General features: G+C 70.2%; 49 protein-coding genes and 2 pseudogenes. 12 read left to right on the top strand and 39 right to left on the bottom strand.

All coding sequences use genetic code 11. The features are described 5' to 3' along the window. Nucleotides 1–331, bottom strand: a pseudogene (locus ACFQVC_RS41235) (SUKH-4 family immunity protein); the annotation flags it as partial. A 199-nt stretch (nucleotides 332–530) separates the two neighbouring features. Between ACFQVC_RS41235 and ACFQVC_RS41230 the strand changes: the two are divergent. Then, nucleotides 531–1,733 (top strand): amino acid deaminase/aldolase, encoded by a 1,203-nt coding sequence (locus tag ACFQVC_RS41230; protein ID WP_381841503.1) that lies wholly within the window; start codon nucleotides 531–533, stop codon nucleotides 1,731–1,733. 44 nt (nucleotides 1,734–1,777) lie between these two features. On the opposite strand, the gene ACFQVC_RS41225 is transcribed toward ACFQVC_RS41230, so the two are convergent. The 6 genes from ACFQVC_RS41225 to ACFQVC_RS41200 all read right to left on the bottom strand — a co-directional run bounded on the left by ACFQVC_RS41225 (nucleotide 1,778) and on the right by ACFQVC_RS41200 (nucleotide 9,132). Beyond that, nucleotides 1,778–2,707: a DUF2510 domain-containing protein gene (locus tag ACFQVC_RS41225; protein WP_381841494.1), complete on the bottom strand. Its 930-nt coding sequence runs from the start codon at nucleotides 2,705–2,707 to the stop codon at nucleotides 1,778–1,780. A 28-nt stretch (nucleotides 2,708–2,735) separates the two neighbouring features. Continuing rightward, nucleotides 2,736–4,019 carry an HAD family hydrolase gene (locus ACFQVC_RS41220; protein WP_381841491.1) on the bottom strand — a complete coding sequence of 428 codons (1,284 nt, stop codon included), beginning with the start codon at nucleotides 4,017–4,019 and terminating at the stop codon, nucleotides 2,736–2,738. 178 nt (nucleotides 4,020–4,197) lie between these two features. Beyond that, nucleotides 4,198–5,493, bottom strand: a complete 1,296-nt coding sequence (locus tag ACFQVC_RS41215; protein WP_381841488.1) for an HAD family hydrolase — start codon at nucleotides 5,491–5,493, stop codon at nucleotides 4,198–4,200. A 110-nt stretch (nucleotides 5,494–5,603) separates the two neighbouring features. Then, complete coding sequence (locus tag ACFQVC_RS41210; RefSeq protein WP_381841485.1) at nucleotides 5,604–6,386, bottom strand: 3-oxoacyl-ACP reductase; 783 nt, start codon at nucleotides 6,384–6,386, stop codon at nucleotides 5,604–5,606. Next, nucleotides 6,383–7,750, bottom strand: coding sequence for an aldehyde dehydrogenase family protein (locus tag ACFQVC_RS41205; protein ID WP_381841482.1), 1,368 nt, complete (start codon nucleotides 7,748–7,750; stop codon nucleotides 6,383–6,385). The genes ACFQVC_RS41210 and ACFQVC_RS41205 overlap by 4 nt, the downstream gene beginning before the upstream one ends. Nucleotides 7,751–7,761: 11 nt before the next feature. Beyond that, on the bottom strand, nucleotides 7,762–9,132 hold the full coding sequence (locus ACFQVC_RS41200; protein WP_381841479.1) for a glutamine synthetase family protein: 1,371 nt from the start codon (nucleotides 9,130–9,132) through the stop codon (nucleotides 7,762–7,764). Nucleotides 9,133–9,208: 76 nt separating this feature from the next. Here ACFQVC_RS41200 and ACFQVC_RS41195 point away from each other — a divergent pair, with 76 nt between their 5' ends. The 4 genes from ACFQVC_RS41195 to ACFQVC_RS41180 all read left to right on the top strand — a co-directional run bounded on the left by ACFQVC_RS41195 (nucleotide 9,209) and on the right by ACFQVC_RS41180 (nucleotide 13,713). Next, entirely contained in the window at nucleotides 9,209–9,937 is a 729-nt protein-coding gene (locus ACFQVC_RS41195; RefSeq protein ID WP_381841476.1) for a FadR/GntR family transcriptional regulator, read from the top strand. A 130-nt stretch (nucleotides 9,938–10,067) separates the two neighbouring features. Continuing rightward, nucleotides 10,068–11,546 carry an ethanolamine permease gene (gene eat, locus ACFQVC_RS41190; RefSeq protein WP_381841473.1) on the top strand — a complete coding sequence of 493 codons (1,479 nt, stop codon included), beginning with the start codon at nucleotides 10,068–10,070 and terminating at the stop codon, nucleotides 11,544–11,546. Between the two features lie 147 nt (nucleotides 11,547–11,693). Continuing rightward, a complete protein-coding gene (locus tag ACFQVC_RS41185; RefSeq protein WP_381841470.1) occupies nucleotides 11,694–12,374 on the top strand; it encodes a gamma-glutamyl-gamma-aminobutyrate hydrolase family protein in 681 nt (226 codons plus the stop codon). 109 nt (nucleotides 12,375–12,483) lie between these two features. Further along, on the top strand, nucleotides 12,484–13,713 hold the full coding sequence (locus tag ACFQVC_RS41180) for a TDT family transporter (protein ID WP_381841467.1): 1,230 nt from the start codon (nucleotides 12,484–12,486) through the stop codon (nucleotides 13,711–13,713). A gap of 46 nt (nucleotides 13,714–13,759) precedes the next feature. On the opposite strand, the gene ACFQVC_RS41175 is transcribed toward ACFQVC_RS41180, so the two are convergent. From ACFQVC_RS41175 to ACFQVC_RS41150, 6 genes are all read right to left on the bottom strand, one after another. Continuing rightward, nucleotides 13,760–14,485, bottom strand: coding sequence for a helical backbone metal receptor (locus tag ACFQVC_RS41175; protein WP_381841464.1), 726 nt, complete (start codon nucleotides 14,483–14,485; stop codon nucleotides 13,760–13,762). Between the two features lie 16 nt (nucleotides 14,486–14,501). Then, a complete protein-coding gene (locus ACFQVC_RS41170) occupies nucleotides 14,502–15,047 on the bottom strand; it encodes a helix-turn-helix domain-containing protein (RefSeq protein WP_381841461.1) in 546 nt (181 codons plus the stop codon). A gap of 269 nt (nucleotides 15,048–15,316) precedes the next feature. Then, the gene (locus ACFQVC_RS41165) at nucleotides 15,317–16,012 is read right to left on the bottom strand and encodes a ComEA family DNA-binding protein (protein WP_381841458.1); all 696 of its coding nucleotides are present in this window, start codon (nucleotides 16,010–16,012) and stop codon (nucleotides 15,317–15,319) included. Nucleotides 16,013–16,058: 46 nt separating this feature from the next. Further along, nucleotides 16,059–17,051: a hypothetical protein gene (locus ACFQVC_RS41160; RefSeq protein ID WP_381841455.1), complete on the bottom strand. Its 993-nt coding sequence runs from the start codon at nucleotides 17,049–17,051 to the stop codon at nucleotides 16,059–16,061. A gap of 164 nt (nucleotides 17,052–17,215) precedes the next feature. After that, nucleotides 17,216–19,837, bottom strand: coding sequence for an ABC transporter permease/substrate binding protein (locus ACFQVC_RS41155; protein WP_381841452.1), 2,622 nt, complete (start codon nucleotides 19,835–19,837; stop codon nucleotides 17,216–17,218). Then, nucleotides 19,830–21,065 (bottom strand): quaternary amine ABC transporter ATP-binding protein, encoded by a 1,236-nt coding sequence (locus ACFQVC_RS41150; RefSeq protein ID WP_381841450.1) that lies wholly within the window; start codon nucleotides 21,063–21,065, stop codon nucleotides 19,830–19,832. Before ACFQVC_RS41150 ends, ACFQVC_RS41155 begins: the two co-directional genes overlap by 8 nt. A 346-nt stretch (nucleotides 21,066–21,411) precedes the next feature. Here ACFQVC_RS41150 and ACFQVC_RS41145 point away from each other — a divergent pair, with 346 nt between their 5' ends. The 3 genes from ACFQVC_RS41145 (at nucleotide 21,412) to ACFQVC_RS41135 (ending at nucleotide 24,574) form a co-directional block, all read left to right on the top strand. Next, nucleotides 21,412–22,350 carry a 5'-3' exonuclease gene (locus ACFQVC_RS41145; protein WP_381841447.1) on the top strand — a complete coding sequence of 313 codons (939 nt, stop codon included), beginning with the start codon at nucleotides 21,412–21,414 and terminating at the stop codon, nucleotides 22,348–22,350. Nucleotides 22,351–22,400: 50 nt separating this feature from the next. After that, on the top strand, nucleotides 22,401–23,258 hold the full coding sequence (locus ACFQVC_RS41140; RefSeq protein ID WP_381841444.1) for a siderophore-interacting protein: 858 nt from the start codon (nucleotides 22,401–22,403) through the stop codon (nucleotides 23,256–23,258). Nucleotides 23,259–23,590: 332 nt separating this feature from the next. Further along, complete coding sequence (locus tag ACFQVC_RS41135) at nucleotides 23,591–24,574, top strand: pseudouridine synthase (RefSeq protein ID WP_381841441.1); 984 nt, start codon at nucleotides 23,591–23,593, stop codon at nucleotides 24,572–24,574. Nucleotides 24,575–24,670: 96 nt separating this feature from the next. On the opposite strand, the gene ACFQVC_RS41130 is transcribed toward ACFQVC_RS41135, so the two are convergent. The 13 genes from ACFQVC_RS41130 to ACFQVC_RS41070 form a co-directional block, all read right to left on the bottom strand. Then, entirely contained in the window at nucleotides 24,671–25,336 is a 666-nt protein-coding gene (locus tag ACFQVC_RS41130) for a TetR/AcrR family transcriptional regulator (protein ID WP_381841438.1), read from the bottom strand. Nucleotides 25,337–25,498: 162 nt separating this feature from the next. Beyond that, the gene (locus ACFQVC_RS41125; RefSeq protein WP_381841435.1) at nucleotides 25,499–28,312 is read right to left on the bottom strand and encodes a DEAD/DEAH box helicase; all 2,814 of its coding nucleotides are present in this window, start codon (nucleotides 28,310–28,312) and stop codon (nucleotides 25,499–25,501) included. A 49-nt stretch (nucleotides 28,313–28,361) separates the two neighbouring features. After that, entirely contained in the window at nucleotides 28,362–29,252 is an 891-nt protein-coding gene (locus ACFQVC_RS41120) for a diacylglycerol kinase (RefSeq protein WP_381841432.1), read from the bottom strand. Nucleotides 29,253–29,295: 43 nt separating this feature from the next. Continuing rightward, nucleotides 29,296–30,246, bottom strand: a complete 951-nt coding sequence (gene tatC / locus ACFQVC_RS41115; RefSeq protein ID WP_381841429.1) for a twin-arginine translocase subunit TatC — start codon at nucleotides 30,244–30,246, stop codon at nucleotides 29,296–29,298. 42 nt (nucleotides 30,247–30,288) lie between these two features. Next, nucleotides 30,289–30,576 carry a Sec-independent protein translocase subunit TatA gene (tatA, locus tag ACFQVC_RS41110; protein ID WP_381841427.1) on the bottom strand — a complete coding sequence of 96 codons (288 nt, stop codon included), beginning with the start codon at nucleotides 30,574–30,576 and terminating at the stop codon, nucleotides 30,289–30,291. A 211-nt stretch (nucleotides 30,577–30,787) separates the two neighbouring features. After that, complete coding sequence (locus ACFQVC_RS41105) at nucleotides 30,788–30,985, bottom strand: hypothetical protein (RefSeq protein ID WP_381841424.1); 198 nt, start codon at nucleotides 30,983–30,985, stop codon at nucleotides 30,788–30,790. Between the two features lie 10 nt (nucleotides 30,986–30,995). Continuing rightward, nucleotides 30,996–31,325 carry a hypothetical protein gene (locus tag ACFQVC_RS41100; protein WP_381841500.1) on the bottom strand — a complete coding sequence of 110 codons (330 nt, stop codon included), beginning with the start codon at nucleotides 31,323–31,325 and terminating at the stop codon, nucleotides 30,996–30,998. A gap of 11 nt (nucleotides 31,326–31,336) precedes the next feature. Beyond that, nucleotides 31,337–32,302: a helix-turn-helix transcriptional regulator gene (locus ACFQVC_RS41095; protein WP_381841421.1), complete on the bottom strand. Its 966-nt coding sequence runs from the start codon at nucleotides 32,300–32,302 to the stop codon at nucleotides 31,337–31,339. A 19-nt stretch (nucleotides 32,303–32,321) separates the two neighbouring features. Then, on the bottom strand, nucleotides 32,322–33,275 hold the full coding sequence (locus ACFQVC_RS41090) for a helix-turn-helix transcriptional regulator (RefSeq protein WP_381841418.1): 954 nt from the start codon (nucleotides 33,273–33,275) through the stop codon (nucleotides 32,322–32,324). 216 nt (nucleotides 33,276–33,491) lie between these two features. Further along, nucleotides 33,492–33,866 (bottom strand): FKBP-type peptidyl-prolyl cis-trans isomerase, encoded by a 375-nt coding sequence (locus ACFQVC_RS41085; protein WP_381841415.1) that lies wholly within the window; start codon nucleotides 33,864–33,866, stop codon nucleotides 33,492–33,494. Nucleotides 33,867–33,958: 92 nt separating this feature from the next. Beyond that, nucleotides 33,959–34,945, bottom strand: a complete 987-nt coding sequence (locus ACFQVC_RS41080; RefSeq protein WP_381841497.1) for an FKBP-type peptidyl-prolyl cis-trans isomerase — start codon at nucleotides 34,943–34,945, stop codon at nucleotides 33,959–33,961. Between the two features lie 133 nt (nucleotides 34,946–35,078). Beyond that, nucleotides 35,079–36,440 (bottom strand): Pup--protein ligase, encoded by a 1,362-nt coding sequence (pafA, locus tag ACFQVC_RS41075; RefSeq protein WP_381841412.1) that lies wholly within the window; start codon nucleotides 36,438–36,440, stop codon nucleotides 35,079–35,081. A gap of 9 nt (nucleotides 36,441–36,449) precedes the next feature. Then, nucleotides 36,450–37,709 (bottom strand): MFS transporter, encoded by a 1,260-nt coding sequence (locus ACFQVC_RS41070; protein WP_381841409.1) that lies wholly within the window; start codon nucleotides 37,707–37,709, stop codon nucleotides 36,450–36,452. Between the two features lie 198 nt (nucleotides 37,710–37,907). Between ACFQVC_RS41070 and ACFQVC_RS41065 the strand changes: the two genes are divergently transcribed. Continuing rightward, a complete protein-coding gene (locus ACFQVC_RS41065) occupies nucleotides 37,908–38,909 on the top strand; it encodes a LacI family DNA-binding transcriptional regulator (protein ID WP_381841406.1) in 1,002 nt (333 codons plus the stop codon). Between the two features lie 76 nt (nucleotides 38,910–38,985). Here ACFQVC_RS41065 and prcA read toward each other — a convergent pair whose 3' ends face one another. The 6 genes and pseudogenes from prcA to arc form a co-directional block, all read right to left on the bottom strand. Beyond that, entirely contained in the window at nucleotides 38,986–39,741 is a 756-nt protein-coding gene (prcA, locus tag ACFQVC_RS41060; protein WP_381841403.1) for a proteasome subunit alpha, read from the bottom strand. A 54-nt stretch (nucleotides 39,742–39,795) separates the two neighbouring features. After that, nucleotides 39,796–40,641, bottom strand: coding sequence for a proteasome subunit beta (gene prcB, locus ACFQVC_RS41055; RefSeq protein ID WP_381841399.1), 846 nt, complete (start codon nucleotides 40,639–40,641; stop codon nucleotides 39,796–39,798). After that, nucleotides 40,593–40,819, bottom strand: a pseudogene (locus ACFQVC_RS41050) (endonuclease domain-containing protein); the annotation flags it as partial. The gene prcB and the pseudogene ACFQVC_RS41050, both read right to left, overlap by 49 nt. A gap of 110 nt (nucleotides 40,820–40,929) precedes the next feature. Further along, nucleotides 40,930–41,148: a ubiquitin-like protein Pup gene (locus ACFQVC_RS41045; RefSeq protein ID WP_381841396.1), complete on the bottom strand. Its 219-nt coding sequence runs from the start codon at nucleotides 41,146–41,148 to the stop codon at nucleotides 40,930–40,932. A gap of 139 nt (nucleotides 41,149–41,287) precedes the next feature. Further along, the gene (gene dop, locus ACFQVC_RS41040) at nucleotides 41,288–42,799 is read right to left on the bottom strand and encodes a depupylase/deamidase Dop (RefSeq protein ID WP_381841393.1); all 1,512 of its coding nucleotides are present in this window, start codon (nucleotides 42,797–42,799) and stop codon (nucleotides 41,288–41,290) included. 236 nt (nucleotides 42,800–43,035) lie between these two features. Continuing rightward, nucleotides 43,036–44,802: a proteasome ATPase gene (gene arc, locus ACFQVC_RS41035; protein WP_381841390.1), complete on the bottom strand. Its 1,767-nt coding sequence runs from the start codon at nucleotides 44,800–44,802 to the stop codon at nucleotides 43,036–43,038. A gap of 263 nt (nucleotides 44,803–45,065) precedes the next feature. Between arc and ACFQVC_RS41030 the strand changes: the two genes are divergently transcribed. Next, nucleotides 45,066–45,377 carry a ferredoxin gene (locus tag ACFQVC_RS41030; protein ID WP_381841387.1) on the top strand — a complete coding sequence of 104 codons (312 nt, stop codon included), beginning with the start codon at nucleotides 45,066–45,068 and terminating at the stop codon, nucleotides 45,375–45,377. A gap of 24 nt (nucleotides 45,378–45,401) precedes the next feature. Here the strand turns inward: ACFQVC_RS41030 and ACFQVC_RS41025 are convergent, their stop codons facing one another. The 3 genes from ACFQVC_RS41025 to ACFQVC_RS41015 all read right to left on the bottom strand — a co-directional run bounded on the left by ACFQVC_RS41025 (nucleotide 45,402) and on the right by ACFQVC_RS41015 (nucleotide 48,710). Then, a complete protein-coding gene (locus ACFQVC_RS41025) occupies nucleotides 45,402–45,965 on the bottom strand; it encodes a hypothetical protein (protein ID WP_381841384.1) in 564 nt (187 codons plus the stop codon). Nucleotides 45,966–46,179: 214 nt separating this feature from the next. Then, nucleotides 46,180–47,088, bottom strand: a complete 909-nt coding sequence (locus ACFQVC_RS41020) for a tRNA (adenine-N1)-methyltransferase (RefSeq protein ID WP_381841381.1) — start codon at nucleotides 47,086–47,088, stop codon at nucleotides 46,180–46,182. A gap of 71 nt (nucleotides 47,089–47,159) precedes the next feature. Beyond that, on the bottom strand, nucleotides 47,160–48,710 hold the full coding sequence (locus ACFQVC_RS41015; protein WP_381841378.1) for a site-2 protease family protein: 1,551 nt from the start codon (nucleotides 48,708–48,710) through the stop codon (nucleotides 47,160–47,162). A 118-nt stretch (nucleotides 48,711–48,828) separates the two neighbouring features. On the opposite strand from ACFQVC_RS41015, the gene ACFQVC_RS41010 reads away from it, so the two are divergent. Next, on the top strand, nucleotides 48,829–49,731 hold the full coding sequence (locus ACFQVC_RS41010; RefSeq protein ID WP_381841375.1) for a RecB family exonuclease: 903 nt from the start codon (nucleotides 48,829–48,831) through the stop codon (nucleotides 49,729–49,731). 14 nt (nucleotides 49,732–49,745) lie between these two features. Next, on the top strand, nucleotides 49,746–50,417 hold the full coding sequence (locus tag ACFQVC_RS41005) for a response regulator (RefSeq protein ID WP_381841372.1): 672 nt from the start codon (nucleotides 49,746–49,748) through the stop codon (nucleotides 50,415–50,417). Between the two features lie 116 nt (nucleotides 50,418–50,533). Here the strand turns inward: ACFQVC_RS41005 and ACFQVC_RS41000 are convergent, their stop codons facing one another. The 4 genes from ACFQVC_RS41000 to ACFQVC_RS40985 all read right to left on the bottom strand — a co-directional run. Beyond that, nucleotides 50,534–52,117 (bottom strand): ABC transporter substrate-binding protein, encoded by a 1,584-nt coding sequence (locus ACFQVC_RS41000; RefSeq protein WP_381841370.1) that lies wholly within the window; start codon nucleotides 52,115–52,117, stop codon nucleotides 50,534–50,536. Between the two features lie 155 nt (nucleotides 52,118–52,272). Further along, complete coding sequence (locus ACFQVC_RS40995) at nucleotides 52,273–53,883, bottom strand: ABC transporter substrate-binding protein (RefSeq protein WP_381841367.1); 1,611 nt, start codon at nucleotides 53,881–53,883, stop codon at nucleotides 52,273–52,275. Between the two features lie 487 nt (nucleotides 53,884–54,370). After that, complete coding sequence (locus tag ACFQVC_RS40990) at nucleotides 54,371–55,069, bottom strand: HAD family hydrolase (protein WP_381841364.1); 699 nt, start codon at nucleotides 55,067–55,069, stop codon at nucleotides 54,371–54,373. A gap of 244 nt (nucleotides 55,070–55,313) precedes the next feature. Continuing rightward, nucleotides 55,314–56,473 (bottom strand): vitamin B12 dependent-methionine synthase activation domain-containing protein (locus ACFQVC_RS40985; RefSeq protein WP_381841361.1); only part of this gene is annotated, 1,160 nt, incomplete at its 5' end.

Genomic DNA, 56,473 nt, shown 5'->3' with positions numbered 1-56,473 from the left:
TGGCGCCGGCCGGGGCGGGAGCCTCGCCGGGTCCGCCGTCCCGGTCCGTGGGCCGCGGCGCCGCCGGGGCGGCGCTGCCCGCGTCCGGCCCCGCGTACTGCGGCGGCACGGGCGGCGGACCTGCGGGGCGCGGCGGGACGGTGGGCATCGAGGTGGCGCCGCCGTGCTCGGGCCCTGCGGCGCCGGGGGCGGACGCCGCGTCCGGGTCGGCCTGCGGGAGGGCGCCGGTGTCGCTCGCGGGCGGCTCGTCGGGCAGCCGGGTCGCCGGGTTCGGCGGGGGCGGCGAGGTGGGACGTGGGGGGATGGGAGCGCGCCGCGCTTCTGTGCTCATGCACCCCCCGCTCCTTGTACTCGGACCCGGCTCGATCGCCTTTGGGGACAGGCCCGTTCCTTCCCTGCGTGCGCGTCACTCTACGGGCTGATGCAGGTGAGGCGGGAACCCGTCCGGCCGTCACGGGCGATCTGTCCGGATCATCCCCCTACCCTCGGGTAGATGCGTCTGGCAGGCTGCGCCCATGACTGCCCGTGCCGTGCCCGCCCGTGCCGCCGACCGTGCCCGCTACGACCGGGCCACCGCTCATCTCGACGCCCCCGTCGCCATCGTCGACCTGGAGGCCTTCGACGCGAACGCCGCGGATCTCGTCCGCCGTGCCGCGGGCAAGCCGATCCGCGTCGCGAGCAAGTCCGTGCGCTGCCGTGCGCTGCTGGAGCGGGTCCTGGGCCGTGACGGCTTCGCGGGCCTCATGTCGTTCACCCTCGCCGAGTCGCTGTGGCTGGCCCGCTCGGGCTTCGACGACGTGCTGCTCGCCTACCCCTCGGCCGACCGCGCGGCCTTCGCCGAGCTGACCGCCGATCCGAAGCTGGCGGCCGCCGTCACGGTGATGGTGGACGACCCGGCGCAGCTGCGGCTCATCGACGAGGCAAGGGACGGCGGGCGCGAAGAGGTGCGGGTCTGCCTGGAGTTGGACACCGCGTTCAAGCTGCTCGGCGGCCGGGTGCGGATCGGCGCGCGCCGCTCGCCGCTGCACTCCCCCGCCCAAGTCGCCGACCTGGCCCGCGCGGTGGCGCGCCGGCCGGGGTTCCGGCTCGTCGGAGTGATGGCGTACGAGGGCCATGTGGCCGGAGTGGGCGATCTGCTCGCGGGGCGGCCCGTGCGCTCACGGGCGATCCGCATGATGCAGACCGCGGCCCGCAGGGAGCTGGCGCTGCGCCGCGCTGACGCGGTGCGCGCGGTCCGTGCGGTGGCGCCCGACCTGGAGTTCGTGAACGGCGGCGGCACCGGCAGCGTCCAGCACACCGCCGCCGAGGCCGCCGTCACGGAGATCGCCGCGGGCTCGGGCCTTTATGTGCCGCGGCTTTTCGACAACTACACGTCGTTCAGCGGCCGTCCGGCGGCGCTGTTCGCGCAGCCCGTGGTGCGCAGGCCCGGTGTCGGCGCGGTGACGGTGCTCGGCGGCGGCTACCCGGCCTCGGGCGCGGCAGGCCCGGACCGGCTGCCGGTGCCCTATCTGCCGGAGGGCCTGAAGTACGACCCGCAGGAGGGCGCGGGCGAGGTGCAGACGCCCCTGCTCGGCGCCCCCGCCGACGACCTGCTGATCGGCGACAAGGTGTGGTTCCGGCACGCCAAGGCGGGTGAGCTGTGCGAGCGCTTCGAGGCGCTGCATCTGGTGGAGGGCGACCGGGTGACGGCGACGGTGCCGACGTACCGCGGTGAGGGCCTTACGTTCCTGTAAAGGGCCATACGTTCCTGTGGCGGAAGCCGCGCGGCCCTGCGGGGTCAGCGCAGGGGCTCGATGCCGCGCGTGATCTCGTCGATGACGGACAGCGGCGGACCGTCGGGGCCCGCGTCGAAGGCGAAGCGCACCACGACCATGGCGCCCGCGCCTCCGGGCGCGGGAAAGGCGAGCGACTGGACGTGGCCGCCGGGTCCGGAGGCGGTCCTGACGCGCCAGCGCACGAAGTAGCCGTCCGCGCCCGCCACTTGGACGGCGCCTGCGGCCGCCTTGCGGTGTGACTCCATGCCGTTGAAGGGGCGGCGGCCGATGCGGTCGCGGTCGTAGGCGCGCTCGGCAGCCTCCTCGATGTCCCCCTCGGCGACGGTGCGGGCGCTCGCGTTGTCGGCGGAGTCCTCGGTGTGCGAAGTGACCGTGCCGTGGTGGCACAGGGCGGCGGTGCCCGGACAGTCGTAGGTCTCCACGGTGGTGGCGGTCGGGAAGGAGTCGACCGGGCGGTCCTCGCGCTCCCAGCCGTCGGGCAAGGGCAGGGAGATGCCGGACAGCTGGTCGAGCAGGACGCCCTGGCCGTTCTGGCCGTTCTGGCCGCCTTCATCGCCCTGGTCGCCCTGGTCATCCTGGGACGGTGTGCCGGAGGACGAGGAGCCCGAAGGGGGCTTCGGGGAGGCGGGGGTACGTGCCTCCGGGTCGCCGTCGTCACGGCCCAGGACCACGGCGCCGGTCACGATGGAGGCGACGAGCACGAGGCCCGCGGCACCGAGGGCGGCCGCCTTGGCGCGACGTGACGCCTCGCCGGACCGGCCGGGCGCGGGATGCCCCGGAGGCGCGAGGGCGGGCCCGAAGTGTCCGGGTGGCGGCCCGTCCGGCCCGCCCCGGTCCCGGGTGTGCTCGGTCCACGCGGCCCCGTCCCACCAGCGTTCGAGGGACGGGACCGTGGGGTCCGGATACCAGCCGGGCGGGGTCGTCATGCTCATCCGCACACCCTAGGACGCCCGGTGAAGATCAGTACACGGTGTCCCGCTGGTCCGGGACGACCGAGCCGTCCGCGCGCCGCACCGGCCCCTTGGCGCCGTCCTCCTCGTTGTACGCGGCGGTGGCGCACGGGTAGGGCTCGGTCTTCTTCTTCATCGGCTCGATGAACATCGGGTTGATCACCCAGCGGCCGTCCGCGTTGTCGTAGGCACGGCACATCGCCTCGTCCTTGTTGCGGTTCAGGAGGAGATGGGCGCCGGTGGCGTCGCCGACGAAGGTGACGTCGGTGTCCGCGTCACCGCCGCCGAGGGCGATCCTGCGGGTGGCGTCCTGCTGCTGCCAGGCCTTCGCCCCCTTGACCCCGAAGATCTCCTGGTTGATCCAGCAGCGCTTGCCGTCGATGTACGGGATGGCCTCGCCCTTGGTCCGGCCGACGCCGCCGCAGCCCTCGTTGTAGGGCGTGATGCGGCCCTCGCCGTCGAGGACGCTGCGGATGGCGACGGTGTGCGCACGGTCCACGCCGACCCCCTTCGACCACACCTCGGTGACCGGCTCGGAGCCCGCCGACACGATCCACACGTCGAACCCGGCCCTCTTCAACGTACGGATCAGATCGCGCTGCTGGTCGTAGTAGCGGACGTACGCCGGGATGGTGTGCGTGCCGACCTGGCGGGTCGCGCCGACGGGCGCGGCGAGCGCCTCGGCCCTGGCCTTCCTCGCGTATGTGGAGAGTTCGCCGACGGTGTGACCGCTGAACAGCTGCGGCACCCAGGCGTATTCGGGCACGGTGCGGCGGTGGTTCCACTCGCCTTCGAAGGCGGGGTCGCCGCTCATCGTCCGGGCGTTCTCGCGGATCTCGAAGATCTCGTCCGCGCAGCCGGTGTCGGTGGAGGTGGGCAAGGGCGCGCCGACCGGGACGCCGGTGCCGCAGGCCTCGGTGAGGGCCTTGTCCGCGGCGTCCGTCAGCCACTTGCTGCGCTCGCGCCAGCTCTTGGGGCGCAGGATCTTGTCGTGGGCGAGGGCCCAGGCGAGGGTCGCGTCGGTGACGTCGTTCTTGACGACGGTGTTGTCCCAGTCGAAGGCGGCCACGGGCTTGCGGTCCGGGTGCGGATCGCCACAGCGGCCGCGTTCGTCGATGGTCCGCTGGAGCTTGGCGCGGTTGGCGCCGTACCAGGGCAGATCGGCGGAGAGCCGAGGGCAGGCGGCCTCGGTCACGGTGGCCGGCGGGCTCGCGGCCGCGGGGGTCGCGGCGGGCAGGACGGCCAGGGCGGCGGCCGCGGCGAGGGCGGCGGCGACGGCACGGTTGCGAAGCATGGTGGTTCCTCTGCGGGTGCGGGTCCCGGATGGTGCGTGCACGGTACAACAGCCTTGTGGGGCGGGCCCGGAGGCCTCGCCCCACAAGGACGCCGGAGCCGCCCCCACATGCCGGAGCCGCCCCCTCCACGGCCAGCAGACCGTCCCCTCCGCGGTCAGAGCACCGTGTCCTCCGCGGTCAGAACACCGTGTCCTCCTGGTCGGCGATGACGGAGCCGTCCTCGCGGCGCACCGGGGCCTCGCTGCCGTCCGGCTCCGTGTAGCCGGTGGTGGCGCACGGATAGGACTTGGTCTGCTGCTTGTTGGGCTCGATGAACATGGGGTTGATCAACCAGCGGCCGTCGCTGTCGTCGTAGGCACGGCACATGACTTCGTTCTTGTTGCGGTTCAGGACCAGACGCAGGGCGGTGGCGTCGCGCAGGAACGCGATGTCGGTGTCGGAGTCGCCGGCCGCGAACACCTGGCGGTGACGCGCGGGTTGGACCTTCTCGGCCGCCGCGCCCTCGACGCCGAGGATCTCCTGGTTGATCCAGCAGCGCTTGCCGTCCATGTACGTGACCATCGCGTCGTCGCCGTCATCGACGGTGCCGCAGCCCCGCAGGCGCGGGGTGATGACATCGCCCTCGTGGACGTTGCGGATGCCGATGGCCCGCTCCGGGTCGATGCCCGCGCCGCGCACCCAGGCGTCCAGGACGGGCTGCGGCGAGGCCGAGGTGATCCAGACGTCGAAGTCGGCCTGCTTGAGGGTGCTGACCAGGTCCTGCATCTGCTCGTAGTAGCGCACCCAGCCGGTGACCTTCGCGGAGCCGACCCGCTGCTCGGCGCCGACGGCCGCGTCCAGGTTCTCCTTGCGCGCGGCGGCGGCGAACTCCTCGATCTGCGCCTCGGTCCAGCCCTGTTGCAGCTGGGCGAGCCAGGCGTACTGCGGCTCCATGCGGCGGTGGTCGAACCCGGCGAAGGCGGCGTCCCCCGCCGTGGTCTCGCCGTCCGAGTAGACGGTGCGGATCTCGTCGGCGCAGCCGGTGTCGGATGACGTGGGCAGCGTCGTGCGACCGGCCGGGCAGGCGGCGGCGAGCGCCTTGGCGGCGGCGGCGGTGAGATACCGGCTGGTGGTGCGCCAGTCGCCGTCCTCGGGGGTGCGCAGCTTGTCGTGGCGCAGGAGCCAGAACATGGTGGCGTCGCCGATGTCGTTCTTGACGACGGTGTTGTCCCAGTCGAAGACGGCGAGCGGCTTGTTGCCCTTGAGCTTCGCGCGCTTGTCCCCGTCCGGGCCGTAGTCGTCGATCATCCGCTGCAGCGCGGCCCGGTTGTCGCCGTGCCAGCCGTCGGTGACCGTGAGGGCCGGGCGGTCCGCGTGGTGCTCGCCCTCGATGGCTCCGGCCACCTGGGCGACACCGAGACCGCCGCCCGCGGCGCACAGGGCGACGACTGCGGCCACCAGGGCCCGGCGCTTGTTCTTCCTCGACTCCGGCACTCTCGTTCTCTCCTGCTCAGTCGCTGTGCTGCTTCGGACCGTAGACAGCACAGCCGGGCGCCTCGCGACGCCCGGCTGTCAGTGGGGTGACGTCAAGGTGAACAGGCGCTCTAGACCGGGGTGACGTACGCCCCGGCGATACCGCCGTCGACCAGGAAGTCCGTGGCGTTCACGAACGAGGAGTCGTCGCTCGCGAGGAAGGCGACCGCGGCGGCGATCTCCTCCGCCTCGGCGAACCGGCCCACCGGGATGTGCACGAGACGGCGCGCCGCCCGCTCCGGGTCCTTGGCGAACAGCTCCTGCAGGAGCGGGGTGTTGACAGGGCCGGGGCACAGCGCGTTGACCCGGATGCCCTCGCGGGCGAACTGCACGCCCAGTTCGCGCGACATGGCGAGCACGCCGCCCTTGGACGCGGTGTAGGAGATCTGCGAGGTGGCGGCTCCCATGATCGCCACGAAGGACGCGGTGTTGATGATGGAGCCGCGGCCCTGCTCGCGCATATACGGGATGGCGGCCTTGCAGCAGAGGTAGACCGAGGTCAGATTGACCTCCTGGACGCGCTTCCACGCCTCCAGGCCTGTGTCCAGGATCGAGTCGTCGTCGGGCGGCGAGATCCCGGCGTTGTTGAACGCCACGTCGACCGAGCCGTAGGTGTCGTAGGCCGTCTTGAACAGCGCCTCGACCTGGTCGGCGTCGGTGACGTCCACCCGTACGAAGGTGCCGCCCACCTCATCGGCGGCCTGCTTGCCCGCGCTCTCGTCGATGTCGGCGCACACGACGTTCGCACCCTCGGAGGCGAGCCGGCGGGCGGTGGCGAGGCCGATGCCGCTGCCCGCTCCGGTGATGACGGCGGTGCGGCCGACAAGGCGGCGGCAGATGTTCTGTTCGGTCACAGTGCGGAGCCCTCCGTGCTGATGAAGACGTTCTTGGTCTGGGTGAAGGCGGTCAGGGCGTCGGGGCCCAGTTCACGGCCGAGGCCGGACTGCTTGTAGCCGCCGAACGGGGTCCAGTAGCGCACGCTGGAATGGGAGTTGACGGACAGGTTGCCCGCCTTGATCCCGGCCGATGCCCGCAGGGCGCGGCCGACGTCACGGGTCCAGATCGAGCCGGAGAGGCCGTACGGAGTGGCGTTGGCGAGGGTGATCGCGTCCTGCTCGTCACGGAACGGAAGGAGCACCGCGACCGGGCCGAAGATCTCCTCCACCGCGGCGGGAGCGTCGGGCGCCTCGCCGGTGAGCACGGTCGGCGGGAACCAGAAGCCGGGCCCCTCGGGTGCGGTGCCGCGGACTCCGGGCGCGTCGTCGGGCACGAACTCCCGCACGCGGGCCAGCTGTCCGGCGGAGATGAGCGGTCCCATCTGGGTCTTCTCGTCCGCCGGGTCTCCCACGACGACCGCGCGCACCGCTTCGGCGAGGAGCGCGGCGTACTCCTCGTACACCGACTCCTGGACGAGGATCCGGGTGCGGGCGCAGCAGTCCTGCCCGGAGTTGTCGAGGAACGCGAACGGGTCGGCGGCGGCCTTCAGGTCGGCGTCGGCGAAGACCACGTTGGGGCTCTTGCCGCCGAGTTCCAGGGTGACGGGCTTGACCTGCGCGGAGCAGCGCTCCATCACCTCCCGGCCGGTGCGGGTGGAGCCCGTGAAGACGATCTTCGCGACCCGCGGGTGGTCGACCAGGGCCCGCCCCGCGACGCTCCCGAGCCCGGGCAGCACCTGGAGGAGACCTTCGGGAAGCCCAGCCTCCAGGGCGAGTTCGGCGAGCCGGAGCGCGGTCAGCGGGGTCGTCTCCGCGGGTTTGAGCACGACGGCGTTGCCCGCGGCGAGGGCCGGGGCGAAGCCCCAGGCGGCGATGGGCATCGGGAAGTTCCAGGGGGCGATCACGCCGACCACGCCGAGCGGTTCCTGGAGGGTGACGTTCCAGCCGCCGGGTGCCGGGATCTGCGCACCGTTGAGGCGTTCCGCTCCCCCGGCCGCGTACAGCAGCAGGTCGCGTACGTTCCCGGCCTCCCAGCGGGCGTTCCCGGCGAGGTGGCCGGCCTCGCGGACCTCGAGGGCGGCGAGCTCCTCGATGTGGGTGTCGACGGTGTCGGCGAAGCGGCGCAGGAGCCGGGCCCGGTCGGCGGCGGCCGTGGCCGCCCAGGTCTCCTGGACGGTGGCGGCGCGTGCCACGGCCCGGTCGACAGCGGCCGCGTCGGCGGCCGGAACGGTCGCGACGACCTCCTCGGTCGCCGGGTTGAGTACCTGAAGTTCCTGGAGCAAGAGGGGGTTCCTCACAGACGTTCGAAGGAGCGGCGCAGCTCCCAGTCGGTCACCGCGGCGTCGAACGCGTCGAGTTCGACCCGCGCCATGTTGCGGTAGTGCGCGACCACTTCGGGCCCGAAGGCGGCCTTGGCGACGGGGCTGTTCTCCCAGAGCTCGGCGGCCTCGCGCAGGGTGGTGGGGACATGCTCGAACTCGGCGGTGTAGGCGTTGCCCGGGCAGGCCTCGGGGAGTTCGAGTTTCTGCTCTATGCCGTGGAGCCCGGCGGCCACGAGCCCGGCGACCGCCAGATACGGGTTGACGTCACCGCCCGGGAGCCGGTTCTCGAAGCGCATCGAGCGGCCGTGGCCGACGACACGGAGCGAGCAGGTGCGGTTGTCGTAGCCCCAGGCGACCGCGGTCGGCGCGAACGAGCCGGGCTGGAAGCGCTTGTACGAGTTGATGTTGGGGGCGTACAGGAGCGAGAAGTCCCGCAGCGCGGCGAGCTGTCCGGCGAGGAAGTGCCGCATCACCGGGGACATGCCGCCCGGGTCGTCGGCGGTGCCCGCCATGGCGTTGGTGCCGTCGGCGTCGGCGAGCGAGAGATGGATGTGGCAGGAGTTGCCCTCGCGCTCGTTGTACTTGGCCATGAAGGTGAGCGAGACACCCTCCTGGGCGGCGATCTCCTTGGAGCCGGTCTTGTAGACGGCGTGCTGGTCGCAGGTGACCAGGGCCTCGTCGTACTTGAACGCGATCTCGTGCTGGCCCGGGTTGCACTCGCCCTTGGCGGACTCGACGGTGAGGCCCGCGGCCCCCATCTCGTTGCGGATCCGGCGCAGGAGCGGCTCGATACGGCCGGTTCCGAGGACGGAGTAGTCGATGTTGTACTGGTTGGCCGGGATCAGGTCGCGGTAGTTGCGGTCCCAGGCCTCCTCGTAACTGTCCTTGAAGACGATGAACTCCAGCTCCGTGCCCACCTGTGCGGTGTAGCCGAGCTCGGCCAGGCGCTCCAGCTGGCGGCGCAGGATCTGCCGGGGCGCGGCGACGACGGGTGAGCCGTCGTCCCAGGCGAGGTCGGCCATGAGCATCGCGGTGCCGTCGTTCCAGGGCACCCGGCGCAGCGTGGACAGGTCGGGGTGCATGGCGAAGTCGCCGTAACCGCGGTCCCAGCTCGACATCTCGTAGCCGTCGACGGTGTTCATCTCGGTGTCCACGGCGAGCAGGTAGTTGCAGCCCTCCGTGCCGTGCTCGAGCACCTCGTCGAGGAAGAAGCGCGCGGCGAACCGCTTCCCCTGCAGCCGGCCCTGCATATCGGGAAAGGCAAGGACGACGGTGTCGATCTCGCCGCTCGCGACGAGGGCGCGTAGCTCCTCGACGCCCAGCGGGGCTGTGCGGTCTGCCACGGGGACTCCTCCTTCGGCGGCCTGAAGGCCATAAGGTATGCCTGCAGACCATTCCTTGGGAAGGGGGAAACGCTCGATGTCCACGGTCGACGGCACGGGTCGCGTCGCACAGGTCCTGCGCCCGGTGCGCGCGGGCAACGGTTTCGAGGAAGCCCTGGAACAGATCCTGCAAGTGGTCCGGCTCGGCCTCGTCACCGCCGATGAACGCCTGCCTCCGGAGCGGGAGTTGGCGGACCTCCTCGGCATCAGCCGGGTGACGCTGCGCGAGGTGCTCAAGGTGCTGCAGGACCAGGGTCTGGTGGAGAGCAGGCGTGGCCGCTACGGCGGAACGTTCGTCCGCGCCAGGCCGGAGGGCGCGGGCGGCGAGGACGAGCTGCGGCGCCGTGTGCAGGGCGTCGACGTCGAGGACGTGCTGCGCTTCCGGCAGACCCTGGAGACCGGCGCCGCCGAACTCTGCGCCGCCCAGGGACTGCTGCCGGACGAGGAGGAGCGGCTGCTCGCGGCGCTCGCCGCCACCCAGGACGCACCGCTCACCGAATACCGCAGGCTCGACACCCTGCTGCATCTCACCCTGGCCGAACTGTCCGGCTCCCCCACGCTCACCGCGCAGTACGCGTCCGTCCGTGCCACCGTCAACGACCTGCTCGACTGCATTCCGCTGCTCGTACGCAACCTGGAGCACTCGCAGCAGCAGCACGCGGCGCTCGTCGAGGCGGTGCTCGAAGGGGACGCGGACGGCGCGCGGGAGATCATGCGGGAACACTGCGGGGGTACGGCGGCGCTGCTGCGGGGCTTCCTCGCGTGACCCGGGAGGGCCGCGGCGCCCCCACCGCGGCCTCGCGTAACCCGAAAGTAACGCACGGGTCTTGCGTTCCGGCCGCCCGCACCGCAAAGGTATGGAGCCATTCCATTGGCCGATGCGGGGAGCCCCTGCCATGACGCAAGCACGCCCAGAGGGCAACAGCGAGAGCGCGCCACCCGGCGCCGGGAACGGACCGGGCACCACGGGCGACGACTATCTGGAGCGGCGCGAGCTGCGCCGCGGCAGCGCGGGCTGGCTGCTGCTCACCGGCCTCGGCGTCGCCTATGTCGTGTCCGGCGACTTCTCCGGCTGGAACTTCGGCCTGGCGGAAGGCGGTTTCGGCGGGCTCGCGATCGCCACCGTGCTCATGGGCGTGATGTACACGTGCATGGTCTTCTCGCTCGCCGAACTGTCCTCGGTGCTTCCGACCGCGGGCGGCGGCTACGGCTTCGCGCGCCGGGCGCTCGGCCCCTGGGGCGGGTTCCTGACCGGTACGGCGATCCTCATCGAGTACGTTCTCGCGCCCGCCGCCATCTCGATCTTCATCGGCGACTACGTGGAGTCCCTCGGCCTGTTCGGCCTGGAGTCCGGCTGGCCGCTGATCCTGGCCTGCTTCCTGATCTTCATCGGGATCCACTTGTGGGGCGTGGGCGAGGCGCTGCGGTTCAGCTTCGTGGTGACCGGGATCGCGGTGGCGGCGCTGCTCGTCTTCGCGGTCGGCGCGTTCATGGAGTTCGACGCGTCCGGGCTCAATGACATCAAGGTCGACACGTCCGCCTTCGGGGCCAACTCCTGGCTGCCGTTCGGACTGCTCGGCATCTGGGCGGCGTTCCCGTTCGGCATGTGGTTCTTCCTCGGCGTCGAGGGCGTACCGCTGGCCGCGGAGGAGACCAGGGACCCGGCCCGTACGCTGCCCAAGGCCATCCGCTGGTCGATGCTCATCCTGGTCTTCCTCGCGCTGCTCACCTTCTTCGCGTCGGCGGGCGCACGCGGCTCGGCCGCCATCCAGGAGGCGGGCAACCCGCTGGTCGAGGCACTGCAGCCGGGCGGCGAGGCGACGACACTCAGCCGGATCGTCAACTACGCGGGCCTGGCAGGCCTGGTGGCCTCGTTCTTCTCGCTCATCTACGCCGGCTCGCGCCAGCTCTTCGCACTCTCCCGCGCGGGCTATCTGCCCCGGTTCCTGTCCCTGACCAGCCGCCGCAAGGCGCCCTATCTGGGGCTCCTGGTGCCCGGCGCGATCGGCTTCGCACTCGCCGCGGGCAGCGGCGACGGCGCGCGGATGCTGAACGTGGCCGTCTTCGGCGCCACCATCTCGTACGCCCTCATGTCGCTGTCGCATATCGTCCTGCGCCGCCGCGAGCCGGAACTCCAGCGCCCCTACCGCACCCCCGGCGGCATCCTGACCTCGTCCATCGCCCTGGTCCTGGCATGCTCGGCCCTGGTGGCGACGTTCCTGGTGGATGTGACGGCGGCGCTCATCGCGCTCGGTGTGTACGTCGTGGCCATCGCCTACTTCGGGCTCTACAGCCGCAAGCACCTGGTGGCGAAGGCCCCCGAGGAGGAGTTCGCGGCACTCGCGGCGGCCGAGGCGGAGCTGCAGCGCGACTAGCGGGCCACGGCCGGAGACGGGGCGGGCACCCGAACTGGTCGTACGAAACCGGAACGTCCGCGGGCGCAGCCGAGTTGGCAGACAGCGAGGAGTCCGTGGACTCCGGCACGTACACGGGACGCGGGACACGGGAACAAGGGAGCGTGAGTGGTGGCCAGGCCGTTGATCGGGGTCAGTACGTATCTGACGGACGCGCGCTGGGGCGTGTGGGACCTGGAGGCGGCGCTGCTGCCCGCCGGTTATCCGCGTCTGGTGCAGTCGGCGGGCGGGCTCGCGGCGATGCTCCCGCCGGACGACCCCGACCGCGCCGCCTCCGTCGTCGACCGGCTCGACGCGGTGGTCGTCGCGGGCGGCCCCGACGTGGAGCCGGTGCGCTACGGCGCCGCACCCGACCCGCGCACGGGCCCGCCGGCCCGCGCCCGCGACACCTGGGAACTCGCCCTGATCGACGCGGCGCTCGCCTCCGGCACCCCGCTCCTCGGCATCTGCCGCGGCATGCAGCTGCTCAACGTCGCGCTCGGCGGCACCCTCGTGCAGCACATGGAGGGCCACGCCGTGCAGGAGGGCGTCTTCGGCCGCCACCCGGTGAAGCCCGTGCCGGGCACCCTGTACGCCTCGATCGTGCCGGACGAGGACCAGGTCCCGACCTATCACCACCAGGCCGTCGACCGCGTCGGGCGCGGCCTGGTGGTCTCGGCCCACGCCTCCGACGGAACCGTGGAGGCGGTCGAACTCCCGGGCCCCTCCTGGGTGTTGGGAGTCCAATGGCACCCGGAGATGGGCGAGGACCTGCGCGTCATGCAAGCCCTGGTCCAGGCGGCTTCCTGAGTTTCCCGCACGAGGAGGGCGCGCGGGACCGGTACCCATAACCTGGGGTTATGTCCTCATAGCCGCATGATCCCTAGTGGCCACGCGCACCACGGCGCACGCTGGAGCCATGGCCAGTCACGCGCACCCCCGCCCCCTCCCCTCACCCTCGCCGTCCCACTCCCCCGCGGCCACCGCACCCCTGCGCTCCGGAGCCCTGCGGCATCTCGGCCCCAACTGGTACGCCACCGTCATGGGCACCGCGATCGTCGCCTCGGCCGGTGCGGCGCTGCCCCAACCGGTGCCGCGCGGCGTGGCCGTGGCCGTGTGGGCGCTGTCGGTACTGATGCTCCTGACGCTGCTCACCGCCCGCGCCGGACACTGGCTGCACCATCGCGACCAGGCCCGCGCCCATCTGCTCGACCCGGCGGTGGCCCCGTTCTACGGCTGTCTGTCGATGGCGCTGCTCGCGGTCGGCGGCGGCACCCTCGCCGTCGGCAGGGATGTCATCGGTGAGCGGGCGGCGGTGGCCGTCGACGCGGTCCTGTTCACCACGGGCACCCTGATCGGACTGCTCGCCGCCGCCGCGATCCCGTATCTGATGGTGACCCGCCACAAGGTCGACCCCGGCACCGCAAGTCCCGTATGGCTGCTGCCCGTTGTCGCCCCCATGGTGACGGCCGCGCAGGGGCCGCTGCTGCTCCCCCACCTGCCGGCCGGCCAGTGGCAGGAGGCCCTGCTGCTCGGCAGCTACGCGACGTTCGGCCTGAGCCTGCTCGCCACCCTGGTGATGCTGCCGATGATCTTCGGCCGCCTCATCACCGGCGGCCCGCTGCCCCTCGCCCTGACGCCCACCCTCTTCCTGGCCCTCGGTCCGCTGGGCCAGTCGACCACCGCCGTCAACGCCCTTGCCGACGTGGCACCGGGCGCGATCGGCTCCTCCTACGCCCATGCCTTCGGCGCCTTCGCCGTGGTCTACGGCGTGCCGGTGATGGGCTTCGCCCTGCTGTGGCTGGCGTTCGCGGGCGCCCTGGTGATCCGCGCCGCCCGCGCCGGCATGCGCTTCACCATGACCTGGTGGGGCTTCACGTTCCCCGTCGGCACCTGCGTCACCGGCGCGTCGGGCCTGGCCAGGCACACCGGCCTGACCGCTTACGGCTGGCTCGCGACGGCGCTGTACGCCTTCCTCGTGGCGGCCTGGGCCACGGCGGCGTCGGGGACGGTGCGAGGTCTGGTGTCGGGGCGCCTGCCGGCGGCTCCGCTTCATGCGGATCACGGCTCCGCTCCTCAATCGACGAAGCGCGGCAGGAGGCAAACCCAAGCCCGTCCGGCGTTTGAGGACGAGCCCGCAGGACGATAGACGGCAACCAGGTCGACCGCGCGGTCATCAACCGCAGAGAGCGGGCCTAGGCCAGAGCCGCCCGCAGCTGCGCTCCCAGCACCTCGGTCGCCCGCGCCAACGACGGTCCGTACCAGGTGAGATGACGGCCGTCGACCAACGCGGCGGGCACACCGGGAAACGCCTCCGGCCCGTCCTCGGCGGAGAAGCGATACGGCTCGTCGGGCAGCACGAGCACCTCGGGCCGCGCCGCGCGCAGCTCGTCCAGAGGGATACGCGGATAGCGGTCCGCGTGCGAGGCGTACACATTGACGACACCGAGGCGGGCCAGGAGGTCACCGGCGAAGGTGTCACGGCCGAGCACCATCCACGGCCTGCGCCAGATCGGCACGACGGCCCGTACGTCCGCGAGGCGCGCGGGCGCGTGCCAGGCCTCGGCCGCCACGTCCAGCCAGCCGGGCCGGCCGAGACGGCAGCCGCGCACCAGGACCCGCTCCAGCTCTTGCAGTGCCGACGGCAGATCACGGATCTCGGTGACCAGGACATCGAGCCCCGCGGCGCGCAGCGCGGCCAGGTCGGGGGCGCGGTTCTCCTCCTCGTTCGCGAGCACCAGGTCGGGGGCGAGCGCGACGATGCGCGCCACGTCGGGGTTCTTGGTGCCGCCGACGCGCACGGCGCCGTGCGCGTCCAGGTCCGGCGGATGAGTGCACCAGTCGGTGACCCCGGCGAGCAGCTCCGGCGCGCAGGACGCCACCGCCTCGGTGAGGGAGGGGACGAGCGAGACGACCTTCACCGGCGGGCCCCGCGGCTCACTCCGGCTCGGCCTTGATGTGCTCGGCGACCGCGACCACCAGGACGCGGGTGTCGGGCACCGCGGCCCGCCAGCGGTGGCGGACGCCACCGGACAGGAACATCGTGTCGCCGCGCGCCAGGCGGTAGGCGCGGCCTTCGGCCTCGACCTCCACGGCGCCCTCGGCCACGTACATCAACTCGTCGTTGCGGTGCTGGAATTCACGGCCGGCGTCGTGGTCGCCGACGAACTCCAGGGCGTGCAGCTGGTGCTGGCCGCGGATGAGTCTGCGGGTGCTCGCGGAGTCCTGCGTGTGGTCCGCGCGGACGACCTCGACCGTGCGCTCCGCGTCGGCAGCTGAGAGCAGCTCGACGGCGGTGGTGCCGAGGGCGTCGGCGACGCGCTCGAGGGAGGTGCTGCTGGGGCGCGCGCGCTCGTTCTCGATCTGGCTCAGGAACGGCACCGAAAGGCCGCTGCGCCCCGAGACCGCGGCGAGCGTCAGGCTCAGTGCCCTGCGACGGCGGCGGATGGCCACGCCGACCCGGGCGGATTCCTTGTCGTCCATGCTCCGGCCCCCCTCGAGTGCGTGCGGTCGGACGGTGTGTTCTGCACCCTACGCAAGGCGCGCGGTTCGCGCCTCGTCAACTGCTCTCCTGCTCCAGGTGCCCGATCCGACGGCCCGGCGAACCTCACTCTCTCCGTTCACACTCGCGGAGCGGTCGAGCGGGCCTGTCGGCGGTCGGGCGGATCCGACCGTACAGCGGGGCACCCCTGACCGGGCAGGTCCCCGGACAGCGCCGGTCAGGCACGGGGCCGGTACCGGTCCGGCACCGGTCATGCCGAGAAGACCAGAAGATCGCGGACGGCGTCCACGCGGGCCGGGGCCAGATCGGTGAACGCGATGACTTCGGCAAGTCCGTCGAAGCGCCCCATCCGCGCCCTGACCGTCACCACGGACTCGGCCTCCGCGGCGCTGAACCCGAGGTGCGTGACGAGGACGGCCGCGGGCACGGTGTTGAGGTCGACGAGCCCTCCGTCGTCGTAGCCGCGCGGCAGATCGGGACGGCCGATGCGCAGATCGCGGGCGGCACCGGGGTTCTTGTCGAACAGCTCGCGGGCCTCGCTGCGGCGCGCGGCACGGGCGAGGGCGGCGGAGACGGCGGCGCGGTTGGTGTCCTGGACGCTCTCCCCGTCGCGCAGCAGCAGGAACGCGATCACGGTGTGCACGAGACCGCAGAACCACACGGCGACGAGCAGCCAGTCCCAGGGGCTGTCGACGTTCTCGTCCTCCGGCATGAACACGAGCCCGGCGAGCGCCGCCACCGCGTACAGCGCCGCGGTGAGGCCGTAGGTCCAGCGGCGGGTGCGGGCCGCGAGCCAGCAGAAGGGCAGCCAGGCGAGCAGGCCGACGGAGAGCAGGGGCACGAGTCCCCACAGGAGGGCGCGTCCGGTCCTGGGGCGACGAGCGGTGGTGGCGGTCGCGGCGGCGCCCACGGGGGCATCCACGGGTGTGTGAAGGTTCTGGCTCATCTCCCTGCCGAACCTACATAAGGGCACCTTCACACCCGTCGGGACGTTAGTCCTTCAGCTTCCGCCAGAAGACCAGTTGCCCCGCCTCGCCGGGCGCCGAGCCCTCCTGCGGGATGAACACGCTCAGCAGCACCGCGGGTTCACCGTCAGGCGCCGTGATGAGGCTCGCGGACGGGTTGGCGAAGGCCTGGCTGCCGCCGTGGGTACGCAGGTCGAGCCGGGCGGCGAGGCCGCGCCGGGCGTCGTACACATAGGTGCGCCAGCTGCCGAAGTCGTCCCGCCACCGCTGGCCCTCGATCAGGACCAGCTCGCGCCCCGCCAGGCGCAGCGGGGCCCGGTCGCCGATGTTGCCGTGGTTGCCCCAGGCCCGCAGGGCGCCGTCGAGCCGCCGGTCGGGCTCGGCGTGCCAGGTCCTGAAGTCCCTGAGGGTGGCGGTCAGTTGGCGGTCGGTGTCGCAGCCGGCACGGTAGTGGCCGGTCAGCTCGACGGTGCCGCCGTGGACCGCGGTGATGCTGGGGGTGCCCTCGGCGCAGCGGGACAGGGTGCGCGGTGCGTCGAAGGCGCGCGTGGCGCGGCCGGTGAGCAGGGCGTCGAGGTCCGCGTAGCGGCGTACGGCGATGTGGTTGCGCGGGTCCTTCTCGTACGCGAGGACATAGCCGCCCGCCGGGTCCTTGGCGAGGGAGGCCTGGTGGGTGCCGGGTCCGAAGTCGTGCCGGCGGGTCCAGTGCCGCAGGTCGGCGGAGGTGGCGACGGCGGCGTGGAAGCGGCCGTCGTCCAGGACCGAGTGGTAGACGGCGAGATAGCTGCCGTCGGGGGCCTGCTCGATCTCGGCGGCGTCCATGGTGCGCCCGGTGTCGTCGCGGGCCGCGTACTCATGGCCGTCGGCGGCGCGCACGTCCTGGGTGAGCGAGGCGAGCCGGGCGGCGGCCGCGGATATGGGGGCGGCGTCGGCGCGCCCGACCTGGATCAGGGCGATCAGGAGGGCGAGTGCGAACACGGCCGCGGCGGCGAGACGCACGGGCCGGGGCGGGGTGGTCACTGAGACGTTCCGGCGGCGGTAGGGGCGAGGGCCCGGTCGAGCGTGACGGGGCCCTGTCGAGCGTAAGGAAGAGCTAAGGACATCCGGAACGGACCGAGGGGTGGGCTTCGCCACAGGACCGAAGGCCCCGGGCGACGCCCACCCCTCAGGGAGCGGATGACCGGTTACGCGACCGGTGCCATCCGGTCCTCCATGCCCGGGTGGCCCTTCAGCCACGCGGCGACGGCCTCTTCCTCATGGCCCTTGCCGCGCTTCTTGATCTCGTTCTCCAGGCTCGACAGCTCGCCCTCGCTCATCTTGAAGTTCTTGAACCACTTCGAGAGCTGCGGGTACTGCTTCGGGAAGTCCTTGCTGCCGATGTTGCGGATCGTGTCGCCCTTGCCGAACAGACCCTTGTCGTCCTTGAGCTTGGTCATGTCGTACTCGCTGTACGCCCAGTGCGGCGTCCACAGGAGCACGGCGACCGGCTCCTTCTTGGCGTAGGCGCGCTTGAGCTCGGCGAGCATGGCCGGCGTGGAGCCGTCGACGAGCTCGTACTCCTTGTCGAGGCCGTAGCCGGGAAGGATCTTGTCCTTCATCGTGGTCATGATGCCGGCGCCCGGCTCGATGCCCACGATCTTGCCGTTGAACTGGTCGGCCTTGCCCTTGAGGTCGTCGAGCGTCTTCACGCCCTTGACGTAACTGGGCACCGCGACCTCGAGGGAGGTCGGGCTGTACCAGGAGCCGAGGTCGCTCAGATCGTTCTTGTGCTTGTCCCAGTACTGCTTCTGCGTGGTGGGCAGCCAGGCGTCGAAGTTCACGTCGAGCGCGCCCGAGGCGAGTCCGGCGTAGACGGGGCCGACGTCGGACTGCTTGAGGTTCAGCTTGTAGCCGCGCTTCTCCAGGACGTTCTTCCAGAGGTACGTGACCGCGACGTCCTCGTCCCACGGGAACCAGGCGACGTTGACCGGACGTGCGGCCTCGCCCTTGCCGCCCTCGGTGGAGGCCTGCTTCTTGACCGGGGCCAGCTTGTCGACCAGGCCGGGGTTCTTCTTCAGCCAGGCACGGACGGCGTCCTGCTGCTGGCCCTTGCCCGCCTTGTTGATCTCGGATTCAAGGCTGGTGAGCTGCTTCTCGCTGAGCTTGAAGTTCTTCATCCACTTGGCGACCTCGGGGTTCTCCTTCGAGAAGCCCTTGCGCGCCACGGAGTGCACCTGGTCGCCCTTGCCCCAGGCGCCCTTCGGGTCCTTGAGCTTCTTCAGGTCGAAGTCGCTGTAGGCCCAGTGCGGCGACCACAGGGTGGTGACGATGGGCTCCTTCTTGGCGTACGCGCGCTTCAGCTCGGCGAGCATGGCGGGCGTCGAGCCGTCGACGACCTCGAACTCGCCCTCAAGGCCGTACTCCTTGAGCACCTTGTCCTTGAGCAGCTTCATCATGCCGGCGCTCGGCTCGATGCCGATGATCTTGCCCTTGAACTTGCCGCCCTGGCCCTTGAGGTCCTCCAGGGAGTCGATGCCCTTCATGTACGAGGGCACGGTGAGCTCCAGGGAGGTGGGGCCGTACCAGTCGCCCAGGTCCTCGAGCTTGTCGCCGTACTTCTTCCAGTACTGCTCGTGCGTGGTGGGCAGCCAGGCGTCCGTCTGGAAGTCCAGCTGGCCCTGGGCGAGCGAGGTGTAGAGCGGACCCGCCTCGAGCTGCTTGGCCTCGGGCTTGAAGCCGCGCTGCTCCAGGATCTCCTTCCAGAGGAAGGTGGAGGCGACGCCCTCGTCCCACGGGATGTAGCCCATGGAGATCTTCTTGCCCTGGCCGACGTCGGTGCCGTCGGCGGCCGTGCCGGAGCCGGACTTGCCGATGACGTTCATACCGCCCGCGACAAGACCCAGGATCACGACGCCGATCACCGCGAACGCGGGGCGCGGACGGTAGTTCCAGATCTTCAGGCCCTGGGCGGCGCGCAGCTTCACGGCGGCACGGCGGCCGAGCGGCGAGACCTGGCTGCCGAGGGAGCTGCTCATCCGGTCCAGGTAGATGGCGAGGATGACGATGGAGACACCGGCCTCGGCGCCCAGACCGATGTCGAGCTGGCCGATGGACTGGTTGACGTCGCCGCCGAGACCGCCGGTGCCGACCATGCCCGCGATGGCGGCCATGGACAGGCCCAGCATGATGACCTGGTTGACGCCGGCCATGATCGTGGGCAGGGCCAGCGGCAGCTGTACGCGGAGCAGGGTGCTGCGCGGCGAGGTGCCGAACGCCTCGGCCGCCTCGACCAGTTCCTTGTCGACCTGGCGGATGCCCAGCTCGGTCATGCGGACGCCGGGCGCCAGGGCGAAGATCAGGGTCGCGATGATGCCCGCGGCCGAACCCATGCCGAAGAAGAGAATGGCCGGGATCAGATAGATCATCGCCGGCAGCGTCTGCATGAAGTCCAGGACGGGCCTGACCAGACCGCTGACCGTGTTCGAGCGCGCGGCCCAGATGCCGAGCGGCACCGAGATCACCAGCGCGACGATGGTGGCGACGAGCACCAGGGACAGCGTGATCATCGCGTTGTCCCAGAGTTCGAGCGAGATGATCAGCCCGAAGCCCGCGAAGGTCAGCACACCGGCGAAGAGCCCGCGCAGCCACCAGGCGACGACGGCGAGTATGCCCACGAGCAGCAGCGGCTCGGGCGCCGAGAGAACGGCGTTGATGCCGTCGTAGAGGCCGGTCACGACCGCCTTGATGGCGTCGAACAACCAGCTCATGTGGTCGAGGAGCCAGGTGACTCCGCTGTTGACCCAGTCTCCGAGGGGGACCCTAGGCACGAGCGGCCACCTCCTCGGCATCGCGCGGACCGTCTTCGTCGGCGGAGTCCGCCTTCGTCGTTCCGGAGGTGGCGCCGCGGGGCGCGGGGACGGCGTCGCTCTTGTCCCCGGCGGTCTTGCCCTCGGCGGCCTTGCCCTCGGCGGTCTCGCCCTTGGCGGTCTCGCCCTTGGCAGCGTGCTCCTCGGCCGCGTGCTCCTCGCCCTCGCCGAGCGCGGACAGCAGCTGCTCGCGCGAGACGACACCGGAGAGCTCGCCGTCGGCGCCGGTCACGGCCACCGCGGCGTCGCTGCTCGCGGACGGCGTGAACAGCTCGACCAGCGGGGTGTCCTCGGTGACGGTCGCGGGCGCGTCGGCAAGGACCTCCTTGGCGGAGACCCCGGCCTCGGGCTGCTCCATGATCGCGCCCGCGGTGAGTACCCGGGAGCGGTCCACGTCCTGGATGAAGGACGCGACGTAGTCATTGGCCGGCCGCACCAGGATGTCCTCGGAGCTGCCGATCTGGACGATCCGCCCGTCACGCATCACGGCGATCTGGTCGCCCAGACGCATGGCCTCGTTGAGGTCGTGGGTGATGAAGACGATGGTCTTCTTCAGCGTCTTCTGCAGTTCGAGGAGCTGGTCCTGCATATCGCGCCGGATCAGCGGGTCGAGGGCGCTGAACGACTCGTCCATGAGCAGCAGATCGGCGTCGGTGGCCAGCGCGCGGGCCAGGCCCACGCGCTGCTGCATACCGCCGGACAGCTCGTCGGGCCAGGACTTCTCCCAGCCCTCGAGGCCGCACAGGCGCAGCGCCTCGGTGGCGCGCTTCTCGCGCTCGGCGCGCGGGAGGCCCTGCACTTCGAGGCCGTACGCCGCGTTCTCGAGCACGCTGCGGTGCGGGAACAGCGCGAAGTGCTGGAAGACCATGCTGATCTTCTTGGAGCGGACCTCGCGCAGCTTGCGGGCGCTGATGTTGGTGATGTCGTCACCGTCGAACAGCACTCGGCCCGCGGTCGGTTCGAGCAGTCCGTTGAGCATCCGCAGAAGCGTGGACTTGCCGGATCCCGACAGACCCATGACGACGAAGATCTGGCCCGGCTCGACGGTGAACGAGGCATCGATCACCGCGGCGGTGGTGCCGTCGGCGCGGAGCTCCTCGCGGTCGCTGCCGCTTTCGAGTTTCCGCACCGCGTCATCGGGTCGTCTGCCGAACACCTTGTACAAGTGCTCGGCCTGCAGCCTGGACATAAAGCCTCTCGGTTCGTACGTGCGACGGCCCGCCTCCCCCGCCGGCGGGCCGTGGAGCGGCGCGGGTTCGGCCCGCTCACCGGGAAACGGACTAGTTGAATCCGTCAATCGGTTCGCTCCGGCTGCGCGCCTGCCCCTGCCGAAACGGATCAAACGCAAGAGTGTTCCAGTTCACAGGGGTATCGCCGCAGGTCACCGCTTTGTGTGTATCCAGCAACCGACGGTCACGACACGTCCTGCGACGGCTGCGGGGACACTGTCAGTACCGGTGCGAGGACACTGTCAGCACCGCTGCGGGGGCGCTGTCAGCACCGCTGCGGGGGCGCTGTCAGTGGGGTGCGGCATGATGCCGGGTGTGACGCAGCAAACTCGACGGCTCATGCTCCTCGACACCGCCTCCCTCTATTTCCGCGCCTATTTCGGCGTCCCGGAATCCGTGAAGGCCCCGGACGGCACCCCGGTCAACGCCGTCCGGGGGCTGCTCGAATTCATCACCCGCCTCGTCCAGGACCACCAGCCGGACGACCTGGTCGCATGCATGGACGCCGACTGGCGCCCGCAGTGGCGCGTGGACCTGATCCCCTCGTACAAGGCGCACCGCGTCGCCGAGGAGATCGCGGAGGGCGCCGACGAGGAGGAGATCCCCGACACCCTCTCCCCGCAGGTCCCGATCATCGAGGACGTCCTGGACGCCCTCGGCATCGCCCGCATCGGAGTGGAGGGGTACGAAGCGGACGACGTGATCGGCACCCTCACCGACCGCGCCGCAGGACCGGTCGACATCGTCACCGGCGACCGCGACCTCTATCAACTGGTGGACGACAAGCGCGGCATCCGCGTGCTGTACCCACTGAAGGGCGTGGGCTCCCTGCAGCTCACGGACGAGGCGGTGCTGCGCGAGAAGTACGCGGTGGACGGCGCCGGTTATGTCGACCTGGCACTGCTGCGCGGCGACCCGAGCGACGGCCTGCCCGGCGTGCCCGGCATCGGCGAGAAGACCGCCGCCAAGCTGCTCGCCCAGTACGGCGACCTGGCCGGCATCATGGCCGCGGTCGACGACCCGGCATCGAGGCTCACACCTTCGCAGCGCAAGCGTCTCGACGAGTCGCGCCCCTATATCGCCGTGGCACCGAAGGTCGTCCGGGTCGCCACCGACGTCCCGGTCCCCGCCAGCGACCTGGCTCTTCCGCGCGAGCCCCGCGACCCTGCGGCCCTCGACGAGCTGGCGGCGCAATGGGGTCTCGGCGGATCCCTGCAGCGACTGGTCTCCACTCTCCAGGACTGAGGTGTTAACTTAGGCTTACCTAAGCAAGCCAATGGTCAGGGGAGGCCTCCGTGGCAGAACGTCCGGCCCGTAAAGCGCCGAAGGCCCATCTCGCGGAGGTGGTGCGCACGGAGCGTCTCACCCCGCATATGCAGCGCGTGGTGCTCGGCGGTGCGGGACTCGCCGAGTTCGAGGCGGGGTCCTGCACCGATCACTACATCAAGCTGCTCTTCCCGGTCGAGGGCGTGACCTACCCCGAGCCCTTCGACATGCAGCAGATCCGCGCCGAGTTCCCGCGCGACCAGTGGCCCACCACCCGGACGTACACGGTCCGCGCGTGGGACCCCGAACTCCGGCTGCTGACCGTCGACTTCGTCGTGCACGGCGACGAGGGCCTGGCCGGTCCGTGGGCGGCCGGCGTCAAGGCGGGCGAGCAGATCCGCTTCCTCGGCCCCGGCGGCGGGTATGCGCCCGAGCCCGCGGCCGACTGGCATCTCCTCGCCGGTGACGAGAGCGCCCTGCCCGCCATCGCCGCCGCCCTGGAGCACATTCCGGCCGGTGCGCCGGTGCACGCCTTCGTCGAGGTCGAGGGCCCCGAGGAGGAGCAGGACGTCAGCTCGCCCGACGGCGCCCGGATCACCTGGCTGCACCGTGGCGCGCGCCCCGTCGGCGAGGCCCTCGTCGAGGCCGTGACCGCCCTGGAGTTCCCCTCCGGAGACGTGCAGGCCTTCGTGCACGGCGAGGCGGGCTTCGTGAAGGAACTGCGGCGCCTGCTGCGTGTCGAGCGCGAGATTCCGCGCGAGCGCCTGTCCATCTCCGGCTACTGGCGCCTCGGTCACAACGAGGACGGCTGGCAGTCCTCCAAGCGCGACTGGAACGCACAGGTGGAGGCGGAGCAGGAGAACGCCACCGCGGCGACCGCCTCCTGAAGCAGCAGGGCGCTCACCCTGCCTCGGTACGGCCCGCACCCTGCCTCGGCTACCGCAGCACCCTGCCTCGGTACGGCGCACCCACCTCCGGGCCGAGCAGGGCCCCCGCCTCCAGGGCCGAGCGCGGGGCGCCCGCCCTCCGGGACAAGCACAGCGCCCGCCACCGGTGCCGAGCGAGGGGCGCCCGCCCTCCGGGACAAAGCAGGACGCCCGCCTCCAGGGCCGAGCGCGGGGCGCCCGCCCTCCGGGACAAGCACAGCGCCCGCCACCGGTGCCGAGCGAGGCGCCTGCCTCCGGGCCGAGCAGGACGCCCGCCCCGTACCCTTGCTCCCGTGCCCCGACGCAAGCCCAAGGTTCCGCCCGCACCGCTCCCCCAGCGGGACGGAATCGACCCGGTGCGGCTGCGGCTGCCGCTCGACGGGGCCTGGGACACGGTGCGGGCCCATCTCCTCGACCGGCTTCCGGTGGGCGAGGAGATCGTCGACGCCATGCTGGGCCGGGGTGAAGTGGCGGGCACGGACGGCCCGTTGACGGCCACCACCCCGTACACCGGCGGCGCCTATGTCTGGTTCCACCGGCCGCACGCCCCCGAGCCCCCTGTGCCGTTCCCCCTCACGGTGCTCCACCGGGACGAGCACCTGGTCGTCGCCGACAAGCCGCATTTCCTCGCCACCACGCCCCGGGGCAGCCATATCACCGAGACCGCGCTCGCCCGGCTGCGCCGCGATCTCGGGCTGCCCGAGCTGACCCCCGCACACCGTCTCGACCGGCTCACCGCGGGCGTCGTGATGTTCACCGTGCGCCCCCGGGACCGCGGGGCCTACCAGCGCCTCTTCCACGACAAGCAGGTACGCAAGGAGTACGAGGCGGTCGCGGCGTACGCTCCACAGCTCGCCCTGCCCCGTACCGTGCGCAGCCGCATCCAGAAGGACCGCGGCGTGATCGCGGCGTACGAACTCCCCGGCGAGCCCAACAGCGAGAGCCTGATCGAGCAGGTCGAGCACCGCATGGGCGGACCCGACGGGCCGCTCGCCCGCTATCGTCTGCTCCCCCGCACCGGCCGCACCCACCAGCTGCGGGTGCATATGAACGCGCTCGGCATCCCGATCCTCGGCGACCCCGTCTACCCGGTCGTCACCGACCCGGCCCCGGACGACTTCACCCGGCCGCTGCAACTGCTCGCCCGCGTGCTGGAGTTCACCGATCCGCTCACCGGGCACGAGCACCGCTTCGAGAGCCGCAGGACGCTGGGGGCGTGGACGGACTACACCGGCTGGGCGGGCCTGCCCGAGCGCTCCGCGGGAAGCCCGGTATGACATCTGCGGGTGCGTTGTGGCTGGTCGCGCAGTTCCCCGCGCCCCTTTGGGGCACTTCCCCTTTGGGGCACTTCCCCCTAGCCGCCTAGCTCTCCTTCACGCCCCCGCGGCCGGGGCTCCCCACGCCTCGTCCCGCAGCGGAAACCCCGCTATCCGCAGCACCGCGTCCGCGGTCGCCTCGGCGAAGGCCGCCACGGGGCGGTCGGGGTCGGAGCGGCGGATGAGGATGACTCCCTCGACGAGGCCGAAGACCAGATCGGTGCGCAGGGCCAGTTCCGCCGCGCCGAGCCCGCCGCCCGGTCGGCTGCGATGCAGCAACTGACGGTAGGCGCCCTTCAGTTCGGCCCGCATCCGGTGGAACGGCGCAAACCGTTCGGCCCGCACCTCCGGCAGCAGATAAAGCGCCCCCAGGTTGTGCCGGCCGCCGCACAGCAGCTCCACGTCCGAGCGGCACAGCTGCCACAGCCGTGCCTCGGCCGGCCGTTCACTCTGCGCGAGGAGGGCGGCGGCCAGGACGAGCGAGGGCTTCACCGTCGACTCGAGCAGCTGGGCGAGGAGATCTTCCTTGCCCGAGACGTAGTGGTACATGGTGGCCTGGCGCATTCCCGCCCGCTCGGCCACGGCGCGGGTCGTGGTGGCGCCGAAGCCGAGGGTGGTGAACAACTCCGCGGCGGCGTCCAGGAGTTCGCCGCGCGGAGTCAGCCCGCGGTCGGGCCGCTGCTCGGCCCGGGGCCGGCCGACCCGCCTTCCGGTGCCGCTCATGCGGAAGATCTTCCCGTCCTTGTCATGCGGAAGATCGTCGCACGGGCGTCCGAGCGCACCGGCCGATAGCGGCCACCGCGCATATGCCATGGGCAGCGCACGCCCCGGCGCCCGGACCAGCCGCCTCACGGGAGCAAGGACACGGGAGCAAGGAGTCGGGAGTCAGCCCACCGACGAGTACGCCACCACACCCCGCAGCAGGGCGTCCACCGCCTTGCGGGCGTTCTTCGCGACCGTGCCGCCGCCCTCCGACGGGGCCGCCGCGGAGATCTGCCCGAGGACGTCGATGACCTGCTTGCACCAGCGCACGAAGTCACCCGCGGGCATCTCCGCCTCGCGCAGGACCTCGTCGAGGCTCTTGTCGGACGCCCACATGTACGCCGCCCAGGCGAAGCCAAGGTCGGGCTCGCGCTGCCCGACACCCTCGGCCTGGTTGATCCGGAACTCCTCCTCCAAGGCGTCGAGGCGCCCCCAGATCCGCACCATCTCGCCGAGCGCGGCCTTGGCCTTGCCGGAGGGCAGCTTGGGCGCGAGCGCGTCGTCGCTCACCCTGGCCTCGTACACCAACGCCGAGACGCAGGCGGCCAGTTCGGCCGGGCTCAGCCCCTCCCAGACACCGGCGCGCAGACACTCCGACGCCAGCAGGTCCAGCTCGCCGTAGAGCCGGCCCAGGCGCCTGCCGTCGTCGGTGACCTCGTCACCGCGCAGATAATCGAGCTCGGTGAGCAGCGCGACGATACGGTCGAAGGTGCGCGCGATGGTGTTCGTACGCCCCTCGATACGGCGCTCCAGCTGCCTGGTGTCGCGCTTGAGGCGGTGATAGCGCTCGGCCCAGCGGGCGTGATCCTCGCGCTCGTCGCAGCCGTGGCAGGGATGCGCCCGCAGTGCGGCGCGCAGCCGGGCGATCTCGCGGTCGTCGGCCGCATCCGACCGGCCCTTCTTGTGCCGCTCGGGCCGGATGTGCCCCGCCTTGGTGCGCAGCGCGGACGCCAGGTCGCGCCGTGACTGCGGGGAGCGGGCGTTGAACGACTTGGGGATCCGCATCCGCTCCAGGGCCTCGACCGGCACCGGGAAGTCCATTGACGCCAGGCGCTTGACCTGCCGCTCGGCGGTGAGCACCAGGGGCCGGGGGCCGTCGTGGTGCTCGAAGCCGCGGTGGCCGTTGGACCGCCCGGCGGGCAGGCCCGGGTCGAGGACGAGGGCCAGGCCCGCGAACTTGCCGGTGGGCACATGGATGACATCGCCCGGCTTGAGCTTCTCCAGGGCCGCGGCGGCGGCCGCGCGGCGCTGTACGGCGCCCTGCTTGGCCAGTTCGTTCTCACGGTCCTTGAGCTCGCGGCGCAGGCGCGCGTACTCCTCGAAGTCGCCCAAGTGGCAGGTCATGGAGGCCTGGTAGCCCTCAAGGCCCTCTTCGTTGCGCTGCACCTGGCGGGAGATGCCGACGACCGAGCGGTCCGCCTGGAACTGCGCGAAGGACGTCTCCAGGAGCTCGCGGGAGCGGTGGCGGCCGAACTGGTGCACCAGGTTGACCGCCATGTTGTACGACGGCTTGAAGCTGGAGCGCAGCGGATAGGTCCGCGTACCGGCGAGGCCCGCGAGGTGTTCGGGGTTCATCCCGCGCTGCCACAGGACAACGGCGTGGCCCTCGACATCGATGCCACGGCGGCCCGCACGGCCGGTCAGCTGGGTGTACTCACCGGGGGTGATGTCGGCGTGCTGCTCGCCGTTCCACTTGACGAGCTTCTCCAACACCACCGAGCGCGCGGGCATGTTGATGCCGAGCGCCAGGGTCTCGGTGGCGAACACGGCCTTGACCAGACCGCGTACGAACAGTTCCTCGACGACCTCCTTGAAGGTCGGCAGCATGCCCGCGTGGTGCGCGGCGATTCCCCGCTCCAGGGCCTCGAGCCACTCGAAGTAGCCGAGGACGTGCAGGTCTTCGTCCGGGATGGACGCGGTGCGCTCCTCGACGATCTCGCGCACCTTGGCGCGGCCCTCTTCGTCATTGAGCCGCAGACCCGCGTACAGACACTGCTGCACGGCGGCCTCGCAGGCGGCGCGGCTGAAGATGAAGGTGATCGCGGGGAGCAGCCCTTCGGAGTCGAGGCGGTCGATCACCTCGGGTCTGCCGGGCGTCCAGATCCGTGACCTGGAGCGCCGCTCGCGCTCGCGGTCGGCCTCCCTGATCCGCTTGCCGCGGCGGCGGTCGCGGCCGTACGAAGGACGGCTGTCCTCCATGCGCGCCATCCGCGTCAGATCGGGGTTGACCGCGCGCTTGCCGGACTCCGCCTCTTCGAAGAGGTCATACATCCGGCGGCCGGCGAGCACATGCTGGAACAGCGGCACGGGCCGGTGCTCGGAGACGATCACTTCGGTGTCGCCGCGCACGGTGTCCAGCCAGTCGCCGAACTCCTCGGCGTTGGACACGGTGGCCGAGAGGGACACCAGGGTCACCGACTCGGGAAGGTGAATGATCACTTCTTCCCAGACGGCACCGCGGAAGCGGTCGGAGAGGTAGTGCACCTCGTCCATCACGACATGGCCGAGGCCGAGCAGCGACTGCGAGCCCGCGTACAGCATGTTCCGCAGGACCTCGGTGGTCATCACCACGATCGGCGCTTCGGAGTTGACGCTGTTGTCGCCGGTGAGCAGGCCGACCTTGTCGGCGCCGTAACGCCGGGCCAGATCGGCGTACTTCTGGTTGGAAAGGGCCTTGATCGGCGTCGTGTAGAAACACTTCTTGCCCTGCCGCAGGGCGAGGTGGACGGCGAATTCGCCGACGATCGTCTTGCCGGAGCCGGTGGGCGCCGCGACCAGGACGCCCTTGCCCGCCTCCAGCGCCTGGCAGGCCTCGATCTGGAAGGGGTCGAGACCGAAGTCGTACATCTCGCGGAAGGATGCGAGCGCGGTGGCCTGCTCGGCAGCCCGCTTACGTGCTGCCGCGTACCGCTCGGCCGGTGAGAGGTCCTCTGTCATCTTGTCTTCGAGCCTACCCGCCACCACTGACAGAGGTCGCGATCTTTGTTCAGAGAGCAAGTACCCGCACGGCCCCCGGCACGCACTCGGCCGTCAACGGCAGCGTCCCGAGCGGCTCCCCGTCGGCGTACCCGGTGATCCCGGCCGCCGCCAGAGTGATCTTCGCGGCCCGGTGCACGGTGACCTCGGGGTGCTCCACATGCGTGCCCTTGTAGACCTGCGGAAAGACCTTGACGAGCGTCGTACGGCTGCAGTCGCCGACGACCCTGATGTCGAAGAGGCCGTCGTCCTGCTCGGCCCCGGGGCAGATCCGCATACCGCCGCCGTAGGACGTCCCGTTGCCGACGGCGACGAGGGTGGCCTCGATCTCCCGCTCCGGCCCGTCGTCGAGCGCGATGCGGAACGGGAAGGGCTTGAACGAGGCGAGTTCGGCGAGCATCGCCAGGTCGTACTTGAACCGCCCGGCCGGCCATCGCATCCGGTTGCCGCGGTCGTTCACCCGGGAGTCGAAGCCGGAGGCGAGCACGGTGCCGAACCAGCGCCCGCCGGCCAGGCCGAGGTCCACCTCGCGCAGCCGGGCGCCCTTGAGCGCCTCCGCGGCCACCCGCCCCGCGGCCTCGGGGTCGCGCACCGGCAGGCCGAGGGAGCGGGCGAAGTCATTGCCGGTGCCGACGGCGATCACACCGAGGGGGGTACGCGTCCCGGCGACGGCCTGCAGGGCGAGGTGCGCCATGCCGTCGCCCCCGACCGCGATCAGCGCCCCGGTGCCTCCCTCGACGGCTGTGCGGGCGCGGGCGAGGGCGTCGTCGGCGTCGCTGCCCAGGACGGTACGTACGGAGAAGCCCGCTGCCCTGAGTGCCGAAGCGGCCGGCTGCGCGGCGTGCGCGCCCCGGCCGCGTCCCGCGGTGGGATTGACGAAGAGAGTGATCTCGCTGGTCACTGGACGTCCCCCCGGACGAGGTCTGGGCCAGGACCCTACAAGATCAGGTCACATCGTCGAAACCGTTGGTCCTGCGGTCCTTGTCCGAGTTCGCCTGCTCGGGGAGGGCCGGGGCGGCGGCGACGGCTTCGACCTCGTCCACCGCTGCGGGGGTCAGATCGATGTCGGACGCCTCGTCGTCGGAGAGCCCGGCGTCGGGGTTGCTCCGGCTGCGCCTGCGGTCGTTGACCATGCAGATGCCGAGGGCGATGAAGTACAGGGCCACGATGGGCGCCGCCAGCGAGAGCATGGTCAGCGGGTCGCCGGTGGGCGTGGCGAAGGCCGAGAAGAGCGTGATGCCCAGGACCATGATCCGCCACCAGGAGGCAAGCCGCTTGGCCGTGAGCACTCCGGTGAAGTTGAGCAGTACGAGCAGCAGCGGCAGCTCGAAGGCCAGACCGAAGACGATCACCATGCGTACGACGAGGTCGAGGTAGTCGTCGACGGGCAGCAGGTTGCGGGCGTTCTCGGGCGTGAAGTCGAGAAGGATCGTCGCGGTCTGCGGAAGGATGGTGTACGCGAGAACGCCGCCCCCGAGGAACAGGGGGGCGCCGACGCCGACGAAGCTCAGCGCGTACTTCTTCTCGTGGCTGTGCAGGCCGGGGGCCATGAAGGCCCAGAGCTGATAGAGCCAGACCGGGGTGGAGAGCACCACACCCGCTACGAGGGAGACCTTGAGCGCGATCGAGAAGGGCGCGATCAGACCGTTCACGGTCATGTCGGCGCACGGTTCGCCGTTGGCCTGCCGGGTCGCGCCGTCGGTGCAGCCCACCGACGTCAGGATCGGCCTCAGCATGAAGTCGATCAGGTCTTTGTAGAAGAAGGCCGCGACGATGGTGATGACCAAGATGGCCACCACGGAGATCAGCAGCCGGTTACGCAGCTCACGCAGGTGCTCCGCCAGGGGCATACGCCCTTCGGCATCTCTCTCCTGCTTGCGGGCAGACTTGAGCAACCCACGTCCCTCGTCTCGTGCAGCGGCCGTCTGTGGAGTGCGTCAGTTCTGCGTCGTGTGGTTCGGCTCGGTCACGGGACGGGAGCTGGACACATCGCCGGGCGCGGCCTGGATGGTGCGCGGGGCGGCCTGCTGGGGCGCCGAGTCGGTGGTGCCCTCGGTTCCCTTCGTGGAGTCGTCGTCCTTCTTCATGGCCTTGGCCTCGCTCTTCAGGATGCGAGCCGACTTGCCGAGCGAACGCGCCATCTCGGGAAGCTTCTTGGCACCGAACAGCAGCAGGATGACGGCGATGATCAGAACGATCTCGAGGGGCTTCAGATTGCCGATCATGTGCGCTTCCTTCTCACGAGGCGGCAGGTGGGCGACTACTGCCGGAAAGGGCGGACCGGGATCCGGCCTCCGTACTGACAGCGATCGTAACGCGTAGGGGTGAACGCCGGGCAATCCCCGTGCGTACTCTCAGTTGCGGCCCTGGCTCGGGCTCCCGGAGCCGCGCTCTGCAGCGTACCCGCACCGGCCGTGGAGTTGACAGGCCGAGCACCTAAAGTGCATCTCGCCCACTGCGCGCCATGTCGGTCGCAGCTCGCTCCAGGTCCTCGGCGGCGCTGTTGATCTTCTGTGCGGTGACGGCGACTTGGGCCCCCAGGCGCCGCACCTCGAAGAAGACCCGCACGGCGAGGACGCCGAGCACGGCGAGTCCCAGAAAGCCGAGCGCGATCGCGGTCATGGGCCAGAGCATGCGCGCCAGCCTAGCCGGTGGAGTGCAGGCGCAGCGTCCGCACCCCGCCGCCGGTGAGGAGTTCGACGATGCGCTCACCTGCGGGCTTGCGCACGGCGGTGTCGCACTCGGGGCAGGTGAAGGAGTAGAAGGTGGTGCGGCGGCTGGCGCCGATCGCCAACCTGATGGCACCCGCGGAGAGTTCGAAGCGCGCCCGACAGTCGGGGCAGGCGGCCTTGAAGAGCACGGGGCGCCCCTGCCGGGGGACGCCCGGGGCGCCGGCCGCGGTGGTGACGGCCGCAGCGCCGACGGCCACGGAACCACCGGAAACAGAAACGCCCGAATGAGGCGCACCGGACATAAGCGACATACTCAAGCTCCCTGTTCCTGCCCGTCGTACGCCACGAGCGCCTCCCGCGCCGCCCGCTGTGCGCTCTCCGCGAGGTCCCGCGGAGACACGATCCGCCCGTCCCTGCCGAGCCGCAGCGCGAGGCGGCGCAGTGAGGCCGGGTCCGGGGTGCGCAGCGTGATCCGCAGCCCGCCGTCGGCCAGCTCCTCGGCGCTGTCGTGCGGGTAGTACTCGGCGACCCAGCGCCCGCCGGGGCCCACATCGACGACCACCTCCGGGTCGTCCGCCGAGGGCTGCACAAGCCCCTCGGAAAGATCACGCAGCTCCAGCTCGGGCGGCGCCGCCGCCTCGTCCAGGATCCGGATCTCGGCGACCCGGTCGAGCCGGAAGGTGCGCCGCGCCTCGGAGCGGTAGCACCAGGCCTCCATATACGTATGCCCGAGGGCGAAGAGCCGGATCGGGTCCACCTCGCGCTCGGTCAGCTCGTCGCGCGCGGGCGAGTAGTAGCGCACCCAGAGGCGGCGCCGCTCGGAGATCGCCCGGTCCACCTCGGCGAAGACCCCGCCCTCCGACTCGAAGGTGACCGAGAGCCGGTCGCTGGCCCCGGCCGCCTCGCCCGCCGCGGCCTCCAGCTTGGCCGTGGCGCGAAGCAGCGCCTCGCGGTCGCTCTCGCGCAGCCCCGGCAGCGTGGCCACGGCCCGCGCCGCCACCAGGAGCGCCGTCGCCTCGTCCGCCGCGAGGCGCAGCGGCGCGGCCACGTCGTCCGCGTTGTGCCACCAGATGCGGTCACCGTCGGTGTCGATGTCGAGGAGGTCACCGCCGCGGAAGCTGGTCCCGCACAGCGGCAGTACGTCGAGGTCGGAGATCAGCTCGTCCTCGGTGATCCCGAAGGCCCGGGCGACATCACCGACGCGGGCACCGGGGCGCTCGCGCAGATACGTCACGAGGGACAGCATCCGGCGGGTCTGGTCGATCGCGTTCGCGGCCATGATCTGTTCGCTCTCCCCCTCAGTCCTTGGCCACGGCGCGCAGCCGATCCACGACATCCGCCCGCAGCTCGGCGGGTTCGAGCACCACCACATCGGGCCCGAACTCCACCAGCCAGGCATCCATGCCATGACCGTACGGAATCTCCAACTCGTCCCACCCGTCGCCCAGTTCGCGTATCGCCGTGGCCTTGGCGCGCAGCGGGTAGCCCGCACCGGAGCGCAGCTTGAGCAGCGCGGAGCGGTCCGCGATCTCCCCGGCCCAGCTCGCCACGGTCTCCCGCACGGTCACCACATCGGGCACGTCGGCGGTGAACTTACCGGCCCGCGAACGCACCTTGCCGGTGATCCGGGAGAGCCGGAAGACCCGCTCGGCGCCGCGGTCGCGGTCCCAGCCGGCCAGATACCAGTGACCGCGCCAGCACTCCAGGGCCCATGGTTCGACATGCCGGGTCTCGGGGCGGGCGGCGGTGGCCTTGCGGTAGTCGAAGACGACCGGACGGCGGTCGCGGCAGGCCAGCATCAGCGGCTCGAAGGCGGCCTCGTGCACCGGAATCCGCGGCTCGAGAGCGCTGTGCGCCTCGTACGGATCCACTTCCTCCGGCATTCCGGCGGCCCGCAGCTTCTGCAGGGCGCCGCTGGCGGCACCGGCCAGACGTGCCTGCTGCCAGACCTTGGCGGCGAGACCGAGGGCCGCGGCCTCCTCGGCATCGAGGGTGACGGCCGGCAGCCGGTTGCTGTCCCGGCGGGCCAGATAGCCGGTGTCGCCCTCGAGGTTCTCAACTGTCTCGATGACCAGGCCGAGTTCGCGCAGATCGTCCTTGTCGCGCTCGAACATCCGGTTGAAGGAGTCGTCGGAGCCGGCTTCGAGATAGGCCTCGATGGAGCCGCGCAGCTCTCGCTTGCTCAGCGGCCGCCGGGTCCCAAGGAGGCAAAGGGCCAGATTCATCAGTCGCTCTGCCTTGGCAATCGCCATCGACGCCCTCTCCACCCTCCCGCACACGCTGCTCTACGATCGCTGACCGTACCGCCCCACGGTGTGCAGGCAAAAGCCGAGGACCTGGGGTGCATCCCGAAGGGGCCCGTCGCGGGCGGTACGGGGAGACCAGAGGGCCCCTGCCAGGAGGCAGGGGCCCTCGAACTGTTCGCGTCCGACCGAACACCGGTCAGCGCGGCAGTGGTGTCACCGTGCTCAGACCGCGACCAGGTCGCAGACGAAGATCAGCGTCTCGCCGGGGGCGATCCGGCCGCCGCCCGCACCGCGGTCGCCGTAGGCCAGGTGCGGCGGGATGACCAGCTGACGCCGGCCGCCGACCTTCATGCCCTGCACGCCCTGGTCCCAGCCGGAGATGACCTGTCCGGCGCCCAGCTGGAAGGCGAGCGGGGTGCCGCGGTTCCAGCTGGCGTCGAACTCCTCGCCGCTGGAGAAAGAGACGCCCACGTAGTGGACCTGGACGGAGTCGCCCGCCTTGGCCACCGGGCCGTCGCCCTCCCAGATGTCCTTGATCTCCAGGTCCGCCGGGGGCTCGCCACCGGGGAAGTCGACCTCGGGCTTGTCGATGCTCACGTGAATTGCTCCTGCTTCTACGAATGTGCAGCCGGGACAGTCTTACATCTTGGCTGGGATGTCCTGTGCACCTTTCCTCAGGACATCCGCCCTCACATCTTCGCGAGGATGTCCACGGAGAAGACGAGCGTGGACTTGGCCGGAATGCCCTGCTGTTCCTTGTCGCCGTACCCCAGGTCCGGCGGGACCACGACGAGGACGCGGCTGCCGACCTTCTTGCCGGTCAGGCCCTGCGACCAGCCCTTGACGACCTCGGCGAGCTTGAACTGGGCGAGCTCACCGCGCTTGTACGTGGAGTCGAACTCCTTGCCGCCGTCCCACAGCACGCCCTTGTACTGCACGAGGACGCCGTCGGAGACCTTCAGCTCCTCGCCGTCGCCTTCCAGGATGTAGTTCGCCACGAGCTTCTTGGGGGCGTCCTTCTTGGGCACGTCGATCGAGGGCGCCTCGCCGTCGGTGCCGGTGCCCACCTTCGGCAGGTCGACGTTGTCCTGGGCGATCTGCTTGCCCTTCGCGGAGCTCTTCTTGTTGAAGGTGCCCACGACGTCGACGACGAAGACCAGGGTGTCCGTGCCCTTGATGCCGCCCTGCGGGTTGCCCTGCGCGCCGTACCCGAGCGCCGGCGGAATGGCCATCTCGACCCGGCTGCCGATCTTCTTGCCGACCAGCGCCTGGTCCCAGCCCGGAATGACCTGGCCGACGCCGATCGGGAAGATGGCGGGGACACCGCGGTCGTAGGAGTTGTCGAAGACCTTGGCCGTGTCCCAGATCTGGCCGAGGTAGTCGGCCTGCAGATAGTCGCCCTTGGCGACCTCGGCGTCCTTGCCCTCGATCAGGGTCTTCACCGCAAGGTCCTTCGAGGGCTTGCCCGAGCCCTTGGCCACGGTCGGCTTCTCGCCGAACTTGGTGCCCTTGGAGACCTCGGGCAGCGGACCGTCCACGATCTTCGCGGTGGGCTCCGCGGAGTTGGAGGGGCCGTCGCTCGGCTTGGACTTGGACTTGTCGGCCTTGTCATCGCCGCAGCCGGCGAGCGTCAGCAGTCCGGCGGGCACGGCGAGGAGCAGGGAGCGTCGGCGCACGGTGGGCCTCATCATCGGTCGATCTTGCGGTCGGGTGCGCGCAACTCTACGACGTGAGAAGGGCGCCGTACGAGGAACGTACGGCGCCCCGCGTTGCGTTCCGGCCCGCTCGGGCCGGAACACTCGCGTGCTGTCACATGCCGGCGATCAGCTTCTCCACCCGGTCGTCCACGGACCGGAACGGGTCCTTGCACAGCACGGTGCGCTGCGCCTGGTCGTTGAGCTTCAGATGCACCCAGTCGACCGTGAAGTCCCGGCGCTGCTCCTGCGCCCGGCGGATGAAGTCACCGCGCAGCCGCGCCCTGGTGGTCTGCGGCGGCACCGACTTGCCCTCGAAGATCTTCAAGTCGTTGCAGATACGGGCGGCTTGCCCCTTCTTCTCCAGGAGGTAGTACAGGCCACGACGGCGGTGGATGTCGTGGTAGGCGAGGTCTATCTGCGCGACCCTGGGGTGCGACATGGTCATGTTGTGCTTGTCGCGGTACCGCTCGATGAGCTTGTACTTCATGACCCAGTCGATCTCGGTGTCGATCTTGTCGAGATCCTCCTGCTCGATGGCGTCGAGCGTACGGCCCCACAGTTCGAGCACCTGCTCCACGGTGCCGGTGCGGATGCCCCGGCGCTCGCAGAAGTCGACGGCCTTCTCGTAGTACTCGCGCTGCACCTCGAGCGCCGAGGCCTCGCGGCCGCTGGCCAGGCGCACCTTGCGGCGTCCGGTGATGTCATGGCTGACCTCGCGGATGGCCCTGATCGGGTTCTCCAGGGTCAGATCGCGCATCACCGTGCCCGCCTCGATCATGCGCAGCACGAGGTCGGTGGCGCCGACCTTGAGCAGCATGGTCGTCTCGGACATGTTCGAGTCACCGACGATGACATGCAGCCGGCGGTAGCGCTCGGCGTCCGCATGCGGTTCGTCGCGGGTGTTGATGATCGGCCGGGAGCGGGTGGTCGCGGAGCTGACGCCCTCCCAGATGTGCTCGGCGCGCTGGCTGACGCAGTACACCGCGCCCCGGGGGGTCTGCAGCACCTTGCCCGCGCCGCACAGCAGCTGCCGGGTGACGAGGAACGGGATGAGGATGTCGGCGAGCCGCGAGAACTCCCCGTGCCTGGCCACCAGATAGTTCTCGTGGCAGCCGTAGGAGTTGCCCGCCGAATCGGTGTTGTTCTTGAAGAGATAGACGTCGCCCGCGATTCCCTCCTCGTGCAGGCGGCGTTCGGCGTCGACGAGCAGGCCTTCGAGAATGCGCTCGCCCGCCTTGTCGTGGGTGACCAGCTCGGTCACGTTGTCACATTCGGGTGTTGCGTATTCCGGATGTGATCCCACATCGAGATAGAGGCGGGCGCCGTTCCGCAGGAAGACATTGCTGCTGCGGCCCCATGACACAACACGGCGGAAGAGGTAGCGCGCCACTTCGTCAGGTGACAGGCGGCGCTGTCCCCTGAACGTGCACGTGACGCCGTACTCGTTCTCCAGCCCGAAAATGCGGCGGTCCATGACTGAACATTACGCCTGATGCCCCGCACTGAAACCGGGTTCGACAGCACCGTTTCGATCACTTTCCGACGAGCCGGTGATACGCACACCAGGTCCGGGCGCCGTGAGTACCCGCGCCGTAGTCACCAAAACCAGCAGCGCCGCCACTCCCCCGGCTCCCGCGACGGCGAACCCCGCCGCGGTGTTCCCGAACTCGATCGCCGGTCCCGCGACGCCGGTTCCGACCGCGGCGCCCACACCGAAGGTGGTCACCAGCCAGGAGAACGCCTCGGTGACCGTGCCGCGCGGCGCGTGCCGGTCGACCACGATGAAGGCACAGGCGAGCGACGGCGCGAGGAACACCCCGGAGACGACGGCCAGAAGACACATCGGCAGCACATCGGGGGTGAGGGTCAGCGGCAGATAGCCGAGGGCGAGCAGTCCGACCAGGATCCGCAGGCGCCGCTCCGGCGGCCCCGCCCACTGCCGCGCCCCGTACACGGCGCCGCCGACCAGGGCGCCGAGACCGAGCCCCGCCATCAGCCAGCCGTACACGGACGCCTGCCCGTGGTCGTCGCCGTACGCCACACCGGCCACGGTGATCGAGCCGAGCGCAAGGCCCACGAAGAAGAACGAGCCGAGCAGGGCGAGCAGTCCGGGCGAGCGCAGCGCCCCGAGCCAGTGCGCCTCCCTGGGCGCGGAGCACCACGCACGGGACGGCTCCGAGAGGACCACGGACAGCGCCCCGAGCACACCGATGACGTTGATGACAAGGAGTGCGGCACCGGGCGACCAGAGCGCGACGAGCAGCGTGACCAGCAACGGGCCGACGGTGAACATCACTTCCTGCGCCACGGCGTCCATGGCGTAGGCGGCGTGCACCTTGTCCTCGCGCCCCAGGACATCCGGCCACAGCGCCCGAAGGCCGCCTTCGAGCGGCGGCGTGAAGAGTCCGGCGACGGTCACGGCGGCGTACGCGGACAGCAGGGAGCCGATACCGACGAAGGCGAAGGCGGCCATGCCGAGGGCCGAGAGAACGGCGGCGGGCAGCATGACGCGCGGCTGTCCGCGCAGATCCACCGCGCGCCCGAGCAGCGGCTGGCCGACGGCCGTGGCCAGTCCGTACACGGCGGCGAGCGCACCGGCGAGCGTGTAGCTGCCGCCTTCGGCGCGGGTGAACAGCACGATGGCGATATGCCCGGTCGCGTTGGGCAGCCGGCCGACCAGCGTTCCGGTCAGCAGCCTGGCCGCGTGCCGTGTCCGCAGCAGCTCCACGTATCCCGTGGCCATGGACCGCCCCTCTCCCGCACCCTGTGAGGTTTTACGTATAACGTCGTGCGCCATACGTACCATGTGCGCTGTCCGGCGGTCCAGCCCACGGACAGCGATACGCCCCCGCGCGCGGCGTACGGCACCCGTCGGGGCAGGGCTCGACGCAGCACGGCCGACAGCGCTGCAGACTCGACTCAGCACAGGAAGGGAGCGGCCGTGACACGGCCCACCAGCAAGGACGTGGCCAGAGCCGCGGGCGTCTCCCAGGCCGCCGTCTCCCTCGTGCTCGGCGACAAGTGGCGCGGCCGGGTCTCCGAGGCCACCGCGGGCCGGGTCCGCGACGCCGCAAGGGAGTTGGGCTACCGGCCCAACCTCGCCGCCCGCAATCTGCGCCTCGGCCGTACCCGCACCGCGCTGCTCGTCGTCCCCGCGCTCACCAACGACTTCTTCGCGCGCGTCTACACCGGCGCCGCCCGCGTCGCCGCCGAACACGACTTCGGCGTGGTGCTCTACCCCTCGCCCGAGGGCATCGGCCCGGCCAGGGACCCCTTCGCCTCGGCCCGCGCGGCCCTCGACGGAGTGATCGCCTCCTCCATGGCCGCCCAGGCCCTCACCGACATCCACGGCGCCGGTCTGCCCCTCGTCATGCTCGACAGCGACCCCACGGACCCGACCGCGGCCGCCCATGTCAACGTCGATCTCGCCGGGGCCATGCGCCTGGTGACGGAGCATCTGCTCGGCCTCGGCCACCGCCGCTTTCTGCACCTGGCGTCCAACGTCGACTCCTGGACCTTCGCCGTACGCGCGCGTGCCATCACCCACGGCCTGCGCCAGGCGCCCGACGCCACCCTGCGCACCGCCCGCGCCCCGCACTCCGTGCACGGGTCCATGGAGGCGGCGGGCCGCGCCCTGGCCGAACCCGGCCCACGCCCGACGGCGGTGATCTGCGACGACGACATCATCGCCGCCGGCACCCTCAAAGCCGCCCGCCGCACGGGCCTGCGCATCCCGGAGGACATCTCCGTCACCGGTCTCGACGATCTCGCCCTGGCCACGGCCGTCGACCCGGAGCTCACCACGGTCCGGCTGCCCGCGGAACGCGTCGGAGAACGCGGTATGCAGGCTCTCCTGGCCGTCCTGGACGGCCAGGAGCCGCAGATCGACGCCCTCCCGGTGGAACTCGTCGTCCGGGACTCCACAGCGCCTCCCGGCCCCTGACACACCCGTGCCCCCGTACCGCTCCTGGAGCGGTACGGGGGCACGGCGCAGACGGCTGAAGAGTGCGGAGGGAGTTCTACTCCTCGCCCTCCTCCTCGTCGGACGGCGCGTCCGTGGGTGTGGACGCCGCGCCGTCCGCCTCGAGCAGCCGGGCGAGCTGCCGGCCGACGACACGCTTGAACTTGCGCTGCTGCGGGCGCGTACGGTCGAGGACCGCCACTTCGAGCCGCTCGGCGGGAATCTCCCGCTCCCCGCCGTTGGGCTCCCGCGAGAGGGCCTGCACGGCGAGCTTGAGCGCCTCGGCGAGGCTCATGCCGTCCTCGTGGCGCTGGTCGAGATAGGTGCTGATCTGCTCCGCGTTACCACCGACCGCCACCGAGCCGTGCTCGTCGACGATCGAGCCGTCATGCGGAAGCCGGTAGATCTGGTCGCCCTCGGGGGTCTCCCCGACCTCGGCGACCACCAGCTCCACCTCATACGGCTTCTCGGCGTTGCTGGAGAAGATCGTGCCGAGGGTCTGGGCGTAGACGTTGGCGAGACCGCGCGCCGTCACGTCGTCGCGGTCGTAGGTGTAGCCGCGCAGGTCGGCGTAGCGGACTCCGCCGATGCGCAGGTTCTCGTACTCGTTGTACTTACCGGCGGCCGCGAAGCCGATCCGGTCGTAGATCTCGCTGAACTTGTGCAGCGCGCGGGACGGGTTCTCACCGACGAACACGATGCCGTCGGCGTACTGCAGCACGACCAGGCTCCGGCCGCGGGCGATCCCCTTGCGGGCGTACTCCGCCCGGTCGGCCATGGCCTGTTGGGGTGAGACATAGAACGGCGTCGACACCGGCTATCCGTCCCTTTCTGTCAGTGGCGAGTGCATTCCGGGGTCCGAAAAGGCTTAGAGGAGCGCGGCGCGGGGGCCGTCGGGCTGCTCCAGACGCCGCTCCAGGATCGCGCGGGCGATCTCGGAGGACTCCTCGTCGGTGAGCTTCCGGAATCCCTCGTCGGTGATGACGGTGACGATCGGATAGATCCGGCGGGCCACATCCGGGCCGCCCGTCGCGGAGTCGTCGTCCGCGGCGTCGTACAGCGCCTGGATGACCAGGGTGGTGGCCTGCTCCTCCGTCAGATCTTCCTTGTAGAGCTTCTTCATCGCCCCACGGGCGAAGATCGAGCCCGAACCGGTCGCGGCGTAACCGTGCTCCTCGGAGCGGCCGCCCGTGACGTCGTACGAGAAGATCCGGCCCCGCTCGCGGTCGATGTCATAACCCGCGAACAGCGGCACCACGGCCAGGCCCTGCAGCGCCAGACCGAGGTTGGAACGGATCATCGTGGACAGCCGGTTGGCCTTGCCCTCCAGGGAGAGGGTGGCGCCCTCGACCTTCTCGAAGTGCTCCAGCTCCAGCTGGAACAGCTTCACCATCTCCACGGCCAGACCCGCCGTGCCCGCGATGCCCACGGCCGAGTGCTCGTCGGCCGGGAAGACCTTCTCGATGTCGCGCTGCGCGATCATGTTGCCCATGGTGGCCCGCCGGTCACCTGCGAGCACCACGCCGCCGGGAAAGGTGACGGCGACGATGGTCGTGCCGTGCGGCGCCTCAATCACGCCCTTGACGGGCGGCAATTGACGATTGCCGGGCAGCATCTCCGGCTGGTGCTCGGAGATGAAGTCCATGAATGACGAGGATCCGGGCGTCAGGAAGGCCGCTGGTAGACGCCCGGTGCTACGGGGATTGGCTTCCACGAGTTTCCTCCCAAGTAAGCGATGGCCCGACTCAGTGCGTCGGGATCGTCCCCAACTTGCCGGTGGCCGAATTGCAGTTGAAGCAGAGTACGCCTCGGACCCTACCCGCCATATGGCAATGATCCACATGCACGGCCGGGGCCTTTGGGCAGATCACGCGGGCCCCGGCACGGGACGCCGCGCGAGGCGTGTGCGCGGTCGGCACCGACCGCACCGCACAGCACACCCGCACTTGGCGTCCTCACCGGAGACCCGCTCGTTGCGCCTTCGATCCGAAGGAGGGCCGGGTTACTGGCCGCCCTTTTGCACGAACGACCGCACGAAGTCCTCGGCATTCTCTTCGAGCACATCGTCGATCTCGTCCAGAACCGAGTCGACGTCGTCGCTCAGCTTCTCCTGCCGCTCCTTGAGGTCTTCCGTTGCCTGCTCGTCCTGAGCCTGCTCCTCGACCTCCTCGGTGGAACGCGTCGCCTTCTGCTGTCCGCCGTCAGTGTCCTTGGTCGCCATCTGACTCACCCCGCTCGGTGTCGACGTTCGACGTTCTTGATCAGACCCTATGCCGTAGGTCCGACATTGGCCCCGCACTTTCTTCAACGTGCGGGGCCCACCCTTGTGATTCCCGCGCCGGGGAACTTTCAGGCGCCTCTCAGCCGCCGGATAGGACCCGGACCAGGTCTTCCGCGGTCCTGCACCGGTCAAGGAGCTCCTTGACGTGATTACGCGTTCCGCGAAGCGGTTCCAGGGTTGGGACCCGCTGGAGCGAATCACGGCCCGGCAGGTCGAAGATGACCGAGTCCCACGAGGCCGCGGCCACGTCGTCCGCGTACTGCTCGAGGCAGCGGCCGCGGAAGTAGGCCCTGGTGTCCTCCGGCGGCTTGCTCTCGGCACGCTCCACGTCCGCCTCGTCGAGCAGGCGCTTCATCTTGCCGCGGGCCGCGAGACGGTTGTACAGGCCCTTGTCGGGGCGTACGTCGGCGTACTGGAGGTCGACGAGGTGCAGCCGGGCCGCGTCCCAGTCGAGCTCGTCACGCCGGCGGTAGCCCTCCATGAGCTCCCGCTTGGCGACCCAGTCCAGTTCCCCGGACAGGCTCATCGGGTCGCTCTCAAGGCGCGTGAGGACGTCCTCCCAACGGGCCAGGACATCCTTGGTCTGCTCGTCGGCGTCGGCGCCGAAGCGCTCCTCGACGTACTTGCGGGCCAGCTCGAAGTACTCCATCTGGAGCTGCACGGCTGTCAGGGTGCGGCCGCTGCGCAGCGTGATCAGGCGCTTCAGGGACGGGTCGTGGGAGACCTGGTGCAGGGTGCGCACCGGCTGGTCCACGGCGAGGTCCACGGCGATGAAGTTGTCCTCGATCATCGACAGGACCAGGGCGGTGGTGCCGAGCTTCAGATACGTCGAGATCTCGGAGAGGTTCGCGTCGCCGATGATGACGTGCAGCCGGCGGTACTTCTCCGCGTCCGCGTGCGGTTCGTCGCGGGTGTTGATGATGGGGCGCTTGAGGGTGGTCTCGAGGCCGACCTCGACCTCGAAGTAGTCGGCGCGCTGGCTCAGCTGGAAGCCGTGCTCATGGCCGTCCTGGCCGATTCCGACCCGGCCGGCGCCGGTGACGACCTGCCGGGAGACGAAGAACGGCGTCAGGTGGCGCACGATGTCCGAGAAGGGGGTCTCCCGCTTCATCAGGTAGTTCTCGTGCGTGCCGTAGGACGCGCCCTTGTTGTCGGTGTTGTTCTTGTAGAGGTGGATCGCCTGGGCACCAGGGAGCTGGGCCGCGCGCTCGGCGGCCTCGGCCATGATGCGCTCGCCGGCCTTGTCCCACAGGACGGCGTCCCAGGGGTTGGTGACCTCGGGCGCGCTGTACTCGGGGTGTGCGTGGTCGACGTAGAGACGTGCGCCGTTGGTGAGGATCACATTGGCGAGGCCGATGTCCTCGTCGGTGAGCTGGCTGGCGTCGGCGGCCTCGCGGGCGAGGTCGAAGCCTCGCGCGTCCCGCAGCGGATTCTCCTCCTCGAAGTCCCAGCGGGCGCGGCGCGCCCGGTGCATCGCCGCCGCGTAGGCGTTGACGATCTGGGACGAGGTGAGCATGGCATTGGCGTTGGGGTGGCCGGGGACGGAGATGCCGTACTCCGTCTCGATGCCCATTACTCGCCGTACGGTCATGCGGCCCTCCTTGCCCGGCGGCGCTCCCCTGTGGGAACGGCGCTCAAGTACCGCTGGTTCTCCGGTGCGTGTGCGGTGCCCGTCCCCGCACTGCGCGACTCGGTGGTACCGAAGAGCCTAGAACGCCTCTGCGCTGGTGGGGAGATCAATTCAGTCATTGCTCTTGCTCCGGTTCTGGCCTGAAAAACAGTCGGCTGCGGGTACCCCGTGAAGGGCACCCGCAGCCGCCCTGCCATTTACAGGTACTGACCGGTGTTGGCCACCGTGTCGATGGAGCGTCCGGTGTCCGCGCCCTGCTTTCCGGTGACGAGCGTACGGATGTAGACGATCCGCTCGCCCTTCTTGCCGGAAATCCGGGCCCAGTCGTCCGGGTTGGTGGTGTTGGGAAGGTCCTCGTTCTCCTTGAACTCGTCGACGCACGCCTGGAGGAGGTGCGCGACGCGGAGGCCCTTCTGGTTGTGTTCGAGGAATGCCTTGATGGCCATCTTCTTGGCGCGGCCGACGATGTTCTCGATCATTGCGCCGGAGTTGAAGTCCTTGAAGTACAGGACTTCCTTGTCGCCGTTGGCGTAGGTGACTTCAAGGAAGCGGTTCTCTTCGGATTCCGCGTACATCTGCTCGACGACGGACTGGATCATTCCGGCGGCGGTGGCGACGCGGTCGCCGCTGTGCTCGACGAGGTCGTCGTCGTGCAGCGGCAGCGTGGACTTCATGTACTTGGCGAAGATGTCCTTCGCGGCCTCGGCGTCCGGGCGCTCGATCTTGATCTTCACATCGAGGCGGCCGGGACGCAGGATCGCCGGGTCGATCATGTCCTCACGGTTGGAGGCGCCGATCACCACGACGTTCTGCAGGCCTTCCACGCCGTCGATCTCGGCGAGCAGCTGCGGGACGATGGTGTTCTCCACGTCCGAGCTGACGCCCGATCCACGGGTGCGGAAGAGCGACTCCATCTCGTCGAAGAAGACGATGACGGGAGTGCCTTCGCTGGCCTTCTCACGGGCTCGCTGGAAGACGAGGCGGATCTGCCGCTCGGTCTCACCGACGTACTTGTTGAGGAGCTCGGGGCCCTTGATATTGAGGAAGAAGCTCTTCCCCGCGGCCTGTCCGGTCACCTCTGCGACCTTCTTGGCAAGGGAGTTGGCGACCGCCTTGGCGATCAGCGTCTTGCCGCAGCCGGGCGGGCCGTACAGCAGCACGCCCTTGGGCGGCCGCAGTTCGTGCTCCTTGAAGAGGTCCGGGTAGAGGTACGGAAGCTCGACCGCGTCGCGGATCAGCTCGATCTGGTTGCCCAGACCGCCGATCTGCTCGTAGCCGATGTCCGGGACCTCTTCCAGGACCAGCTCTTCGACCTCGCTCTTGGGCACGACCTCGTAGACGTAGCCTGAGCGGGGTTCGAGCAGGAGGGCATCGCCCGGCCGGATGTTGATGTCGAGCAGGGGCTCGGCGAGCCGCACCACCCGCTCTTCATCCGTGTGCCCGACCACCAGGGCGCGCTCGCCGTCCTCGAGGATCTCCTTGAGGGTGACGATGTCCCCGGCGCGCTCGAACTCCATGGCCTCGACCACGTTGAGCGCTTCGTTGAGCATCACTTCCTGGCCGCGCCTGAGCTCTTCGACCTCCACGCTGGGGCTGACGTTCACCCGGAGCTTGCGGCCCCCGGTGAAGATGTCACAGGTGCCGTCCTCATTCGCCTGCAGGAAGACACCGAAGCCGGCCGGCGGCTGTGCGAGCCGGTCGACCTCTTCCTTGAGGGCCACGATCTGGTCGCGGGCCTCACGGAGCGTGTTCGCGAGTCGCTCGTTCTGCGCGGATACGCCGGCCAGGTTGGTCTGCAGCTCGACGATCCGCTCTTCGAGAATCCTCGTATGCCGCGGAGAGTCGGCGAGCTTGCGTCGCAGGACGGCGATCTCCTGCTCGAGATAGGCAATCTGACCGGCAGGGTCATCGGACCCTCGACCCGGGCGGATGCCGCGGTTCATGTCGTCGTCGTGGGCTGCCACGGTCCTCACCTCCTCCAAGGGGAGCTGGACGCTTCCTGACCCTACCTGGGCCGGTACGGATTGAAACCCCTAGATCACAAAGACGTCGGGGCGTGTCCGATCTTCACCCTTGCGCACTCCCTCACGCCAGGTAAATACCCACCGAACAACATCGAAAAGCGAGCGGTTGTATCGTCGAAACGTTCAACACCCGTCAGGGCTGGCCCGACTTGTAAGTCACAGGCCGTCGCGGGGCGTGAGATACAGGCGACCGATCTGGAGAGATGACCGTGCAGCACGAGGCCCCGGCAGCCGACGTCGACGAGAGGCTCGAGGTCTGGATCGACCAGGACCTGTGCACCGGCGACGGGATCTGCGCGCAGTACGCGCCGGAGGTCTTCGAGCTCGACATCGACGGTCTGGCCTATGTGAAGAGCGCGCAGGACGAGCTGCTCCAGGAGCCGGGCGCCACAACGCGCGTACCACTGCCGCTTCTCAAGGATGTCGTGGACTCCGCCAAGGAATGTCCGGGCGAGTGCATCCATGTACGACGCGTCTCGGACAGCGTCGAGGTGTACGGGCCGGACGCGCCGTAGCGGTCCGGCCACCGCACGTAGGTGTCAGACGCTCTTGGCGGCTGGCTGCTTGGTGCGGACGAACGACCCGTCCTGCCACTGCCACTTGGCTTTGTCCTGCTCATCGGGGCAGCATCGCGGCACGTCGGGCGACGAGTAGCCGAGCAGGGTCGCCGTGACCGCGCCGCCGCTGACGGCGAAGTCGCTGACGCTGAGGCGTTCCTTGGGGGCGACGAGGGTCGCCACGACGCGCGCCCTGCCGTTCTCCGGCTGGGCGATGACGTAGACGCCGCTGGGCGGGGTGCCGGAGCCGGAGGCGCAGCGGACCACCGCGACGGTCTCCGGGCGGCCGTCGCCGTCGAGGTCACCCGAGGCCTTCTTCTGGACCTGGGGTGCCGTGACGCCGCACTGCTGTGGGTAGTCGACGGTGTTGGGATCGGGGGCGGAGGCGGTGCTCACGGGCGGTGGGCCCGCCTGGGCCGCGGTGGCGTTCTCGGGCTGCAGAAAGGACGAGCCCGCGACGACGGCGGCCAGGGCCGCCGCGGTGGCGAGCCAGTGGACGGGGCGGGTGGTGGTGTGCGCCAGTTCCGGGACGGCGGGGTGCTGCACTAGGAGTGTCTCCTGTGAGGGCTGTGCCGGTGGGGGTGCCCTGCATGGTGCCATACGTCACAGTGTGGTGGAACGCCGGGGTCCGGTGAGGCTGCGTCAAGGATGGGTCAAGTCAACGTCAAGGCGCCGCCGTCGAGTTCCGTGGAGACTTCGGGAACTCTGCGGCGGCGCCTGTTCGTTGTGTGGTGCCTGGTGCCTCTGTTCTGAGTGCGGGTCAGCGGGCGGAGGGCGTACCGCCGTCGGCGTTCGGGCCGGTGTAGTCCTCGCCGTAGGCGCCCTTCGACGGACGGCGGCGGCGCAGCGGCGGCTCCACTCCGTCCGCGAGGCGGCGGGCGGTGAGCAGGAAGCCGGTGTGGCCGATCATGCGGTGGTCCGGGCGGACGGCGAGGCCCTCGATGTGCCAGTTGCGGACCATCGACTCCCATGCCGTGGGCTCGTTGAAGCAGCCCATCTCGCGGATGGACTCCACGGTGCGCGCCATCTGCGTGGTGGTCGCGACGTAGCAGCACAGGATGCCGCCGGGAACGAGCGCCTTGGAGACGGCCTCCAGGCACTCCCAAGGGGCGAGCATGTCGAGGATGACGCGGTCGACGTCGCTGTCGGACAGGTTGTCCTGAAGGTCACCGACCGTCAGCTGCCAGGCGGGGTGGGGGCCGCCGAAGTAGCGCTCCACGTTCTGCTGCGCGATGTCGGCGAAGTCCTGGCGGCGCTCGTAGCTGTGCAGCATGCCCTGGTCGCCGATGGCGCGCAGCAGGAAGCTGCTGAGCGAGCCGGAGCCGACGCCTGCCTCCACGACGCGGGCGCCGGGGAAGATGTCGGCGAAGGACAGGATCTGTCCCGCGTCCTTGGGGTAGACCACGGCGGCGCCGCGGGGCATGGACAGGACATAGTCGGGGAGCAGGGGGCGCAGCGCGAGGTAGGCGACGTTTCCGGTGGTGCGGACAACGCTGCCCTCGGGTGCGCCGATCAGCTCGTCGTGCGGGAAGGAACCCTTGTGGGTGTGGAAGTTCTTTCCCTCTTCGAGCGTGAACGTGTAGTGGCGGCCCTTGGGGTCGGTCAGCTGAACCTGGTCCCCGACCTTGAAGGGCCCGCGTCGGCGGGCGGCACCGGTCGGTTCGGACATGTGACCAGGGTACCGGCCCCGCGCCGGGCGGCCGACCAGGGTGGTGGCCGCCGGGAGCGCGGGCGCGGGCGTCAGTTCGGGCGGGCCATCGCCTTGACGAAGGCACGCTCCACGTCGGCGGTGGACAGTACGCCGTAGATCTCGCCGGTCTCCTCCACCACCAGGTATTCGGTGGCGGGGGTCGCGCGCAGGGTGTCGATGAGTTCCTCGCCGGCGAGCTCGGCCGAGACCCGCATGCCCGCGGTGAGGTCCTGGGCGAGACCGCTGACCGCCACCCAGGGGCGGCGGTGCTCGGGGACGCCCACGATGGCAGCCTCCCGGACGACGGCGGTCGGGTCGCCATGGCCGTCGACGACGACGAGGGCGCGGGCACCGGCCTCATTGGCGCGGCGCAGCGCCTCCGACAGAGGGGTGTGCGACTCGACCGGGACCGCGCGCCGGGTGAGGGTGCGGGCGCGCAGCTCCGGCAGGTGCTCGCGCAGACGGGCCATGCGCAGGCTGTTGCCGGCGCCGGTCCAGATGATCGCGGCGAGGATCGCGGCGAGGAGGGCGTCGGTGACGGTGTCCATGCCGACGGAGTCGGAGGCCGTGTCGCCGAGGGCGCCCGACTGGGTGAGCAGCGGCAGGCCGATGAGGACGCAGACGGCGAGCGCCCGGCCGACCCAGGCCGCGGCGACCGTGCCCGTCATGGGCTTGCCGGTGATCTTCCAGACGACGGCGCGGAGCATCCGGCCGCCGTCGAGGGGCAGACCGGGGAGCAGGTTGAAGACCGCCACGATCAGGTTGGAGATCATGAGTCCGGCGATCAGGACGCCGGGGACGGTGCCGGGCTCGACGGCGTACATGCCCCCGTAGAACACGGCGGCGAGTACGAGCGAGAGCAGCGGGCCGACGAAGGCGAGCACGAACTCGCGGCCCGGGGTCTCCGACTCCTTCTCGATCTCCGATACGCCGCCGAAGAACTGCAGTTGGATACGGCGCACCGGGAGCTTGTAGCGCAGGGCGACGACGGTGTGGGCCAGTTCGTGGACGAGCACGGAGGCGTAGAAGGCGACCGCGAAGAAGAGGGACACGAGATAGCGGGCGGCGCCGAGTTCGGGCAGCACACGGTCGAGCTGGCCGCCGAAGACCCAGGTGATGAGGGCTGCGACGAGGAACCAGCTGGGGGCGACGTAGATGGGTACGCCGAAGATGCGGCCCATGAGGAGTCCGCCGCCGGGCTCACGGGTACGCGCCGGTTTGGCGGGCCCGCCCGATGCGGGGGTGCGCGGGGGCTCGGCGGCTTGCCGGGACGGCTCGTCCTTGCGGAGTTGCGGCCTGTCGGGACCGGGCGCTTCGGGGCGCTCGTCCAGGAGCTGATCGCTCCGGGGCTGCTCCGGCTGCGGCCTCGGCTGATCGCTTTCGGGCTGCTCCGACTTCACCTGCTCGCTTTCGCGCTGCTCCGGCTCGGGCCCCGGCTCGGGCTCGGGCTCGGGTTCATCCTTGGACGGAAGCTTCGGGGACTCCTCGGTCACTGCCCGCTCTGCCACAGGCTGGTCTTCCGGCGAGCGCTGCGGTGCGCTCTGTCCGGTGGTGGGGTCCGCTCCCCCGGTACCGGAGCGCGGCTGCCCGCTCTCGTCCACTGTGACCCCTCAGTCTCCTCGTGCGAAGCGTCTCTCGCCGCCACGATCATGCAGTGCGAGAGGGTCCGACGTCGATGGTATGCGGCCGCTGTCAGTCGTGGGTCGTAGGGTCTTCTCCATGGAAAACAGCACCGAGGCTGCCGTGGCCGCCGCGCCCCCGGCGTCGCTCTCGCCTTCCCGGGCAAGCGACTTCATGCAGTGCCCGCTGCTCTACCGCTTCCGGGTCATCGACAAGCTCCCCGAGAAGCCGAGCGAAGCGGCCACGCGCGGCACTTTGGTGCACGCGGTGCTCGAGCGCCTCTTCGACGCGCCGGCGGCGGAGCGCACCGCACCGCGCGCGAAGTCGCTGATTCCGGGCCAGTGGGACCGGCTGCGGACGGCCAAGCCGGAGCTGGAGGAGCTGTTCGCCGGCGACGGTGAGGGCGCGGACGACGAGGGCGCGGGCGAGCGCATGGCCCGCTGGCTGGCGCAGGCCGAGTCCCTGGTGGAGCGCTGGTTCACGCTGGAGGACCCGACCCGGCTCGAGCCCGCGGAGCGTGAGCTGTTCGTGGAGACCGAGCTCGAATCGGGCCTCAAGCTGCGCGGCATCATCGACCGGGTCGATGTCGCCCCGACGGGCGAGGTCCGCATCGTCGACTACAAGACGGGCAAGGCCCCCCGCCCCGAGTACGCGGAGGGTGCCCTCTTCCAGATGAAGTTCTACGCCCTCGTGGTGTGGCGCCTGAAGGGCGTGATCCCGCGCCGCCTCCAGCTGGTCTATCTGGGCAGCGGCGACGTGTTGACGTACGACCCGGTGCAGGCGGATCTGGAGCGGGTGGAGCGCAAGCTGCACACGCTGTGGGAGGCCATCCGGCAGGCCACCGAGTCGGGCGAATGGCGGCCGCGGCCCACGAAGCTGTGCGGCTGGTGCGACCACCAGGCGGTATGCCCGGAATTCGGCGGCACTCCACCGCCGTATCCGCTTCCGGTCAGGGCGCCCGAGTCCGACGCCGGTGCGCAGGGCAGAATGGGGCCGGTCTAGCGAAGGAGAATCACGTGGCGATCCGCGTCCTGCTGGTCGACGACCAGCCGCTGCTGCGCACCGGCTTCCGGATGATCCTGGAGGCCGAGCAGGATCTCGCGGTCGTCGGCGAGGCCGGGGACGGTCTGCAGGCGCTCGACCAGGTGCGTGCGCTGCAGCCCGACGTGGTCCTGATGGACATCCGTATGCCCCGGATGGACGGGGTCGAGGCGACCCGGCAGATCACCGGCCCCGGGCGTGACGGGCCCGCGAAGGTTCTCGTGCTCACCACCTTCGACCTGGACGAGTACGTCGTGGAGGCGCTGAAGGCCGGCGCCAGCGGCTTCCTGCTCAAGGACGCGCCCGCGCATGAGCTGGTGCAGGCCATCCGCGTGGTCGCCGCGGGCGAGGCGATGCTGGCGCCGAGCATCACGCGCAGGCTGCTCGACAAGTACGCCGGGCATCTGCCGTCCGGGGACGAGCCGGTGCCGGACACGCTGCACACCCTGACCGAGCGTGAGGTCGAGGTGCTCAAGCTGGTGGCGCGGGGCCTCTCCAATGCGGAGATCGCGGCCGATCTCTTCGTCAGTGAGACCACGGTGAAGACGCATGTGGGTCACGTCCTGACCAAGCTGGGCCTGCGCGACCGTGTGCAGGCGGCGGTGTACGCGTACGAGAGCGGGCTTGTGCGGCCCGGCGCGCAGTGACCGACTGAGCCCGTCTTGGCCGTCCTAGCTGTCTGAGCGGGACATACGAGGACACACGAGAGCGGGCCGCTCCCTTCGGCTAAGGGGGCGGCCCGCTCTCGTGTGCCGTGCCGGTGTCAGTGCTTCTCCAGCTCCCAGAAGCGGAACACCGTGGAGGCGTCGAGACACCACTCGACACCGGTGACACGGTCGCTGGTGACCGCGTACTGCTTGCCCTGCCACACCGGCAGGACCGGCAGCTCCTCGGCCACCAGGTCCTGCAGCTCGCCGAACTTCGGCTCGGTGGCGGCGCGTTCGCTCAGGGCCGCGGTCTCCGGGATGATCCGGTCGGTGATGGCGGAGTTGGTGTAGTTGTTCTGCAGCACGTTGTCCGCGCCGAAGAACGGCTGGGTGAAGTTGTCGGGGTCCGGGTAGTCGGGGACCCAGCCCTTCACGTAGACGCCGTACTTGCCGGCCTTGATGTCCTTCTCGTACTGCTCGAAAGGCACGGACTTGACGTCGGCGTCGAACAGTCCGCTGGCGTTCAGCTGGGCCGCGATGGCCTTGAACTCCTGGACGGTGGCCGGGCCGTAGCGCGACGGCGTCGCCCACAGGGTGAGCTTCACCTTGCCGTCGACACCTTCCTCGCGCAGTGCCTTGGCGGCCTTGTCGCGCTGCGGCCCGTCGCCGTAGGTGTCGAAGAACGGGGTGGTGTGGGCGGTGATGCCCGACGGGATGATCGAGTACAGCGGCGTCGCGGTGTCCTGGTAGACCTTGTTGACCAGGGCCTCGCGGTCGAGCAGGTACGCGAAGGCCTTGCGTACGCCGAGCTTGCCCGCGACCGGGTCCTTCATGTTGAAGACCAGGTGCTGGACCTCGGCGCTCGACCCCTCGACGACCTCGGCGCCCGACTCGTCGCCGCTCTTCTCGATGTCGGCGATGTCCTCGGCGGCGAGTCCGCGGTAGGCGAGGTCGATCCGGCCGCCCTTGAGGGCGTCCTTCAGCTTCTCGCGGTCGTTGTGGAAGAACTTCAGGGTCAGGCCCGAGTTCTTGCGCTCGGCCGGTCCCCGGTAGGCCGGATTGGCCTTGAAGACCGACTGGTCGTCGCCGAAGGACTCCAGGGTGTAGACGCCGGAGCCGATGGCCTCGTTGTCGGTGCGCAGGCGGTCGGCGGGGTACTCGCGGTGGTCCACGATCGAGCCGGCACCCGAGGCGATCTTGCTCGGGAAGGTGGCGTCGGGGACCTTCAGCTTGAAGACGACGGTCTTCTTGTCGGGCGTCTCGACGCGGTCGATCGAGCCGAGCATGACCGCCGCGGGGCCGTCGGCCGAGTTGATCCTGCGGCTGCGGTCGAAGGAGTACTTGACGTCCTTCGAAGTGAGTTCGTTGCCGTTGCTGAACTTGAGCCCGTCGCGCAGGGTGCAGCGGAAGACCTTCGTACGGGAGTCCGTGAAGCCGCACTCCTTGGCGGCGTCGGGCTCCGGCTGAGTGCCGCCCTTGGGGAAGCTCAGCAGGGACTGGAACACGTTGTTGAAGAGCAGCCACGAGCCGGGGTCGTAACCCGCGGCCGGGTCGGTGGCCAGGACGTCGTCGGACATCCCCATGACCACGCCGTCACCGGCGTCCGCGGAGTCACCCTTTTCGGTTCCGCAGCCGGTGAGCAGTCCGGCGGCCAGCCCCGCGGCGAGGAGCGGAACGGGCCACTGGGTGCGCATTTTCACGTTTTTCCTTAGTCGCTATGTCGCTATGTCGCTAAGTGCTTGATGCCTGTTGCGTGGTGCCTGTTGCGTGGTGCGAATCGCTTGATGCGGGCGGCCTGGTGCGGGTGGCTCGGTGCTGATGCGGAACCGCGGGAGAGCCGAGGCCGAGGGAGGAACTACTCGCCGACGCCGCGCCCGAGCTCCCAGAGCTGCAGGTTCGACGAGGAGTTGAGGGCCCACTGCACACCGGTGATGTCATCGCGTGCGGCGACGTACTGCTTGCCCTGCCACAGCGGCAGCACCGGCACGTCGTTCGCCACGATGTCCTGGACGGCCTCGATGCTGTCGGACGCGCTGAGGCGGTCGGTCTCCTGCCGGGACTGCGGGATGAGGGTGTCGCGGATGGTGCGGTTCGCGTACGGCGAGGCGAGGAAGTTGTCCTTGTCGAGGAACGGCGCGATGAAGTTGTCGGCGTCGGGGAAGTCGGGGAACCAGCCCATGCCGTACACCGCGTACTCACCGTCGAGTTCGGCGGCGCGGAACTTCAGCCACTCGGTGCCCTTGATCTTGACGTCGAACAGGCCGCTGGAGTTCAGCTGATCGCGCAGGAGCTCGAACTCCTTCTTGGTGCCGGCGCCGTAGTGGTCGGTGGTGTAGTTCAGGGTGAGCTTGACGGGGGTCCTGATGCCCGCCTTTTCGAGCAGGGAGCGGGCCTTGTCGGTGCTCGGCACCCCGCCGTACTTGTTGAAGAACGAGTTGGTGTGCCCGGTGATCGTGGCCGGGACCAGGGAGTAGAGCGGCTCGGCGGTGGCGCCGTACACCTTCGACGTGATCTCGCCGCGGTCCACGAGCTGAGCCATCGCCTGGCGGACGGCCTTCTCCTTGACCTCGGGGGCGTCGGTGTCGAACCCGAGGTAGCGCATTTCGAGACCGGACATCTCGACGAACTCGATCTTGTCGGTGGCGTCGTCGGCGAGCTTCTTGATCTGCTCGGGCTGCATGCTGCGGGCCATCATGTCGATGTCGCCGCTCTCCAGGGACTTGCCCATGGCGCCGGCGTCGTCGAAGGACCGCAGCTCGATCTTGTTGTCGCTCTTGGGCTTCAGAGCGCCCTTGTAGTGCGGGTTCTTGGTAAAGACGGCCTTGACCAGCTTGTTCTTCTTGGTCTCGGCCTCCAGCGTGTAGGGACCCGATCCGTCCACGCGGAATCCGTCGCGCAGCTTGTTCGCCTTGTACGACTCGGGGTTGACGATGCCCGCCGCCGGAGTGGCCAGCTTGTACGGGAAGGTCGCGTCACCCGACTTCAGGTGGAAGACCACCTTGTGCTCGCCGCTGGCCTCGATGGTGTCGATATTGGCGAGCAGGCCGGCGGGGCCGTTCTTGTGCTTGATGCCGAGGACGCGGTCGATGGAGAACTTCACGTCCTCGGCGGTGACGTCGCCGCCGTCGGAGAACTTCAGGTCGTCGCGGAGCGTGCACTCGTACCGCTCGTTGCCGTTGTCGGTGAAGCCGCAGCGCTCCGCGGCCTCCGGCTCGGGCTCACCGCCGCCGCGCGGCAGATGCATCAGCGTCTGGATGGTCTGGCGCAGGATGTTCCACGAGCCCGCGTCGTAGGCGTACGCCGGGTCCAGCGGGGCCGGGGCGCTGCTCGATACGGAGAACCGGTCGGTGGTGCCGACGACGATGGCGTCGCCGCTCTCGTCACCGCCGTCGGACCCACCGCAGGCGGTGAGCACGGGGGCGAGCAGGCCGATCACGGCCGGCAGCACCAGAGTCTTGCGGTTCATGCTCGCAGTTCTCCAACGTTCGATCCCATGATCCCGCACGACGGGGTGTGTGCGCGGGGCATGGGAGTTATGGCGATGTTCTCGCGACGACATTAGTCCGCGACGCCAGGAGAGCTGGAGAGGACCGGAGTTGAACAGTAATCACGCAGCGGCAGCAACGATGGACTCACCGATATCCGGACACGGGAAGGTTTCGTGCACCGATCAATGAATCGGGACACAAGGTCACGCATGACCCCCGTTTCCAGCGGGGTACAGCACACGCCTCCCACCCTTGTCGACCCGCCTCGCAGTGATAAACATCACTCGTTCAACTAAGTTGCGGGGCAAGGGAATTCGGCCAGCCGACCGGTGACGGACGATATCCGGATCAACGCGCTGCGTTTCCACGCCAATTACCGGAACACGCTGAGTACCCGGGCCGGTGCATTCCCGTAATGGCTCCGCTGATCAGTTCCGATCGCTTGTTCCGATCAGCCTGTTCCGATCAGCCTGTTCCGATCAGCTTGCGCAGAAAGGGCAGGTCGACTTCTTCGAGTGAGGAGACGACGGTACGTCCGGTGGCCGGGGTGATCGGCGCCACCGACGGCACCGCCACCACCCGGCAGCCCGCGGCCTCGGCGGCCGCGACACCCGTGGCGGTGTCCTCGACGACCGCGCACCGGGACGGGTCGGCGCCGAGGCCCGAGGCGGCCAGGAGATACGGGTCGGGGTGCGGCTTGGTCCGCTCCACCTCGTCGCCCGCGATGGTCAGCGAGAAGTGCTGCGGCCCGAGCGAGTGCAGGACGCGGTCGATGATGCGGCGGTGCGAGGCGGACACCAGGGCCGTGGGCACGTCGTGCGCGGCCAGTTCGGCCAGGAGCCGGGCGGCGCCCGGCATCAGCGGCAGGGCACGGCTGATGCGGTCCTCGAAGCCGTCGTTGAGCAGCACCGTCAGTTCGGGCAGCGTGATGTCGGCGCCGGTGGCCTCGATCAGGAAGCCGGCACTGCGGGTCATCGGTCCGCCGACCACGACATGGCGCCAGGAGTCGTCGAGGGCGTGGCCGAGCCGGGCGAAGACCTCCACCTCGGCGTCCCACCAGAAGCCCTCGGTGTCCACCAGCGTGCCGTCCATGTCGAGGAGCACGGCCTGCAGGGCTGAGCCTTCGGCCGTTCGGGTACCGACTGCGGGGACCGTACTGGTCATCCGGGCACACCTCCATAAGGGACGAGAAGGCCGGTCGGCACCTCCCGCGGGGGTTTCCCGCGAAAGTGCCGACCGGCCTGCACTGGACCGACCAGTGTACGTCTCGTGCCGCCGAAGCGCCCCGGGATACTTGCCCGAGTGCACGGCGGGTCCGCCGGGGGCCGAGCGGACGCCCAGCCGATGCCCAGCGGATATGGGGCGGGAGCCCCGGGGCCCGAGCGCCGGAGCGCCCGCCCCGGTGCGCCTAACGGGCGTTGAAGTACTTCGCCTCGGGGTGGTGGATGACGATGGCGTCGGTGGACTGTTCCGGGTGCAGCTGGAACTCCTCGGAGAGCTCGACGCCGATCCGCTCCGGCTCCAGGAGTGCGGCGATCTTCGCGCGGTCCTCCAGGTTGGGGCAGGCGCCGTAACCGAGCGAGAAGCGCGCGCCCCGGTACCTCAGCGCGAACATGTCCTCCATGGCGGAGGGGTCCTCACCGGCGAAGCCCAGTTCGCCGCGCACGCGCGCGTGCCAGTACTCGGCGAGCGCCTCGGCCAACTGCACGGACAGGCCGTGCAGTTCGAGGTAGTCGCGGTAGGAGTTGGACTCGAAGAGTTCCGCCGTGGCCTCGCCGATCCGGGAGCCGACGGTGACCACCTGCAGGCCCACGACATCCGTCTCGCCCGACTCCTCGGGACGGAAGAAGTCCGCCAGGCACAGGCGCCGGCCGCGGCGCTGGCGCGGGAACGAGAAGCGGGTGCGCTCCGAGCCGTCCTCGTTGAGCAGGATCAGGTCGTCGCCCTTGGAGACGCAGGGGAAGTAGCCGTAGACCACGGCGGCTTCGAGGAGGTTCTTGGTCTGCAGCTCGTCCAGCCAGCCGCGCAGCCGCGGTCGGCCCTCGGTCTCGACGAGCTCCTCGTACGTGGGTCCGTCCCCGGCGCGCGCCTGCTTCAGGCCCCACTGGCCCTTGAACAGGGCGCCTTCGTCCAGCCAGGAGGCGTACTCCTTGAGCTGGATCCCCTTGATGACCCGGGTGCCGAAGAACGGCGGCTTCGGCACCGGGTTGTCGACGGCGACGTCCGAGCGCACCGGGCCCTCGGTCTCGTCGGCCTCCAGGACCGCCGCTGTCGCGTTCGTGGGAACGCGGCGCTGCTTGAGTTCGGGCAGGGTGGCCCCCGGCACGCCGCGCTTGACCGCGATCAGCGCGTCCATCAGGCGCAGGCCCTCGAACGCGTCCCGGGCGTAGCGGACTTCACCCTCGTAGATCTCGTGCAGATCCTGCTCGACATAGGCGCGGGTGAGGGCGGCGCCGCCCAGGATGACCGGGAAGTCGGCGGCCATCTTGCGCTGGTTGAGCTCCTCCAGGTTCTCCTTCATGATCACCGTGGACTTCACCAGAAGACCCGACATGCCGATCACATCGG

The organism is Streptomyces monticola (assembly GCF_042665355.1).
Taxonomy (GTDB): domain Bacteria; phylum Actinomycetota; class Actinomycetes; order Streptomycetales; family Streptomycetaceae; genus Streptomyces; species Streptomyces monticola.
Note: the sequence above shows the minus strand (reverse complement) of the source record. Positions and strands in the feature narration are given on the sequence as shown.

Excerpts from the sequence above, each read along its gene's own strand:
- pafA (WP_381841412.1), bottom strand. The coding sequence starts at position 36,440 with ATGGACCGCCGCATTTTCGGGCTGGAGAACGAGTACGGCGTCACGTGC.
- ACFQVC_RS41225 (WP_381841494.1), bottom strand. The coding sequence starts at position 2,707 with ATGAGCATGACGACCCCGCCCGGCTGGTATCCGGACCCCACGGTCCCG.
- ACFQVC_RS41125 (WP_381841435.1), bottom strand. The coding sequence starts at position 28,312 with ATGACAGAGGACCTCTCACCGGCCGAGCGGTACGCGGCAGCACGTAAG.
- ACFQVC_RS41150 (WP_381841450.1), bottom strand. The coding sequence starts at position 21,065 with ATGTCCAGGCTGCAGGCCGAGCACTTGTACAAGGTGTTCGGCAGACGA.
- ACFQVC_RS41165 (WP_381841458.1), bottom strand. The coding sequence starts at position 16,012 with ATGAGCCAGAACCTTCACACACCCGTGGATGCCCCCGTGGGCGCCGCC.
- ACFQVC_RS41130 (WP_381841438.1), bottom strand. The coding sequence starts at position 25,336 with ATGAGCGGCACCGGAAGGCGGGTCGGCCGGCCCCGGGCCGAGCAGCGG.
- tatA (WP_381841427.1), bottom strand. The coding sequence starts at position 30,576 with ATGATCGGCAATCTGAAGCCCCTCGAGATCGTTCTGATCATCGCCGTC.
- ACFQVC_RS41070 (WP_381841409.1), bottom strand. The coding sequence starts at position 37,709 with ATGGCCACGGGATACGTGGAGCTGCTGCGGACACGGCACGCGGCCAGG.
- ACFQVC_RS41220 (WP_381841491.1), bottom strand. The coding sequence starts at position 4,019 with ATGCTTCGCAACCGTGCCGTCGCCGCCGCCCTCGCCGCGGCCGCCGCC.
- eat (WP_381841473.1), top strand. The coding sequence starts at position 10,068 with ATGACGCAAGCACGCCCAGAGGGCAACAGCGAGAGCGCGCCACCCGGC.
- ACFQVC_RS41030 (WP_381841387.1), top strand. The coding sequence starts at position 45,066 with ATGACCGTGCAGCACGAGGCCCCGGCAGCCGACGTCGACGAGAGGCTC.
- ACFQVC_RS41195 (WP_381841476.1), top strand. The coding sequence starts at position 9,209 with ATGTCCACGGTCGACGGCACGGGTCGCGTCGCACAGGTCCTGCGCCCG.
- ACFQVC_RS41105 (WP_381841424.1), bottom strand. The coding sequence starts at position 30,985 with ATGCTCTGGCCCATGACCGCGATCGCGCTCGGCTTTCTGGGACTCGCC.
- ACFQVC_RS41100 (WP_381841500.1), bottom strand. The coding sequence starts at position 31,325 with ATGTCCGGTGCGCCTCATTCGGGCGTTTCTGTTTCCGGTGGTTCCGTG.
- ACFQVC_RS41095 (WP_381841421.1), bottom strand. The coding sequence starts at position 32,302 with ATGGCCGCGAACGCGATCGACCAGACCCGCCGGATGCTGTCCCTCGTG.
- ACFQVC_RS41170 (WP_381841461.1), bottom strand. The coding sequence starts at position 15,047 with ATGGACGACAAGGAATCCGCCCGGGTCGGCGTGGCCATCCGCCGCCGT.
- ACFQVC_RS41020 (WP_381841381.1), bottom strand. The coding sequence starts at position 47,088 with ATGTCCGAACCGACCGGTGCCGCCCGCCGACGCGGGCCCTTCAAGGTC.
- ACFQVC_RS41180 (WP_381841467.1), top strand. The coding sequence starts at position 12,484 with ATGGCCAGTCACGCGCACCCCCGCCCCCTCCCCTCACCCTCGCCGTCC.
- ACFQVC_RS40990 (WP_381841364.1), bottom strand. The coding sequence starts at position 55,069 with ATGACCAGTACGGTCCCCGCAGTCGGTACCCGAACGGCCGAAGGCTCA.
- ACFQVC_RS41090 (WP_381841418.1), bottom strand. The coding sequence starts at position 33,275 with ATGGCGATTGCCAAGGCAGAGCGACTGATGAATCTGGCCCTTTGCCTC.
- ACFQVC_RS41145 (WP_381841447.1), top strand. The coding sequence starts at position 21,412 with ATGCCGGGTGTGACGCAGCAAACTCGACGGCTCATGCTCCTCGACACC.
- ACFQVC_RS41010 (WP_381841375.1), top strand. The coding sequence starts at position 48,829 with ATGGAAAACAGCACCGAGGCTGCCGTGGCCGCCGCGCCCCCGGCGTCG.
- ACFQVC_RS40995 (WP_381841367.1), bottom strand. The coding sequence starts at position 53,883 with ATGAACCGCAAGACTCTGGTGCTGCCGGCCGTGATCGGCCTGCTCGCC.
- ACFQVC_RS41045 (WP_381841396.1), bottom strand. The coding sequence starts at position 41,148 with ATGGCGACCAAGGACACTGACGGCGGACAGCAGAAGGCGACGCGTTCC.
- dop (WP_381841393.1), bottom strand. The coding sequence starts at position 42,799 with ATGACCGTACGGCGAGTAATGGGCATCGAGACGGAGTACGGCATCTCC.